The organism is Ercella succinigenes, assembly GCF_900002895.1.
Window position 1 is genome coordinate 1 of sequence record NZ_CDHP01000035.1, and the last position, 43550, is coordinate 43550.

The window sequence follows — 43550 nt, forward strand, 5'->3', positions numbered from 1 at the left end:
TGCTTTGCCGGAAGCCTATCGCAAACGACTGAGAACCAGTAACAGCATAGAACGACTCAACGAAGAGCTACGTCGTAGGGAACGCGTTATACGGATATTCCCCAATGATGACAGTCTTATCCGACTGATGGGAGCAGTTCTGATGGAGCACCATGAAAAATGGTTGACCGGCAAAAAGTATTTCATAATGGATCGCTACTTTGATGAGAGAGAAACAGCAAGAAAAGAAGCGTTAGCAGAACGAGCAGCATACCTGCATGTTGTCACCTGATTCATGCAGATACCGGAAGACAATTTACACCAACTTTTTGGACTTGACTCACAGCTTGTCTTAATAATGCTTTTTCATATCTATTATCAGATGCAGATTTATTTAGCATTTCTTTTGTCAAATATAAATATATAATACCAGGATTATAATGCCTAACTATTTGCAGTAAGGGACCCTCAAAATCATCCCTTACAGGGTCTGTTGTTCCTACTGGTGAAAACAAAATACTATTTACCATGATCAAGACCTCCCATACCTAGAGAAGTTTTTACACCAATGCCTGAAAACCTGGAAAAATTCAACAACAGCAAAGCAAGTCTTCTTAATGCATCTGGACCACTTATACTAAAAACAATATTCCCATAAAATCCTTTTAACCAAGCTGAATCTATACTATATGAAGCAGAAGATAATCGATAATCACGGATATGAACATAATTTGTCAAATGTTCTCTTACTTCTGGATCACTGATACCATAATCTTTTGAAAAAGCATCCCATCTTTGCATTAGACTGTTAATAATAAGGCTAGATGTTGGGAAAATGACATGTTTACCATTGCTTTTAAAAGTAGTTGGACTGGAAATTTCAAGTTTAAAACTACGATCCAATTCAGCACTTTTGAAAACACGATCAGTTAATTGCTGATAAGAAATCTTTTCTACACTTACTGGTTGACCTATTTCTAAATCCTGATTTTTTTGTTTTATGTGCCATTTATCGGGCATTTTTTTTACAATATTATCCTCAAATATAATAGACATTTTATCTGTTAAACAACAAAAAACCCAAAAACATTGACCATTGGCATCTTTTTTTATAAATTGAGAAAAAGGCTTAAGACCTTCAGAATGTAAATCAGTTGCTATATCTGGAGGCAAATATTGCATTAATGCTCCATGTAAAAGTGAACCCCAAAATTGATTTATACTATTTGATCCATTTGTTTTAAGTGGCAATTCATATCTTGCTAACATTCTAATTCACCGTACTATTAATTTCTTTTATTGCACAAAGACCTAACTTATATCTTCCAGATTTTGATTTATCAACGTTTTCTATCCAAGTCGTTTTTATTGTTCTAGGCGAAGCTATTTTATCTTTATTAATATGTTTTCTTGGAAATTGTATTTCTAAAATTTTCTCAGCTAATTTATTTGCTTTTTTTTCATCTGGAGCAAGAGCGTACAAGAGACTTTTATTTTGGAATCCAGTACCACCACCTATTGTTATAACCTGATAATCTTTTATTGCTTTCGTAATTTTATAATCATACATGCCTGACTGATCATTTTTGTTGATATAATTAGTCAGTAATTTTTCATGTCTATCTAGCACATTCTTCCTATGTGTACTAAGAGCGTCCATAATAGAATCTGCTCCCTTAATGTGCTCAAGACCAACCATTTGCAAAAATGATAAATCAAGAGTTATAGAAAATTGTGTTTTAGTTCCTGGCTTAATACTTTCTCTCCAGAGAGAAATTTCCGAAACAGTGTTTTTTCCTGGAGGGACAATCAGATCATGTTTTTTAGAAATTATAACCGAATTCTTATTAAAAGGTAAACTGTCAGATACTCTTATTGCCCGAAAGGGATCTCCTAGGATGTCAGTTAATTGTTTACCTTCAGCATTCAATGCCTTTTTAAATAAAATATCCATTAACTTCTGTTCGATATCTTTAGAAATAAAATCTAGATCTTTTTTTCTAAAAATATCATTTAATATCTTATTTTCATATTCATGCCAAAGTTTATTTAGTTTTAATTCAAAAGATATATCCTCTACTCGCTTTTTTGCGATCATATCAGTGATAATAGCCGATCTTATTGCACCTTTTATTGAGCTACCTGGTATATAAGGCTGTAAAAAAACATCTTTAACATGTTTAGCTATTTCATTTAATGTATTACCGCCAGCGCTTTCTAGATCAATAACAGTTAAAAAAGTATTTTTACATGCTATAAATGGATCATTTATTTTGTTTCTTCTCAACCACTGGAAATTATCAAAATTTTTACTATTGCTAGCAAGTGAACTAATATAATTTTCAAGTATATTTCTCTCTCTAAGCCAACTCATCCATTTACTCTGATCAAGTATCGCAGCTCTTTTTTTCTGATAATCATAAATAAAATCTGTTTTAGCATATTTATCTGAGCTGCCAACATGAACAGGTGTCATTACATAAAATTCCATGTCAAATGAATTTAATTTTACAAAATTATTCATAATTTCAACCCCAAATTAAAAGCTTTTGCCAATCTGTAGACAGGGTGCATCCCTCCATAAGAAAGGTTCAGCAAAAGACCATCCAAAGGTTTAGAAAAACAGGAACCTTCTTTTAACAAAATGCAGTTTTTACGTTTAAGAGGATTACCATTTTCAGCATTGCAAAAAAATTCGGATGAAGTAAATCCACTACTTTTTTTCAGCAAAAACTTGCTTTCAGAGTCACTTATAACATTAATATCATCAATGTTAGGAGATACAACTGATAATAACATATAATAATCAGCTTCAGAATCGTTTAACATTCTTTCAAGTGCTCTACTACTTGCAGAATGGTTAATCTTTTCATCCCAAACAATAAACTTACCCAGACCACTTGAAACCTTTCCACCAATTCCACTAATACCAATACATTCTATGACACGTAGGAAGTTTTCAAAAATTTCAGAATTATTAATACTAACTATAAAATAAAGACCAGAAATATACTTCGGCTCATTAGCGTTACCTTGTTTCTTTTTTTCATCTAAAAATTTAAATGCCGAAACTATATAAGGCATAGGTTCTGAATCTGTTCTGGTATAAACTCTATCAAAAACAACTTCAGAACCAAAGCCTATTTGATAATCTTCTAAATCTCCTTCAGAACTTTTAACAAAATTCAGATAATCAACCATGTTGCCAGCTTCAATCCAATTTATTTTCTTTAACTTTTTCTTAATTTGTGTGCCACTACTAACCTTTGATTTACCAGCTAACAAGGGACGAGGAACAAAGTATCTAAAACTGTCAAAATTATTAATTTCCTGTTGCCACGGCATTAAGCTAGAAATATTAATTTGATTTGATTCAATTTCTTCAATCAGGTTATTCAATGAAGATAATCCATATAATTTAATCCACTCAGTACAAACAGCAGAAAACAAAGTATCAGAAGAAGCAGTCATTACCGAACTATCTAATCCTGATGCCCCTTTACCATCACCAAATCTAACAGGGGTTTCAAACTCGAGCCTGAGCAAATGATAATCAGGCTTGTATTGCACTGTTCAGCACCTCCACAGCTTTTTGTACATCTTGTTTATTAATGGTATTTAACTTGTCTTCTATATCTATATCTGAAAACTCTATTCTACCATTGCCACGAGAACCACCTTGACCTATATAATCTAATTGAAGTAGTAACAATCCTTTACCTAGAGTCTGCATATCTTCTACAAATTCTTCCATACTTTCAACTGTATAAGTCAATTTAAATTCAAAAACAGAACCCGCAGGTACTCTTTCTAATTGTCTAGGATTTGCAACCGAAGTTAGTCTATTTATAGTATTTTCAAATTTTATCTCAGTCAAATATAGGTCAGTGTCTGCTGCATCTAAGACTTCTATACAATCTTCAGACATAAATAAATCAAAAAATTGAAGTCTTGATCTACGTATAGTTTTACCTCCAAGACCAAAAAGTCTTGAAATATTTTCACTTTCTTCTTCTATTTTAGGTACCCACGGTTTATCTGTTTCAGTAGCAGCAAGAAGGTTTCTCATTTTGCCTTTAACAGAACTACCTGGTATTATCGGCTGATGAGTAATAGGATCACGAATTACAATACTATCAACAGCTCCAATTGGAGAAAAATCACCTGATGTTCCAATATGCAAACCTGACTTAAGTGTTAGATTACCTGTTATAGATATTTTCCCTTTTATTGTAGGTGTTTTCTGATCCATTGTGTATGTCTCCCTTCACTATCTATCATTACCAGCAAATTTTCTGTAAGCTACTATAGACTCAAGCAATTTATAAAAACAGTTAAATTTTTCTTTATTATCACCTATATTCTTTATTATCAAAGGTAAATCAATAACAGTTTGAGAAAGACCGATTTTAATGTTTGTATCTCTTCCCATTTGATATACAAGTTTAAGCCGTAAATATTGGATCTCATCTTGTAGTTCTTTGCTTAATTTCTTTGTATTTGCTGCCTTACGGTCTATTTTGTTTTTAACAACTGCAGCAGAAGAAAGAACCTTTCTTAACTGAGAAGTAGTAAAACCTCTTTTAGGATCCATATTATCTACTAATAATTTGCCAACTTCTACTGGATCATAATCTTTGCTTCCATCAATTAAAACCTTATTCATAGGATTATTCTCCTTCCCCTCTAATAGCATAGACACACAACATTATTGCAGTTTTTAATTCTTTCCTAGAAAATTTATCTGTTGTCCAGTTATAAATATTATTTCGCAAATCAATATAATCCTGTTGATCTGCTGGTGGAGAGTTTAAGGGAGGCTCACGTCTTGCCAGAAGGTACGCAAGTCTAGCAAGTGATATTTTTTTGCCTTCCTCTGCACTAATAATAAGATCAAACAATTTATAGAGAAAAGATTTACTAGTCGAGTAATCTTGTTTATCCGATGAAGTTAAATCATGTTTAATAGATTTCATAAGAAAATCTCTTTTAGGTAAAACTCCCTCGCTAAAATTCTTCCACGAATGTATGTGATCACAAAGTTCAGTACCTTCTATGTTTTGCATTCCAAAAAGTGCAATTTGATCTTTTTTCCCAGTTTTGGCAGCAGCTTCTAATTGACCTGTTAAATCAGCCATTCTAAAGATCGGATAATTATGTCTGAAAAATCCAATACCTGCAGAAAATGATAGTTTGTCGGCAGTAAAATCTCTAAAGGCAGATCTTAAATCTAAAGCAAATTCAATAATTTCATCCCAAGCTCCAACAGCGAAAATATCATCACCGCCAGCATAAACTAATACCATGCTTCGCTTTCTTGCCGCCGCTATGTGATTAATGCTATTTTTGAAAAACCTGGATAAGCTTCTAGATAATGTTGCGTATCTTCCCAGTGTTTCATATTTTGATTTATCTGAACTATCTCCTCTAAACCCTTTGGCAAAAACATCTCCAAGGTTATCAACATCAGCACGCATAACAGCTATGCGCTTAATTCCCAAATTATCACGAAAATCTATAAAATCCTTAAACTCAACGGAACCTTCAGGTTTATTTATACAGAAATTATAATCACCTACCCAAAGGTTATTAGAAGCCTCCAATCCACTCCCTCTGTAATTTTTTGAATATATTCTTACGATATTTTCAGGATTGTTTTTTTGTTTTTTTCTAACTTGATCTGGTGTTGAAATATTAAGCCAAAAAGTTTTTTCATATCCTGGAAGAGGTAAAATAGTTCCGTTTTGTGGTCTCTCTTTTTCAACAACAAATGCCATTCTAGAATTTTTATTTTTATTTACAATCGTGGAACCTAAATCTATTAAACCACTACAAAAGATACAGACATTATTATTAACAAAATTAAAATCTGCCTTTTCAACACTAGTACTTATCATTTGCTCTGATTTACCACAAATACTGCATTCTCTATCCCCATGTTCTGGAATAACAGGTTTAAAAATATTTGCAAGTTGTTTTGAACTATATCGATGTAGCTTTTGAGCAGATAATTGCTGTGACACTTCTCTAAAAACATCAGACATATGAACACTCTGACAATTTTTATCAAACATAAAATGAGCAGGAGATGCTTCTGACCAAGCAATACCTAAATACAGATCAATTCCAAAATTATCCAACAACCATTGATTAAAAATATTTAAAGAAGAATCTAGAGTGTCTCTAGATTTTTTTGTGTTCGGTACTAGCATATAAAAGCCGCCACCACCAGAGTAAATTAAATTTGAACGACTAAGATCTAATTTAAACAAAATTTCATTAGCTATTTGCTCCAATATCAATTCCAAATAAAATGATCTGCCACGAAGTGATTTTAGTGCATTCTTAGAACTTATTGTATAAATAAAATCTTGTATTCCTGACAAATCAGCATGAACAAGCAAAAATAATTTCTCAGACCTGAATTTTTTAACATCATTAAAACACAATTTTTTATAATCAGAGATGTTTTTTTCTTCACAATAATCTATGATACATGAAGAAACTGCTGAAGTTAAAGTGCAATGATCAAATAAAGAAATATCTGTTACCTGATTGGTATCAGTACTAGAAGGAATATACGAAAAATATCCCTCTAGCAAGTTATACAGAGAATTCATATATCCATTATCGTACCAGTCAATTCCTGTTAAATTATTCTTCAAAGAATTCCAAATTTCAACATAATTTGAAGAATAAGCTTTTAAATCACCCGAAAAATCAGGAGGTGTATATGTAGTTTCTTCATGCATACCATAAATAAGTGGATACTCTGATTTTGTATCTTTATCTAATCTTTCCGTTCTAACAATATTGAATATATTATCAAGGCATTTTGTCTGCGAAAATCTAACACCTGAGTAATCAACATCGTCACCTTCCGCAGGTCTATCTCTACGATCCATTCCTGCAGCTATATTATCTGCTTCACAAACAATCCAAGCTATATGATTATTATCTATATCTGAATTCTCTAACTCTCTAATATGATGGTATCTTATTGCTTCAATAACCTCTTTAGAATCACACCAAGAATCCATTATTTTTTTTAGTTGCATAGAACCAGCCTGAGAATGATTTTGCTTTTTCTCTGACAATCCGCTTCTTAAAACTACTTTACCGATATCATGAAGCATGGAAGCATAGTAAATCTGTTTTCTGATTCCTTCCATTGAATGTACCTTCCTAATTCTGATATTTTGTAGCAATTTTGATTATACCAATACATATAGTTATTTTAAATTGTTTTTTTTCTCGCATTTTAAAACACAAAAAAACAAAAGCAATTATTTAATACAAGAATTCGCAAAAATAATAATTATATACTTATATTGCAGAAAAAACTTGTTTGTAAAAAACAAGCATCATTTTTTGTTCAATATGTCAAGAGACATTTATAGCGGCTAAAATGTCGTTTCCGTCCCCTGTCGGGGAAAGATGTTTCTAATGGTTGACGTCAGAGTCAGCCCAGCTATCAATGACAAACGGGGTTTCCGTCCCCTGTCGGGGAAAGATGTTTCTAATCATTGAAAGGGGTGTTATAAATGATAAAATTTAAAGTTTCCGTCCCCTGTCGGGGAAAGATGTTTCTAATAAACAACAGCCGCTCTTTATGATGGTGGCTGGAGATGGTTTCCGTCCCCTGTCGGGGAAAGATGTTTCTAATTCTTGGAGCATTACGCTCCAAAAAATCCGGCTTGGAAAAAGGTTTCCGTCCCCTGTCGGGGAAAGATGTTTCTAATTCAGAGTAAAATTCTCCGTTCCAGTTGTCTTGACTGGTTTCCGTCCCCTGTCGGGGAAAGATGTTTCTAATTTACTAGATCAGCTTATACAGCTAAATCAGGGAGGTTTCCGTCCCCTGTCGGGGAAAGATGTTTCTAATGCAGAAAGGAAGGTTATCATGATAACCGAAAGAGCAGTTTCCGTCCCCTGTCGGGGAAAGATGTTTCTAATCAATACTATTGTCGCTCTTGTAAACACTGAAACAAAGTTTCCGTCCCCTGTCGGGGAAAGATGTTTCTAATTGATTCTCATGGTTTATGTAATATCTGTAGATGGAAAGTTTCCGTCCCCTGTCGGGGAAAGATGTTTCTAATTTATTGAGCTTGGAAAATGGTCAAAAACAACAAGCAAACAGTTTCCGTCCCCTGTCGGGGAAAGATGTTTCTAATTAAACATAAAAGAGAGGTATTTAAAATGAAAATTGAAAGTTTCCGTCCCCTGTCGGGGAAAGATGTTTCTAATGGTAACCAAATAATAGCGTTTACTGACGGAGAATCAGGTTTCCGTCCCCTGTCGGGGAAAGATGTTTCTAATTGATCGTAAACGTGACTAACGCCAAAGCAATCAGCAAAGTTTCCGTCCCCTGTCGGGGAAAGATGTTTCTAATTGTCACAGATAGAAGCAAAAGAAATGACCAGCCGCCGAGTTTCCGTCCCCTATCGGGGAAAGATGTTTCTAATATGGCAGAATTGAGTGGAGGAAAATTTGAAGATGTTGTTTCCGTCCCCTGTCGGGGAAAGATGTTTCTAATGGTAACCAAATAATAGCGTTTACTGACGGAGAATCAGGTTTCCGTCCCCTGTCGGGGAAAGATGTTTCTAATTGGAAGTCCCCAAACAAGGGGCAAACTGCCGGAACATGGTTTCCGTCCCCTGTCGGGGAAAGATGTTTCTAATAATAGCTGGAATTTTGCGTTGCCCCATGTTTCAACCTTGTTTCCGTCCCCTGTCGGGGAAAGATGTTTCTAATTAATTTGAAGTTGCGTTATTGGGATCGTGCATCAGGGTTTCCGTCCCCTGTCGGGGAAAGATGTTTCTAATCGGGGTCGTTTAGCAAGTCCAACTATTAGTTGGAGTTGCCCGTTTCCGTCCCCTGTCGGGGAAAGATGTTTCTAATTTCTCTTTTAGGGTCTCCCAACCCCTGGGCTGTTCCGTTTCCGTCCCCTGTCGGGGAAAGATGTTTCTAATTTTTTTATGAAAGTTAAAATGAATAAGGCAGAGTTACTAAAAGTTTCCGTCCCCTGTCGGGGAAAGATGTTTCTAATGGATATAAAAATCCTGTTAACATCGACGGAATGGTAGTTTCCGTCCCCTGTCGGGGAAAGATGTTTCTAATAATCTATGAATCTCGTATTAACCGAGGTGAAGCGAAGGTGTTTCCGTCCCCTGTCGGGGAAAGATGTTTCTAATAGGCGAAAGGATGGATTGAAGAGTGCGATACGCCTAAAAAGTTTCCGTCCCCTGTCGGGGAAAGATGTTTCTAATGAAAAAATACGTCCACTTAAGAAGAGTGGGCGATAGAGTTTCCGTCCCCTGTCGGGGAAAGATGTTTCTAATAAACTTCTAAATGGATATTAAAAGGTCATGCAGAAGATAGGGTTTCCGTCCCCTGTCGGGGAAAGATGTTTCTAATCCGAGTGGGTTGACATGAAAATGTCAACCTTCGTGAAGTTTCCGTCCCCTGTCGGGGAAAGATGTTTCTAATTTGTTTCCGGAGAATTCTTGCCATTCTCCGATTACTCCGGTTTCCGTCCCCTGTCGGGGAAAGATGTTTCTAATGAACAAGGCAGAGTTACTAAAAAAAGGATATCTGGCACAAGTTTCCGTCCCCTGTCGGGGAAAGATGTTTCTAATCTGGACAAAAGAAGATGGAAACTGGGTTGTAGCAGGAAGTTTCCGTCCCCTGTCGGGGAAAGATGTTTCTAATAGCAAATCCCTTATACGGCAAGAAAAAAAGCTCTTGCTAGTTTCCGTCCCCTGTCGGGGAAAGATGTTTCTAATTAATCTGCTGGCAGACGTAAAGGCAGACGTAAAGGCAGTTTCCGTCCCCTGTCGGGGAAAGATGTTTCTAATTCTCCGGGAACAAGGCCAACGACATTGAGCCGGTTTAGTTTCCGTCCCCTGTCGGGGAAAGATGTTTCTAATCCAAAAAAACCGGGTTGGAAGAGACCCAATCAGGGGCGTTTCCGTCCCCTGTCGGGGAAAGATGTTTCTAATAAGCCTACATGACGTGGGCGTCATTCGGTCAAGTTGTGGGTTTCCGTCCCCTGTCGGGGAAAGATGTTTCTAATCTGTAAGGATCGTCCTTGCCTTTGTTTGGTTCTGGGTTTCCGTCCCCTGTCGGGGAAAGATGTTTCTAATTGAATAAAAATAACATAATTTATAACAGTTCAGAGTTTCCGTCCCCTGTCGGGGAAAGATGTTTCTAATATGCATAGGCAAGGAGGTTGTATGAACAATGGTGAGATCATAGTTTCCGTCCCCTGTCGGGGAAAGATGTTTCTAATTTAAAATCTACCTTTGGTTGAGCATCTCTATAAGGTGTTTCCGTCCCCTGTCGGGGAAAGATGTTTCTAATCAGATAAGGAGGGAGTTATAATATGACAATAAGGTTTCCGTCCCCTGTCGGGGAAAGATGTTTCCGTCCCCTGTCGGGGAAAGATGTTTCTAATTATTTGAAACAGATGATTTTATAACTATACGCAATCAAGGGTTTCCGTCCCCTGTCGGGGAAAGATGTTTCTAATTGAATATCATCAGTATAAACAATTTTTTTAGATTCATGTTTCCGTCCCCTGTCGGGGAAAGATGTTTCTAATGAAAGAGCAAGTGTTTTATACGATGGCGGCTGGAGAGGTTTCCGTCCCCTGTCGGGGAAAGATGTTTCTAATGAAAGAGCAAGTGTTTTATACGATGGCGGCTGGAGAGGTTTCCGTCCCCTGTCGGGGAAAGATGTTTCTAATAAAGCGAGAAAACCATGATAAAAAAATTAGATGTGTTTCCGTCCCCTGTCGGGGAAAGATGTTTCTAATCAGAAAAAGCCAGTAAATGTCTACATCATTACATCAGAGTCAGTTTCCGTCCCCTGTCGGGGAAAGATGTTTCTAATGCAAGAACAAACGCCGGTAAATCTATTATATCAATGTTTCCGTCCCCTGTCGGGGAAAGATGTTTCTAATTGGTGATGGCACTGGTTTTTGCCCTCACGAAATAGAGAGTTTCCGTCCCCTGTCGGGGAAAGATGTTTCTAATAGACAGAGCTTGTTTTTATTGCTTTAGTGGTGATGGCAGTTTCCGTCCCCTGTCGGGGAAAGATGTTTCTAATGAGTACACTGAACGAGCCAATGATATGCTTAATATAAAGTTTCCGTCCCCTGTCGGGGAAAGATGTTTCTAATAAAAAGTTAAGATTTAACCAACATAGTTGGGAAGATGGTATGTTTCCGTCCCCTGTCGGGGAAAGATGTTTCTAATTTAAAGAAGATTTGTCTGACGGAACTTTGAAACTTTCGTTTCCGTCCCCTGTCGGGGAAAGATGTTTCTAATATGAAACAATAGATGCTTTTGTAAAAAAAGAAGTTAGTTTCCGTCCCCTGTCGGGGAAAGATGTTTCTAATGCAACAAATACAGTAATTGTAAACAATATCATATCAAGTCGTTTCCGTCCCCTGTCGGGGAAAGATGTTTCTAATAAGATCTTTGTGGATCATATGCAACTCTAGGATCATCAGTTTCCGTCCCCTGTCGGGGAAAGATGTTTCTAATATTAAATGCACCACTTCAATTAACGATATTTCTTCAGTTTCCGTCCCCTGTCGGGGAAAGATGTTTCTAATTTGAAAAATTACCTAATGTTACAATATTTTTATCTTCGGTTTCCGTCCCCTGTCGGGGAAAGATGTTTCTAATTTATAAAAAACAATCGAGTATATCAAGCACGGCGGTAGTTTCCGTCCCCTGTCGGGGAAAGATGTTTCTAATAGCATACCTTTAAGACGTCCTGATTGCAACACTTCTGAAATGCAATTTGCGCGTTCGTTTAAATAAAACTTTAATATACATTTATTTCACCTCAAAAAACTCTGTAATCACCTTATATCAGCAATCTGCGTTCATAAGCACAAATCGTACTTTAGAACCATATTATTAATCTTTTAACTATCTTCATTACATTATTATATAAAAAAGTATATCATACACTAGATAAATTCCATTAATTCATTATTAATTTTCTTATCTTTATCCTTTAATGATTACAAGCATATTCTGAATAACACTTTATATCAAAAATATAATGTCCTTCAATTTTCATCAAATCCCCAGTATCAACCTAACTTTCCATAAGATACTTGGTTTTGTCTTGATTCTATGGTCAAACATGCGGCTGAAAACCGCCCAAACAGTTTGCCACTGCTGCTCAGTTAGCTGATGTTTGCTGTATAGGGCTTCGTTTATGTATATACAGGCCTGCTCAAGTTCGGCTTTTTCTATATACTTTTCTAGTGTTTCTGATAATTTAATTGCATAGGAATTCCAGGTTAATCCTTGTTCCCAGTCCAGCTTATGATATTTTGCTAATTTTATTATATATGGCAAAAGCTTGCTGATTCTTTGGGTAGCGTTTCCTTCTTGATTTATCCACCATTCCTGATTTTGTATTTGTTTGAATTTGGCAATTTTTCTGCTGATGATAATTATAGCGGCCAGAAGGGCAGCTATTAGCAGCAAAACAAGAAGCAGGATAATTATTTTGCCTGTTGTTACAAGTTCAGAAATTGTGTTTTTAATTCTGGTTTCTAGCTTGTCCTGTTCATCTGCTCCTGTCTGCTGATCTTCTGATTCAGTGTCATCTTCCGGATCGTTTTCATCTTTATTGTCTGGATCTTCATCTTCAGGATCGTCTTGTTCCGGGTCATCCTGATCCGGACTACCTGGCTCGTCTGGTGATAAATAGTTTTCTGCTGCGCTTCCTCCACCAGGTGTTGCGTCTATTGAAATCCAGCCAATACCATTAATATAAATTTCAGTCCAGGCATGCGCCTGGCGTCCGGTAATAATTCTTTGGTTTATGTTGCCTATATTATTTGAATTAATATCGGGACTTTCTGCTGAATCTTCGCCTGAACTGACATCTGAAGCTGCTTCTTCAGCATTGTTATCTTGATCTTGAAATGGTTCAGTACTGTCTTGTATAGATTCATTGTTTAGATTATTGTTTGGACCTGCGGGTACGGCATATCCTTCTACATATCTGGCGGGTATACCTGCCATTCTGCACATCATTGCCAGGGCGGTTCCAAAATAGACGCAGTAACCTTCACCTTGGTCAAGAAACCAGGTAACGAATTCACGGTCTGCCGGTGGTACTTCTACGTCAAGGGAGTAAGTATAATTATTGTAAAGATAGTTGCGTATTGCCATTGCTTTGTCGTATTGATTGGTTTGATCGTTGATTATTTCCTGAACGAGCATATCAAGCTGACCACCTGTCTGATATTCAGGCAAGTCAGGAATTTGCAGATAATTCATATCGACATTAACATTATTGGCGATTATTTCTTCTGGATTGAAGCCTTCACCTGACAAAACTGATGGATTTGTGTTTTCGTACCATGCTGCAAAATCTTGTTGGTTTATACTGATTCTTGTGCTGCTTACATTATAAGATTGCCCACTGGCAAAAGATCTCATGCGATATAAGGCTCCACCCATATTAAAAAAAAGTGCTTCATCAAATCTGGCAAAATCAAAAAATGTTTCTTCTGCTTCTGGTGGTAAAAAGGTTTCAAGTTCGGTTTGATGCATTTCTATGTCTGCCGGTTTGCCTGCCAGGAAAATAGAACGTATACCTATACTAACAGGGGATACCTGATAATATAAATCTTCACTATACCAGCCTTCTAACACTGGTATTTCTGAATTTTCTGAAATTTGTGCAGAATATGGCTCGAGAATTGTGCTTTCGTAAACCGGCATATCCTGATCAAAAACTTTTCTTTGTAAGTCATACCATAAAGGACTATCATAACGATAGTTTTCTTGCATAGGCATGCGATACCAGCTATAACCATTATAAATATCGCTAACAGCTCCTTTTAAGAGCATTGATTGTGGTGATCCAGTTATTGCCATAACAGGTTCATTGCTTAGCTGAACAGGACCACCCAACTGATTATTAATAGGGTAATAACCTGCTGAATTTATACTGAATTCTGGAGCCGGTTCAGTTGGAGTAATTCCCGGTATAACAAATAAAGATGCCAGATCTTCCAGCACATAAGGTCTTTTTGCTGTAACAAAGCTTTCAACAGGGATCATCGAACTAAGCAAACCGGCAATTATCACGGCACAGGCGGCCGGTATGGCGGCATATTTGAATATTCTTATTTGAATAGTGATTAATCGAGGCCTTATCTTACGTCCCCAATAAGGCTGCTTGATTGCCATGGCGATAATTACAAGGAGCATGGAACACAATAAAGCCGGTATAGGCGTAGATTTTCCTAATGACTGATGTGCTATTGTTAGACCTGCCGCTGCCAGAAACATCAGCCAAGGTTGGATTGTTCTTGCTATCAGCCAGTAGCAACCCATACTTATTAGCATTCCCAAAAGCAAACCAAGTACCGGTAAAGTTTCTACAGGGAAAACATTTGGTTGTGAAATCAGCCAATAAAAGGCTTCTTCCAACCAGAAAGCCGGATATTCAAAATAAAAATTAAATGCTACAACCACAGGCAGCTGCAAAAACCAGATTATAAGTCCAGAGATAAGTGCCGCACCTGCAAGGACAGCAACAGCCTGCCAGAACCATGTTGTCAGTAATAAGACTAGCAAAACGGCAGCCGAAGCTACAGCTTGCTCTATTAATCTAAACTCTATATCAGATAATACAAGCGTCATACTTGTTATTGATATGGCAAAAAGCCATGCAATAGTAAGTCTTATCATAATAGCTGGCAACTGCTTATAAACAGGGATTTTGGCCGCTTTTTTCTGCTCTTTTTTTAGTACTTTGGCTGCTGTTCTTTGCTCTTTTTTATCTGCCTTTGCAGCTGATTTTTGCTCTTTTTTTGCAATGTCTTTAGCCACTATATTTTGTTTTTGGTGGTCAACCTTCTTTGTCGTTTTTTTGCTGTTTCTTTTTATCACTGCTCAATTACCTGGACAATATGCCCCTGCACACCAAGATGAAGCAGCCTGTTCCATAATTGTTTTTGTTTTTCTTTGGTCTGTGTTTCAAAATTCTGTTCATACAAAGATTTATTTTTTTTGCTTTTCTTTGTGCCTGTTTTCCCAATTTCTTTTTGTTCGTTCTGCTCTTGTGGGACATTCAACCAAAGCAGCATAACCTTTTGTTTATTTCCTTGCAAGAAATTTTCCGTCCAGTTACTTATATTTTGATCGATCCGCCATGTTACCAGTACCAGCATGTCTATAGGCTGATGCTCAAGCCTGATAGTCAGGTGATCTGTCCATTTTTGGTTATTCCAGTTGAAATGGCTCATAGATTGTCTTATCAAATCAAATTGATCCATCCGGTCTGCCTGATCAAGCTGCCAATCATATTGTGTATCAAGCCATTTTATCTGTCTTTTGTTTTGTAAAAAAGCCCGCATTGCAGTTGCCGCTGTTTCTAAAAGCCAGTCAAGATGTTTTTCCGATGTCTTTTCTAAATGTGGATCTTGGGCATCAAGAGAAAAACAGATATATCTTTTTTTGGGGTCTTCATATTCTTTCACCATCCATGAATCAAGTCTGGCACTTAATTTCCAGTGGATTCTTTTCATAGAATCTCCGGCTTGATAATCTCTTATATTTGCCAAAGCATCAAGCTCGGAACTTACTTGTTTTTGCGCTGTCAGTCCTGGCAAAGGCCAGTTGTGGGGATCAGTCCAATCATTAACACCTTTCTGCCAGCCGGGAATAACATTTATTTCAGAAGCATAATTTCTCCACCATTTACTGCCATGTCTTGGCCAGTAGAAAAATCCAAAAACATCTCTTAATGCTAATCTATATATTCCTACTGGAAAAATACCGCAATGATATGCTTTACAGGCAAACTTGACATTATATTCGGATTTTGGTTTAAGCATGAAAGTTTTGCGTAATACCTGCTTTTCACCGTTTTCATTATGCCAGATGCAAAATGCCGAAACATAGGGGAAAAAATATTTTGAAGGATTTTTTATTTTCAGCTCAACCGAAGCTTCTTGTAACCTTTCTACTATAGGATCGGTAAAAAGTTGTTCGATTTGTATTTTGCTCCAGGCAGGTAAATAAAACAGAACTGCGAATAATGGCATCAGCAACAAAACCAGCAGAACAATAATAAGAGCCTCGAATCCTGTATAAACGATAACCCAATAAATTAATATGCAGGTGATAAGCCAGATAAGAAGTCTCCTGGTCATCATGGCTGTGGTACATTAACCATACGAACCAGATCGTACAATGCCATCTGTATCGTTCTTTGTCTTAATCTGCTCTCAGGTTTTAAGATCAGTCTATGTGAAACTACCGGTTCAAGCATTGCTTGAACATCGTCTGGTATTATATAATCTCTGCCCAACAAAAAAGCCTTACTTCTTGCAGCTAAAAGCAGCATCAATGAACCGCGTGGACTAAGACCAAGCTGCAAATCAGGATGATTTCTGCTTGCTTCAGCTAAAAGAGCAATATATCTTTTTACAGCATCGCTGCAATAAACTTCTTGAACTTTCTCCTGAAGCCATAAAATATCATTTGTATCTACAACAGTTTCCAGCTTTTCCAGAGGGGAGGCAGCAGAAAAACGACTGTATATTTCCATTTCTTCTTCTACAGATGGATATCCTAATGCTATTTTAAGCATAAATCTGTCCAACTGCGCTTCCGGTAAGGGATATGTACCGATTTGTTCAATCGGATTTTGTGTTGCTAGAACCATAAAAGGCTGAGGCAAAATATATGTACTTCCGTCAACAGATACTTGGTTCTCCTGCATGGCCTCAAGCAGACTTGATTGTGTTTTGGGAGATGTACGGTTGATTTCGTCTGCTAATATTAGTTGATTCATGATAAGACCACTGCGATATTCAAATTCTCCAGTTTTTTGATTATAGAGATTAAAGCCTGTAATATCCGATGGCATTACATCGGGAGTAAACTGGATTCTCTGAAAAGAAAGACCAAGTGTGCGTGACAATGCGGAAACAAGTGTTGTTTTACCTATTCCGGGAATATCCTCCAAAAGCACATGTCCTCTGGCCAAAAGTGCGATCATTACAAGATCAAGTGCTTCTGCCTTCCCTACCATAACCTTATTGATATTATTACGTATACGCTCTGTCAGCAATGCTATTTTCTGCTGCATAAATCCCCTCTCTTTAGTCGCCTTTATCAGACATTTTCGGCAATTGTGAAAATCAGCCGGCGTGAATCTTCCCAGCCAAGACAGGCATCTGTTATCGATTTGCCGTATACATGTTCGCCGACCTTTTGACATCCTTCTTCAATATAACTTTCTATCATAAGTCCTTTTACCAGGCTTCTTATATCTGCAGAAAGTTTACGGCTGTGTAAAACCTCTCTTGCAATTCTGTTTTGTTCCTTATATTTCTTATTTGAATTGGCATGATTAGTGTCGATTATACAGGCTGGATTCAAAAGCAGGCGTTCAGCATAAAGCTCATTTAATGTCTGCAGATCTTCATAATGATAATTGGGGATTGACTGTCCCTGATTATTAACTGCTCCTCTGAGGATAGTATGTGCCAGCTCATTACCTGTTGTCTTAACCTGCCAGCCCTGATATTTAAACACATGACCTGTTTGAGCTGCATAAACACTATTTAACATGACATTAAGATCGCCGCTGGTTGGATTTTTCATACCGGCAGGGATATCAATACCACTGACAGTAAGTCTATGTTGTTGATTTTCTACAGATCTGGCACCAATAGCTACATAGCTTAATAAATCTGCAAGATACGTATGATTTTCAGGATAAAGCATCTCATCTGCTGATGTCAGTCCGGTTTCGGCAAGAGATTTTAAATGCATTTGACGCAATGCTATTAATCCGGCAACCATATCCGGTTCTTTTTCTGGATCCGGCTGATGCATAATACCCTTATAGCCAGCTCCTGTAGTTCTAGGCTTATTTGTATATATTCTCGGTATAAGAATAAGTTTATCTGCAACTTCCTGCTGTACTTTTGCCAACCTATTAACATAATCCAGTACAGGGTCAGGATGATCTGCCGAGCAAGGCCCGATTATCAGCAGAAAACGATCTGACTTTCCTGTCAGAACATCACTTATTTCCTGATCTCTTTTTTGTTTTATTTTTGACATTTCCTGACTGATCGGATATTGTTTGATAATTTCTTCCGTAGTCGGGATACGTCTCATATACTCAAATCCCATTTTTTTGCTCCTTTTTCTACTATACTACCGTTCTACCATGGACTACCTTCTAACTTCTGTAAAAAACAGAAGTTAATACTTGTTTGGATTTACTAATGCTTTTCTACCGTTTTACTTTACCATCTTAAAATGATTCTTTTTTATTTGCACAGGACGATATTTTTTTATTACTTGCCGTATTTTTTCATTCTGAAACAAAACCTTTGTCTGTATAGGCTTTTGCTCAAGAGCAATTATCACCAGGCTCATTGTTTCGTTTATCTGCCAACCCTCCTGATAATGAAGCAGCAAAATTGTATTTGATTTTATGCTGCCGCTGCTACTTCGTCTTACATGCTCCCTGGCTGAAGATAAAGACTGACAACGCGTACTGCCCAAAATTGCACATATTTTACTGTCTGTTAACCCTCTGAACTGATCTGTTGTAAGAGGAAGTATGGATATAATTTTGCCAAGATTAAAAGCTTCGGTCAGGTTATCGCTTTCAAAAAGCATTTCCTCTTCGGTCAACATAAGCAGACCTTGCGTTTCCAAAGGTACAGCCAAGCCACCTAAATGCAAAACATTACTTCCCCATTTAGCTTGGCATTGGCGCATCCTGTGTTTTAATAAACGACGTCTTTGCAGATAGCGCCAGGCAATGACTGCTAAAGCAGCAAGACAGCCTAAACAGATTGCAGCTGAAAACCAAAGAGAAATCATATTACTCAGAGCTAATAAAACTGTTGATATAATTGTTATAATCAAAATAAAGATCATTGCTGCTCCTGCTTCGCTTTTGCTTGACGAAATTTAATCATTCAGACTGATATATATTTTAGCATATTTAAGAATTGAACTATTACAAAAGTATTAAATTAACAATCTCATATTGAAGTCTTGATGCTAACTGTTCATTTTTGAGAAAAAAGAATAAGGATAAATTTCAGGCAAGGATAATTCAAAACAAAGCCTTTTACCGGTGACGGGATGATCAAAATCAAGTTTTCTAGATAATAAGGCAATATTAGTCCCTTTTAAAATGTCGCCTTTGTCTGTATGTCCGTATTTGCGGTCATTCCATATAGGCATACCTGCATGAGAAAGCTGCACTCTTATCTGATGATGGCGGCCTGTAATAAGCTCTATTTCCAGCAATGCCGGGCTGATATTTTCTCCCGAATAGAAGGAGTCTTTATCTGCCTTTGCCAGATAGTGCCACTTTAGATGTGCAAACTTACTGCCTGAAGTTTTTTTAGTCACAACAGATGAAATATTTGTTTTACCATCTCTTAATAAATAATCTTTACACTCACCGGACTCTGCCGCAGGGGGAAATGTTGTAACTGCCAGATATTTTTTGCTGATTTTTCTGCTTTGACGCAGTTGATCAAATTTCGCCTGTATATTCCCGGCAAAAGCTATGATCATCAGTCCAGAAACTGGCTGATCAAGACGGTTTACGGGGAAAAGACTTTTTACCGGCTTGTTTAGCTGAGCAGAAAGAATATCCAGAACATTATTTTGTCCTGTTCTTGCCGGCTGACTGGCAATACCTGCCGGTTTATTTATTATGCAAAAATACTCATCACAATAGACTAGTTTAATTTCAATATTTTTCTGGTTTTTCTTAGAAAATGAAGAAAAACCGGCGTTTTGTTTATGTTCTTTCAATACAAACTCCAGCTTTCTTTTGTTTGCAAAATCAGGCTTGCAAGAAAAAAATATTAGTTAAACCAGACGATATTTTTTTAGCTTATTAGCATATTCTCTGGCGCCCGGAAACTGACTTTCCAGCAAAAGCCAAAAATCTTTTCCATGATTCATCTGGCTTAAATGTGTAAGTTCATGATACATCAGATAATCAAATAAATCATCCGGCAAAAACAATGCCATCAGATTTATGCTTATATTTCTTCTGGCGCTGCAGCTGCCCCATCTTGTCTTTTGTCTTCTGATCATTATCTGATTAGGATGTGGCCCTTGATAATGCTGCATAAAGTTTTCAATTCTCATAACCAGATTATTTTTATAAAACCTAAGTTTTTCAGATGGACATGCAGTCAGATCAGGCATTACGATTCTCGTTTTATTTGACTGCATTTTATCTTCCAGCCAGCTGCTTTTTTCCGTCAAGATTCTTTCTATTTCGCTGAGAGGATAATTATGGGGACAACGGACTTCTATCTGATTGTCGTGATGGACAATCAGAGAAACCGATTTGCGTCTGGATCTGGTTAATTTAAACTCTGGTAGCTTTGACACAATAAGTCCTTTCACAACATAAATTTAGTACTTATGGATAATAAGAATTAGTTCATAAAAACTTTGCTCTTAATCAGCTATTTATAAAATCCTTATTTAACTCCGTAACCTAGGTCAATACAAAGCTGTGCTCTTAGAGCATTTTTGCCACCTGAAGCTAGTTGTTGTCTAAGAAAGTCTGGATGACTGATCAAAAACTCCTTCAAATATCTCTCAGGATTGTCTGTAAAAGCGTCAATTTGTTGTTTTTGTTCTTCTGTCATTAGACCTGCTGATACAGCTCTGGTAAAAAGATTATTATCTATGGCAGTAAGAGCAATAAGCTTGGTTCCCTCTGCCGAAAGTGCTTGTTCGCCGCCTTGCTTTCGATCAACAATAACCAGTGTTCTGTCCATTGTTGCTCCCAAATCTTTTACAACCGGTATCCATGTTCTCAGATAACTTGAAGCCTGAGTTACAAGATCGGCAATATGCAATACTTTTTTGCCTTCAAGCTCTCCTTTTTTGCTCCAATTTGTCTTCTCAAAACCAGGCGTGCTAATCATACTGCGACCATCTTTAAGAATAGTAATATGCGGTTTTTTCAACAAGGCCGCTGCTGGAATCGAAAAGAAAAAATCTCTTCTTTCCCCGCCTGAAATATAGTCAAATTTCTCAACAGTAAGTCTGGTCAAAACCATATTCATCAAAGACCTGAATATCTCATTGGCTTCATACTGCTTCATAATTTTTGCCGACAGAGCAGCAGGCATATTAAGCGGATCATTTACGCCCTTTTCTATAGCAACAAGTAAATCCTCAGCAGCCTCCTGACTGCCATACAAAAAATGTGTATTTACATAATAAGGTCCCAGAGTACCCGATGTGTACCAAAACGGTTGTTCGGCAGGAGCAACTCTAATAGCACTGGTTTCAAATAGCCAACTCACAATATTATTCCCTGAAGTTATATTTCTATTCATACTCTTTCACCTCATATGCTTCTCAAATAATGTCTTTTTTACTATATAAAATCAATTTACTTCTCAATATTGTATCAAAAGCAATTATAACTTTATCTTGTCTAAAAAAAAGATTCCCATATCACCATTTTTGCAAAGAACCCGTCAATTCAGCGATTTCATCTATATTATGCTCATTTGCCCAATTAAAAATCTCTGATATGATGTCCTGACATGCTGTGGGCTTTACTAGATTTGCTGTGCCTATTTGTACGGCAGAAGCACCTGCAACCATCATCTCCAGAGCATCTTTGCCGTTCATGATTCCTCCCATGCCGACAACAGGAATATCTACTGCATTATAAACATCGTTGACCATTCTGATAGCGACAGGTTTAACGGCCGGACCGGATAAACCGCCGGTATTATTCTTTTGTACAGGTCTTCTGCTTTCAAGATCAATTGCCATCCCCAATAAAGTATTGATCAGACTGATGGCGTCGGCTCCTGATTTTTCGGCAGCAATTGCCATCTCGGCTATACTCGTTACATTGGGAGTGAGTTTTACCCATAAAGGTTTTTTGGTGATTTTTCTTACTGCTGATACTACTTCTTCTATCATAAAAGACTGACTGCCAAAGGCCATACAACCACCGGCAACATTAGGGCAAGAAAGATTAAGTTCTATTGCGTCTACATTTGTCTGATCAAGAAGCTTACTCATTTCCACATATTCTTCACTGGAATGTCCGGCAATATTTGCTATTACAGTACAGCCATATTCCAGCATATGAGGAAGCTCAGATTCAATAAAATATTTTATTCCGGGATTTTGCAAACCTACGCTATTTAACATTCCTGATGAACATTCCGCTACACGTGGAGCATCATTACCTTGTCTGGGATTAAATGTAAGTCCTTTGGAGCATATACCTCCAATAGCAGAAAGGTCAATTATATTTTCCATTTCTCTGCCAAAACCAAATGTGCCGGAAGCTGCTAGTACAGGATTTTGTAATTTAACTGTGCCTACATTAACTGATAAATCTACCATATAACCTCCCTGGCATCAAAAACAGGGCCTTCAACACAACAGCGTTTATGCTGCCACTGATCATCAGAGCCTGTTGATTGTTTGTCGGGATTTTTAGTCTTACAGACGCAGACCAAACAGATTCCTATGCCACATGCCATGCGTTCCTCCAGCGACACCTGACAGTCAACGCCTTCATTTGCTGCCATTTCAGCAGCCTGCTGCATCATGATTTTAGGACCACAGGCAGCAATAAGAGTTCTGGAAAGATCAGTCTGATTCTGTTTTAACACTTCCAGAACCTGTTTTAAAGCCAGACCGGCATGTCCTGCCACTTTCATATCACCTGCATCTGAAGCAAAACTAACAGCACAAGCAACCTGAGTGAATTCCTCGGTAAGAATACTTTCTTCTGCCGATCTATAGCCACAGACTGCTATTCCTTCAATATTTTTTTGCCGGCAATACTGCTGGACAAAAAACAACGGGAAAACACCTGTGCCGCCACCAATTGTAATTACACGATCATATTTGTCTAAATCAAATCCATGTCCAAGCGGCCCCAGAAGTGGAATTTTATCACCTGGCTGAAGCTGGGACAAAAAATATGTACCTTCACCTTGTATTCTTATACCTACAGCTATTTCACCGGCTTTTTTGTCAACAGACATAATACCAAAAGGTCTGCGTAAAAATTGATTGCAAGTCAGATTCACAAACTGCCCCGGTTTGGCAGAATCTGCTATTTCTTTACATTTTAGAGACAAAATTATATATGACATATTTGGCTGTTGTCTTCTGACAACCGTACTGATAAATTCAATTGTTTTAGCCAATAGAATCTCCTTCCATGTATTGCTGTTTTTTCCTGCTAAAATATTATCCTAATCTTTCTGATATATAGTTTACAACTATATATACTATTTCTTCAACATAGCATTATTCATCGGCAGCTCATTTAAAGGAAGCTTATTAAATCTTGTTTCTCTAACAATATCGGCAAAAGTAGATATTTCGTAGGTTGTAATATCTTTTGGACTAAGCTGCTTTTCAAGACATTCCGTTACTGCCACCAAAGTATCCAGCGATGTTATTGTTGCTGTACCATGCTCAGTTGCTCTTCTGCGCAACTTAAAGCCGTTAAACCCGCTCAATTGTCCGTTTGGACTTTCGGTGTTGATTAGTAATTTTACCTTATTACTATCTATCATATCAATCACATTTGGTTTGCCATCTTCAATTTTTCTTGCAATGCTGCAAGGTATGCCATGCTTGTTAAGATAGTTTGCAGTTCCACCTGTGCCATATAACTCATAACCAAGTTTAAATAATCTTTCTGCCAAAGGTACAAGATCAGGCTTATCACTATCATTTACAGTCATTAAGATGCCGGCTCCCGGTTCTGGAAAACGGAAATTAGAGGCCAGAATAGCTTTGAACATTGCTTCACTGTAGGTTGTTGACAATCCCAAAACCTCACCTGTACTTTTCATCTCAGGACCAAGGCTCGTATCTACATCATGCAGTTTTTCAAAAGAGAAAACCGGTGCCTTTATGGCGTATACTGCAGGATAGCGGGCATAAAGACCGGTGCCGAATTCAAAATCTTTCAGTTTAGCTCCGAGCATTATTTTAGTTGCCAGATCTACTATCGGTATCCCTGTCACCTTGCTTATATAGGGTACAGTTCTGGAAGAACGAGGATTAACCTCAATAATATATACCTCATCGTTAAAAAGAATAAACTGAATGTTTATTAATCCTATAACCTGCATTTCTTTGGCAAGACGCCTTGTATAATCGACTATAACATCGCGGATTTTGTCCGGTATATAAGCGGGAAAAATTGAGATTGAATCACCAGAATGAATACCTGCTCTTTCAAGATGCTCCATAATACCGGGAATAAGTATTTCTTCACCATCGGAAACAGCATCAACTTCCAGTTCTACGCCCATCAGATATTTATCTATCAGAATAGGATGTTCCTGCTCTACAAGATTAATTATACGCATATATTCAATCATGTCTTCATCACTATGTACTATCGCCATACCTTGACCACCTAAGACATAAGAAGGTCTTACCAAAACAGGATAACCAAGATTTTTTGCAGCTGTTAAAGCTTCATTAGTAGTCATGACTGTAGTTCCGGCAGGTCTTTTGATCTGACATTTTTCCAGAATCTGATCGAATCGTTCACGGTCTTCAGCAGCATCAACCATATCTGCTGAAGTTCCGAAAATAGGAACACCCATATCAGAAACCGCTTTTATAAGTTTAATTGCCGTCTGTCCTCCAAACTGACAGATACAGCCTTCCGGTTTCTCATTTTCAATAATTGCCCTTACATCATCTGGTGTTAGAGGTTCGAAATACAGTCTATCCGATGTGTCAAAATCTGTAGAAACTGTTTCTGGATTATTGTTGGCAATAATCGCCTCATAGCCCATTTCACGCAAAGCCCATACTGAATGAACAGAACAATAGTCAAACTCAATGCCCTGCCCTATCCTGATAGGTCCCGATCCAAAAACAAGCACTTTTTTCCTATCGGTAGGTTTAGCTTCGTTTTGCAAATCAGTTGTTGAATAAAAATAAGGAGTTACAGCATTATATTCACCGGCACATGTATCAACCATCTTGTATGTATGGACAAGACCGCAATTTTTACGCTCTTTCCTTATTTGCTTAGCAGGTATACCACTAAGTTTTGCTATCCAGGTATCACTAAATCCCATTTTGACCGCTTTAGTCAATAATTCATTATCAAGCTGCTTGTTTGCCATAAGCAGCTGCTCTGTTTTAACGATATTCAGTATTTTATACAGGAAAAATTTGTCTACCATTGTACGTTCGTAGATTTCATCAACTGCAAAACCACGACGTAAACCCTCAGCCAGGCTAAAAAGTCTCATATCATCAGCTGTGCATATACGCAGCCAGAGATCATCATCTGAAAGATCGCTCAATGAAGGAATATACATACCCTGCAGCCCAAGTTCCAGAGAACGTATAGCTTTAATCAGAGCTGATTCGACACTGTTGCCAATTGACATCACCTCACCGGTAGCTTTCATCTGAGTACCCAATGTACGTCTGGCTTTAACAAATTTATCAAATGGCCATTTAGGTATTTTCATTACCACATAATCAAGCGCAGGTTCAAAACAGGCAGAAGTTGTACCTGTAACTGCATTTGGTATTTCATAAAGAGAGTAACCAGCCGCAATTTTAGAAGCAACCTTGGCAATTGGATAGCCGGTTGCCTTTGATGCCAGTGCCGAGCTGCGCGACAAACGTGGGTTAACTTCAATTACAGCATATTCAGCAGTCGTAGGATGCTGGGCAAACTGTACATTACATCCTCCGACAATACCAAGTTCATGGACAATTTTCAAAGCTGATGTTCTCAACTTCTGATATTCCAGATCATGCAAAGTCTGTGCCGGAGCTATTACAATTGAATCACCTGTGTGAACGCCTACAGGATCAAGATTTTCCATGCTACAGATAGTTATGGCATTGCCCTCTGCATCTCTTACTGCTTCAAATTCTATTTCCTTCCAACCCGCAATACTGCGCTCAATCAGAACCTGATGGACGCGACTGGCGGCCAGTCCTGATTCGGCAAAAGCTTTGAGTTCTTCTATATTGGCTGCTATTCCTCCACCGGTACCGCCTAGTGTAAAAGCAGGTCTTACAATAACAGGATACCCTACTTCTTCGGCCAACTGTAGACACTGTTCAACTGTTTCTGCAGTTCCAGAAGGAATACAAGGTTCATTTATTTTCATCATGGTATCGCGAAAAGCTTCTCGGTCTTCACCACGGAATATACCAGCAGCCGAAGTTCCTAACAGTTTAATATTATGCTTGTCCAGAAAACCATTTTCAGAAAGCTCCATCGCAAAATTCAGACCGGTCTGACCGCCAAGAGTAGCCAGCAAAGCATCAACTTTTTCATCAAGCATTATTTTCTGAATAATATCTATCTGTAATGGTTCAAGATAGACCTTATCCGCCATATTACTGTCTGTCATAATGGTTGCAGGATTACTGTTGACTAATATTACTTTATAGCCCTCAGCCTTAAGAGCCTGACATGCCTGCGTACCAGCATAGTCAAATTCTGCAGCCTGACCTATGATAATAGGACCTGATCCAATCACCATTACACGACGAATATCAGTTCTTCTTGGCATAATTATTCTCCTTCCGCAACAAAAACAATTTGATTTTTGCCACTATAAACCAGCTAAACAAGGTATATGTATTTATTTCTATGCATTATGCTGTATACAATTTGTATAAATATTCGCGTTATCATATATTTATACACAACATCATCGTGGTATTATATAACAGATCAGGCTTTTTCTTCAAGTGCTTTTTGCAGTTGATTTCTCATTTGCATTGCTTCCTGTCTGCAGGCTAAATCGAAAGCCTCATGATCCATATTATGTTTTTTCCAAGCACACATCAGACTACGTGAGGCATTTACAATACCGCCTTTGCCATCAGCACCAAAACCTGCAACAGCGTCAGCGGCACTTCCTCCCTGTGCTCCATAGCCGGGAACCAATATAAAAGTTTGCGGCATACGATCTCTAAGTTGAGTTGCCTGTTCCGGCCAGGTTGCACCAACGACTGCACCAACTGAACTGTATTTACATTCACCTATCAGATCATCGCCCCAGGCAGAAACCTTGTCTGCCATCGCCTCATATACTTTTCTGCCATCAGCCAGTTCCAGATCCTGCAAATCTCCTGCCGAAGGATTTGATGTTCTGACAAGAATAAATACACCCTTGCCATTATCTCGGCACTGTTGCAAAAACGGCTCTATACCATCTATACCCAGATAAGCATTAAGAGTAATGCAATCAGCATCGAGAAAGCCAATCTCCGTATTATCTATCAAAGTTGTTTTACCCAAAATGGCTTTGGCATAAGCTTGTGCAGTTGAGCCAATATCATTCCTTTTGCTATCTGCAATAACCAGCATGCCTTTCTTTTTTGCATAAGAAATAGTCTGTTTTAATGCTTCCCATCCATGAACACCATATTGCTCATAATAAGCAAACTGCGGCTTAACTGCCGGTACTATATCAGCAACGGCATCAATAAGACGTTTGTTAAACTCAAAAATTGCCAGACCTGAAGCCATTGCCGCATCATCACACTGCTCTTTGAAAAAATCAAGCAATTGCTGAGGAATATAATCCAGCACAGGATCCAGCCCCATAACTGTAGGATTTTTTGTCAGATCGATTTTTGCCTGCAACCTGTCAGCAAAATTAATAGGTTTCTTATTCATTTTATTATCTGAATCTCCAACCATATTTACGTTATTGTCTATATTAGTCATTAGTTTTCTCCTTAGCATCATACCTGATAATTCCATCTTGTATTGTCATAACAACCTGTCCGTAAAGCTCATATCCATGATAAGGCGTATTCTTTGCTTTGCCTGCCATCTTGTCTTTATCAAAGATAAAAGCATTTTCCAGATCAGTTATTGTGAGATCGGCGGCAAAACCGTTTGCCAAACTTCCTGCTTTAAGTGAAAACAAATCTGCCGGTGCAGTTGTCATCTTACTGATCATATCGCTTATGCCAAGCAGACCTGTTTTTACCAACCAGGTATAGGAAAGTGCAAAAGCAGTCTCAAAGCCAACTATGCCATTATTTGCCAATCCAAATTCCAGATTTTTCTCATCCTCATGATGAGGAGCATGATCTGTGGCAATCATATCTATTGTGCCATCGGCAAGACCTGCGATAATGGCCAGTCTGTCTTCTTCTGTTCGCAAAGGCGGATTCATTTTAGCCATAGTATTGAATCCCCGGCAAGCTTCTTCTGTCAGCGTAAAGTAATGCGGACAGGTCTCACAAGTGACTTTTACACCTCTTGCTTTTGCCTGACGAACCATATCTATACTGCGAGCAGTACTAAGATGAGCAAGATGAATTGGCAGGTCAAGGTATTCTGCCAGTATTATATCTCTAGATACCATAATTTCTTCAGCAGCTGCAGGGATTCCCTTTAAGCCAAGCTCTAAACTAACAATACCTTCGTTCATACTGCCTGCGGCCAGGCTCATTTCTTCACAATGAGATATTACCGGCATCTTAAATTGTGAAGCATACTGCATGGCTTTTTTCATTAGATCGGAACTTTCAACAGGATGCCCGTCATCAGAAACAGCAACGATACCAGATTGTGCCATCAGGCCGATTTCAGCAAGCTCTTTACCTTTCTGTCCTTTACTGACAGCACCTATTGGAACAACACGGCAAAAACCTTCTTCTTGTGCTTTTTTAACAATAAACTCGACAATTGCTGCATTATCACAAACAGGTTGAGTGTTTGGCATGCAGGCAACGGTCGTAAAACCACCCTTGGCAGCACTTTTGGTTCCGCTTACTATATCTTCACGATATTCGAAGCCCGGTTCACGCAAGTGACAATGAGCATCAATCAGCCCTGGCATCACAAGTTTACCAATTGCATCAATTATCCGATCCGGCTCTGCTTCTAAACTCTCAACAAACACATTATCCTTAATAAATAAATCTTTTACTTCATCGATACCTGTAGACGGATCAACAACACGCCCACCCTTTATGCATAATGTCATCCCTGATTCCTCCTTGAAGCGAGCAGATAAAGTACAGCCATTCTTACAGCTACACCATTTGTTACCTGCTCATTTATTACCGATTGTGGTGATTCATAAACAGCCGTTGGCATCTCAACCCCATGATTACAAGGCCCTGGATGCATCAGCAGAGCATCTTTTTTGGCTAAAGCAAGAGTGGCCTTATCAATTGCAAAGAATTTTGCATATTCGCTAATAGAAGGAAAAAGTCCGCTGCTTTGTCTTTCCAGTTGTACTCTAAGCCCCATAACAATGTCAGCATCTCTGACCGCATCCTGGACAGTAGGACACCAGATCGCCGGTGTTTTTTCCAGTTTCAGCGGAGTCATGGTTGCAGGACCTGCCAGATGAACCTTTGCACCCATTTTTGTCAGACCCCATAAATTACTGCGGGCAACTCTACTATGCAGCAAATCACCAACGATAGCTACTTTAAGACCTTCAAGATTGCCCTTGTGCTGGCGCATTGTCAGCATATCAAGTAAAGCCTGTGTCGGATGCTCATTCATACCATCACCGGCATTGACGATTGAAGCATTGAGCAAAGGAGCCAGCATATGCGGAGCTCCACTTTGCTGATGACGCATGATTATTATGTCTGTCGCCATACTATCAATTGTTCTGGCTGTATCAATCAAAGATTCTCCTTTTTTTATGCTGCTGCCAGACGCAGATATGTTTGCCGAAGATGCTCCCATAAACTTAGAAGCCATTTCAAAAGACAAACGCGTTCTCGTACTGTTTTCATAAAAAAGCGTAACAACTGATTTCCCCTGCAAATGTGCCGTTTTTTTACTGTTTGCTGACAATACCAATTTCATAGTATCGGCAGTATCCAGTATCAGTTTAATCTCCTGACTCGATAATTCCTTCATACCGAGCAAGTCTTTGCTTTGAAGCTGCATATTCAATTCCCTTTCTCAGTTAATTCACCCAGAACAACACTGTCCTGATCATCTATTTCCTTTATATTTACCTGAATAACCTCATTACTGGCAGTAGGCACATTTTTACCAATGTAATCTGCCCGGAGCGGTAGTTCTCTATGACCACGATCAATAAGGATAGCAAGCTGAATAAGTTTAGGACGTCCAAGATCAAACAAAGCCTCAATTGCAGCTCTGCATGTCCTCCCTGTAAAAAGAACATCATCCACCAGTACGATTTTTTTATCCTGAACAGAAAAAGGCATGTCGGTACCGTTAATAACCGGATGCTCGGCAAGCAAGCTAAGATCATCACGGTAAAAGGTTATGTCAAGAATACCAACCTCAGGCCTTACACCTTCAATCAAAGCAATTTTATCAGCAATTCTTTCTGCAAGAGGAACACCTCTTCGTTGAATTCCTATAATGTAAAGATTATCAAGGCCTTTATTACGTTCCAGAATCTCATGCGCAATTCTGGTCAAAGCCCGATCCATAGCCGCATGATCCATCAAAACTGTTTTAGCAATCATTGTTCTACCCCTTTCGTATTCAAAAAGTCTTTACTTCCTTGTAATAGATTTAATAAACCCAGGAAATACAAAAAAGCCTTCTGCAGGCACAGAAGACTTGGCAAAAACACGCTTTACTGAAATTTTGCTTCCAGCTAACCTGAATTCTTTCAGGATTTTTCTCAAAATCACCTGATATCAGGCTATCTACACTCATAACCATGAGTATAATGAGAAAAGACAAGCAAAAAATAGCTCTCGTACTATGTCAACCCTTCCAGCCTCACGGGACCGATTAAAAGGTATTTCCCTTAAATAAGGATAAACTAATAATTGACAGAATGCAAGATACTTGTTATTATTCCTTGGTAGAAAGCCACGGGGATGTGGCGGAACTGGCAGACGCAGCAGACTCAAAATCTGCCGATCGAGAGGTTGTAAGGGTTCGAGTCCCTTCATCCCCACCAAAAAAACCATCTATTGACAAAAGAAATTTTGTCAGAAGGTGGTTTTTGTTTTGCCCGAAAACGGCTGATTTGCAATAATTTCAAGTTTTATATTTGATAAACCGCGATTAATTTTGTTTTTATACAATGCACTCGGAAATTATTAAAATGTTTATTTGCATTGACATTCAAAAACAAGTAATATAAAATAAATTTGTAATGGTTTCAAATATGAAATAATATTAAAAAGGTGTTAGCATGAGGGATAAAATTAAAAATATAACTGGATATCTGATTGAAAATAATATAAGACCCTCCCTTCATAGGATTAAGATACTGGATTATATTATGGAAAATAACAATCACCCAACAGTTGATGAGATATATAAAGCAGTTGTAAAAGAAGTTCCAACATTGTCGAAGACTACAGTTTATAACACGCTTACTCTATTTATTAAAGCAAATATACTAAATGGTTTATATATTGAGGAAAATGAAATAAGGTATGACCCGATATTAAATAATCATGGTCATTTTAAATGTAAACAATGTGGTGAAATTTATGATTTTGCGATTGATATTGAAGAATTTGTGAGTGAAGGTCTGGAGAAATTTAAAATACAAGAAAAAGGTGTTTATTTTAAAGGAATATGTCCGAAATGCATTGAAAATAAGAGTTAAGAAAATTTTTTATTCGTGGTATTGAGCTTTTCAGCTTAATATAAATTAAATTTCAGGAGGATTCTAGCATGTTAAACGACAAGTACACATCAATTGTAAATCTTGATTTCCAGTACGCACACAGGTTTATGAACTGGCCTAGAGAAGCAAAACACCTTCACGGACATTCAGGTCTTTTAACAATTGAACTTGAAGACACAGTTGATCCGGTAACTGGATTTGCACACGCTTGTAAAGATGGATTCAAAAAAGCTTGGGAAGTTTGTGACCATTTCCATCACGCAACATTATTTCAAGAAGGCGATCCGCTTCTTGAAGCAGTTCTTGCTGTTTACAAAAAGGAAGGCATAAATAATGATCCTGAGAATTGTGTACCTCTAAAAAAGATAGATAACGCACTTGCTTGGTCATATCCGGAATACCGAATAGTTGTTACTAAAAAAGTTTCTACATGTGAGAATCTTTGTGAACTTTTTTACGAATTACTTAAGGACAAAATGCCAATTAAAAAAATCACTTTCCGATCATCTTCTATGAACGCAGCATCTAAAGAGTTTAAGTAAATAGATTCGTATCAATCTAAAGGAGCGGACATATTTTATGTGTTCGCTCTTTGTTTGAGTTTATCCTTAAAAGTGTTTAAATTTTAACGATTGCAAAATTTCCGCTATTCCAGCTATAGTCGTATTGCAAGCTATAACCATCTGTCAGCATTACTTATTTTAATAATAAATATGATATAATGATCGAATATTTCAGAGAAAATCAAGGTAATCTCTTTAAGGGGAATCAAGGTGCTTGATACAATTTTTTCAACAGTTTTTGAAGCTGCTTATAGTGCTTTTTTTGAAGTCGGAGCTGTAATGGCTGTTCTGATGCTTGTTTTTGGTTTGCTCGATTTTAAACGAGGCGATCAGTTAAGAGAGCAGATAATTCGCAGAAAGCTTGATAAACCTGCTATTATGGTTGGCCTTAGTCTTATACCTGTTGACGGTACATTATTATTCCAATATACAACTTATAAAAGAAAAGGCATAAGACCTGGTTCTTTGCTTGCCGGCATGATTGGCATTGGTGAGGAATCAACTTATATCATCCTATCTTATCAGCCTCTAACATGGTTACTGATAGTTGTTATCAAATTTTTCATAGCAACATTTTCCGGCTTTACCGTAAATATGTTGGAAAAGAGCCGTCAATTTTCTGAAAAATGGCAGGAAAAAGATATTACTGCTTCCACAGATGAAGAAGCTATCGAGGCTGATGAAAATTTCCATGAGCTTCCAGATAAATTCCGTCATAAACTTCATCATATGCGCTATCATAAAGTCGGCAAATATTTCTGGATTATGTTTGTCATCGCCCTGATAGTTCAGATTTTTTTGCAAATATGGGCGTCTGTTTTTAACGTGCCGATTGAATCATATGATGCTATGGGTATACCTCTTATTTCCTGGATGGCAATGATAGGTATAATTATAGTTTTCTTATACCGCATGTTTGTAAGAATAATAACAAAGGAATTTGGTAAAATATTTGAACATGAGTTTGAAGATTCAGGAGATGCCGTAGGAGATCTTGCTGAAATCTGTTCTGGTGTAATTTTAATTATTTTCGTTTTATCTTTTCTGATTAATCTAATTGTAGCTTTGGCAGGCGAAGACAGACTGGCTCAGTTTTTTGCCGGCCGGGAATTGATGGCTGTAATTATAGCAGCCCTGATTGGACTGATCCCCGGCACAGGAGCCTCTCTTGCCTTTACAACTTTATATTTTACTTTAGCCGGATCACAAGGAGCACTTCCCTTTGCCTCCCTTCTTGCCTGTTCGATGGCATTGATTGGTGATTCGCAAATTGTCGGCAACAAACAAATCAGATACAGTCAACGCAGACTGCATCTGATCAGTTTTATGGTTGCACTTATAACAGGACTGATTGTACTTTTTATTGAAACGAAAATACTTGGTTGATTTACTTGCTGCAAAATGTAATTTGATCAAATGCTCCCGGATTATCTGATTTTCTTAAACACAGAGGCAATTACCTGATCCATATTGTAATACCTATATTCGGCTAATCTTCCTACAAAAATCACTTTACCTTGTTCTTCCAGATCATTTACATGATCCATATAAGCTTGGCGTTTGCCGACATTTTCCTGATTAAGTACAACATAAGAAGGCACACCCTCAGATGATGGATATTCCAGACAAAGGGTTGTCTTATCAGAGGTTTCTGATGTCATGTGTTTGAATTCTGTTATCCTTGTAAAATCATAGTCATTCGGATAATTGACCACGGCTGCTGGTTGAAAACAAGCTTTATCATAATCCCTAAATTCGAATTTTACCGATCTGTAATCAAGCCGTCCATACGATTCATCAAAATATTTGTCTAATTGTCCAGTATATACGGTTAAATCATATTTGCCTGGTTTATCATATTCTGACCTGTTTTGGAAATAATCAGCTTCAAGCTCTATGTTTATTTTTGGATGATCAAGCATATTAGCTATCATATCGGTATAACCTTTTTCCGGTAACCCTTGATATAAATCAGTGAAATACCTGTCATCCCTGTTATGTCTGATAGGGATACGTCCGGCAATTTCAGGTGATAGAGTTACAGGGTCAGCCGCCCATTGTTTGCGTGTGTAGTTTTCAAAAAATTTGCTGTAGAGATAATTCCCTACCTGACCTACAACTGCATCTTTGAAATTTCGGGGTGGATTTTCAAAAGAAGATCTTGCTACTTCGTCGGATAGAAATGAATCCACTTCTCTTATGCTCATTTCTATTCCGTAAAGCTTGCATAATGTATCACGATTTATGGGGAAAGGCAGCAATTGTCCGTCAACATAAGATAGTACTTTATGCTGATAGAGATTAAATCTGGTAAAACGCTGACAAAACTGCCAGACCTTCGTCAGATTAGTATGAAATATATGAGGACCATAACGATGAATTGTAATGCCTGTTTCGGCTTTTTCATCATAACAATTACCGCCGATATGCGGCAACCTGTCTATAACATTTACCTTATCGCCAGAATCCGCTAACAATCTGGCAGCAGTGGCACCTGCCAGACCTGCTCCAATAACAAGACATTTTCTCATAGCCATAATTTCAATTACCTCCTGATTTAATATTACAGTTCAAGTGTAATCTAATCAAGAGGGTCTGATACAAGTGTCAAATACAGATTTTAAGAAAGTTTTAAAAAAGATTAGAAACACCAGGTTTCCAATCTTTTTTACTTTCTTTGTTTGACACATTTTCTAGATATTAGCATCTAACTTCAAAATTGTGTTTAATAGTACATTAGCGCCTTTCAGACAATCTTCTGTTGTTGTTTTTTCCAGCTCACAGTGACTATGTCCGTCAATGCTAGGCACAAAAACCATTGCGGAAGGTATAATATCTACTACAAACTGAGCGTCATGTCCTGCTCCGCTGTACATTTTTTTGTGTTCATAATCCAGATCTTCACAGCTCTCAACAATCATATCTACTATATCGGAAGTAAATTCCACGGTTTTTCTTGACCAGGCCTCTTTATAACTTGTCTGACATTTTTCAACGACAGGGGGAATTTTATTGATGATCTCCAGAACCTGTTTTATTACCTGTGGATCTTTATGTCTTGCATCTAGAGTGAATTTAACCTCGTCTGGAATAATCGTGTGTATGTTTGGATGTGCCGATATTTTGCCGGTTGTATAAACTAATGTCGGATCAAGTTTATCAAGCTCATCGTGTAAATACTGAATCGTTTTGGCGGCTGCATAAAGAGCATCTTTCCTGAATTTCATTGGCGTTGTACCTGCATGGTCTGCCTGTCCAATAAAGGTGAATTCATAATTAATCATACCGCAGACACCTTCAACGACGCCTATATCCTTTTTTTCTGATTCCAGTACAGGCCCTTGTTCTATATGCAATTCCAGAAAAGCTGCATATTTTTCTTTTGACATTCTATTAGCCTTATCCCCTTTATAACCACTTTCTTCTAATGCTTGCTTAAAAGTATAGCCAGGGATATCTTTTGCTTCAGAACTAAGCATTTTATCCTGATCAAATTTACCGCAAATAACACCTGAGGACATCATTGCCGGTTCAAATCTTGCTCCTTCTTCATTTGTCCAGACATTTACCGTTATTGGATGTTTATGTGGGATGTTATTTTCAACAATTGTTTCTGCGGCCTCCATTGCTGTAAGCACACCTAGCACACCGTCATAATTGCCGCCTTTTTTTACGGAATCAAGATGAGAACCGGTCATTATGGCTGGTAAATCCTCAGTTCCAGGGATCGTAGCATACATATTGGCCATATCATCTGTTTCTACGATAGCGCCTAGTTTTTCCATTCTGTTTTTAAATTCAGCACGTGCGGCTAACGCTTCTGGCGAAAGTGAAAAACGTGTTATTCCACCTGCTCCAGTATCACCAAACTTGCTAAATGTTTCTATTTTATCTTTCATTCTGTCAAAATCACATATAATTAATTCTTTTTTCATCTTGTACTCCTCCTGCTATTACTCTTAAACCTCTGTCGATTGCTCCTACCGGACAAATCAAAAGACATAGATGACAACCAACACATTTTTTTGCTTCTAATATGGGTTTTCCTGTTTCTTTATTTTGCTTAATTGCCTGATGACCGCCGTCATAGCATGAGATATAACAACGGCCGCAGCCGACGCATTTTTCGCGATTGAATTTAGGGTAGCAAATGCTTTTTCTATCAAGATCGTCTGCCGCTATTATATTTGGTAGAGCATTGCCTATTATCTGCCTTATACTTGTATAGCCATGTTGTGCCAGATAATATGACATTCCTTCTATCATATCTTCTATCACTCTATAACCATATTGCATGACAGAAGTGGTAACCTGAATATTTTCACAGCCCAGTGCCAAAAATTCCGCAGCGTCTGACCATGTTTCAATACCTCCCATACCACTTAATGGAACACTACTAATTGGACTGCAGGTTTTTAAATCATGGATAAATCTTAAAGCAATTGGCTTTATCGCTCTGCCGGAATAGCCACCAACGGTAGTTTTGCCTCTGATAGCAGGTCCTGATGTAAAGTTGTCCAGATCAATTCCAGTTATGCTTTTAATAGTATTAATTGCCGCCAGACCATCTGCACCCGCTTCAATAGCTGCAATTGCTGCAGGTTCCATATTTCCTGTATTAGGTGTCATTTTTGCCAGTACAGGTATAGTTGTGCCTTTTCTGACGGCTTTTGTGTACAAAGCAACCATTTCTGGATTTTGTCCGACATCTGAACCAAGTCCGTCAGCCGCCATATGAGGGCAGGAAAAATTACATTCGATTATATCTGCACCAGCTTTTGTAACCTTTTCGGCAAGCATTGTCCATTCTTGTTCATTTTGTCCCAATATCGATGCGATTATAATTTTAGTTGGGAATTCTTTTTTTAGTCTGCGAATAAATTCAAGATTTTCTTCCAGAGGATGATCTGAAATCTGTTCGATATTTTTTAGTCCAACAGGTGAATTTGATTCATTTCTTACAAAGTCAAACCTTGGGGAAACATCTTCCGGAATATATGCGCCTATAGTTTTAAATGCTACGCCAGCCCAGCCCATCTTAAAAGCCTTGGCAACCATTTCATAATTGTTACCTACAACCGATGATGATAGAAAAAAAGGATTTTCACAGCTAATACCACAAAAATCTATTGATAAATCGGGATAAGTTCCTGCTGCTTTTGTAATAAAATCGGCAGACGCTCCAACATTTACTGATTCTGTGCTCAAAGCGGAAGGAGGTATTGTCTTCACTGATTCATCTTCAATTTCACTAACAGCCATAATAATTCTGTCAATTGGTACCGGTTGACCTATTTGGGCTTTCAGACAGGCCTGCAGACATGGTTTATCTACACATTCATAACATGCCACATTTGCAGGCAGACGTTCGGCTGCTCCTTGTTTATTATCAAAACGAACTGCTCTTATAATTCTATCTACTTCTAATTGATAAGGGCATATACTTGTGCAAGGAGCATGATTACACAGTAAACAGCCGGCAATATCTTCCCGTATTGATATGTCCGAATATTTATTTTTATTCACATCATCTACCCCATTTCTAATTGTATACATTTTTGGATTTTTTAAAATTATTATTGAATAAAATTAGCCTTTGTATTTTAAATGTCATTTTTTATTTATTTCTTTTTGATGGTTCTCTTTTGATAAATTTGCCCAAACCTTTGCTACCGACAAAATCACCATTGTCGTATACAAGATTACCTCTGACATAGGTTTGCACAGGATAACCTTTCAGACTGATACCTTCCCATATTGTGTGATCATAGTCTGAATGCATATTGTCGATTGAAATAGTAAAATCTTTATCTTTGTCATATATGACAATATCGGCATCTTTACCTGCATTCAAAGAGCCCTTAGTTGTACAGCCGAATATCTTTGCCGGATTAGCAGAGCAAAGTTCTACTGCACGGTTAAAGGAGATGAGTCCTTGATTTGCAGCCGAGAGCATATAAGGATATAAATTTTCGACACCAGCACAGCCATTTGGAATTTTGGTAAAATCATCCTTGCCCCAGTCTTTTTCATAGCTTTGGAAAGGACAGTGATCTGTTGCAACGGTATCTATCATGCCGTTTTGGATAGCCGCCCATAATGCCTGACGGCTTTCTTCACCTTTAATTGGTGGTGAACAGACAAAATTTCTGCCATCTTCTCTTTTGTAAACTTCTGAGGTGAATTCCAGATATTGCGGACATGTTTCAACATAAATATCATGACCCTGCATTTTTGCCTCAATAGCAGCTTCCAGACCTTCTTTGTCTGCCATATGCACTATATATAATGGTGCATTAACAGATTTTGCCCAGTGTACAGCTCTTTTATCAGCCTCTGCTTCGACAAATTCAGGTCTGGACATATAATGATACCAAGCTGAGGTTTTCCCTTCTTTGAGATATTGCTCGATTCTCAAGTCGATAACATCAGGATTCTCAGCATGTATATTGGTAATCGCACCGTTTTCTGCTGCTTTTAACAGAATTTTTATCAAAGTACCATCATCAACCATCATGCCTTCTTTTTTGTAAACCATAAAACATTTGAAGCTGGTTATACCATTTTTTACAGCCACGGGAATCTCTTCAAGAAGGGTGTCATCATTTAAATCGGTAATAATGCAGTGAAAAGCATAGTCAACACAGGCATCTGGATCGCACATCGCTTTCCTTGTTTCAATGGTTTCCATAATGCCCTTGCCTTTTCTCTGCATAGGATAATCAAATACAGTAGTTACACCTCCACAGGCAGCCGCCCGGGTGCCTGCAAAATAGTCATCCGCTGAAACTGTGCCGCCAAATGGCATTGCCAGATGAGTATGTACATCAATAGCGCCCGGCAAGATTAATTTACCACTGGCATCTACTGTTCTATCCGCTTTTATATCCAGATTTTTACCGATTTGAACGATTATTCCTTTATCAACAGCTATATCTGCGTCATAGCTTTCTTGTGCTGTTACAATAGTGCCGTTTTTTATTAATAATTCCATATTCGGCCTCCCTTGTCCTTATATGATACAAGGCCGGCAGATTCAATGATCTGCCAGCACATGTATACTGTGTGTTTTTTTTTGCAATCAATTATTCGTTGATTTTATATACCAGAACAAGCCCTGATCTCTGATAAACCTGTGCAACTTCGACCAGATCCATACCACCGGCATTGGCAGCAATAAGGTTTGATACCCAGGTAACACCAAAGTCTACCTGACCAGTATAGACAGCAGTTGTTTCTCCTATATCACCACCGCCTGATACGATATCTACCGTTAATCCTACTTCGTCATAATAACCTTTCTCCAAAGCTACGTAATAACCCATAAACTGAGCCTGTGGTAACCATTTGAGCTGTATTGAAATCTCGGTTTTTTCCAGATCGCCAAAGCTTCCGTCTGAAGACATAGCTTCATCGATATATGAGGAATCTCTTATATCATCAAGTTCAAGGGCTGCTAAGGCATCGGCGGCACTTGAGTCAGCAAGAGTGATATATGTTTTTGCCAGATCGAGGGTCTGCTGCATTGCATCATCATCGATTATGCCGTAGGTCTCTACAGTATTGCCCTTCACATCTGTCTGAACGAGTTTCTTTACTTCCTCTGCCATGTATGCCTGATGATCTGCAGAGACTGATGAGCCGTAATTGTAGACTATCTGGGCTGCTTCTTCAGGATTCTCACAAGCATATTCCCAGCCCTTCATGGAAGCATATAAGAAAGCTTTTACCGTATTTGGATTTGCTTCTGCAAACTCTCTTGTACAGAAAATATTGTCCTGCAACATGGCAACGCCTTCGTCATTCATATCAACCCATTTTACGCCGCTGCCGTAAGAATAAGCTCCGTCATAATCATTGACGACAAGACCCAACTCATTGTATGTCATTGCCGAAGCAAGCAAGATTGAGTCATCATCAAAACCGTCCATATCAAAAGCCTGACTCAAATATGAAATATCCTGACCATATTTTGTAAGTAAAGCCTGTACCTCATATTCATCACCCAGACCCCAGTTGCCTACTTTTCCCTGACTGGCGGCATCGATAATGATACTTTCTACACTGGCATCGGCATCGTAATAATCTCCAGAGGTTGAATCATCTGCAGAACCGCCATCTGTCGTTTCATCAGACTCTTCAGCCTCCTGTTTGGTTGTAGCTGAAGTATCTTCAGAAGCAGAACCGCCACATCCTGCGAGCATCGCCATTACTAATGCGATCACCATGAACATCATCCAAAATTTGGATATTTTCGTTTTAACTGTTTTTCTCATAATCTTTTCCTCCTGTTATGAAAATCTATCACCTGAACTTTTGCCAGCAGTCTGAAAAATATCAGCGTCTACCTTTTAGCAAAATGTTCTCAGTAATCAATAAAATGGAATACATTATTATGCCGATAAAGCATGCTACGACTATATAAGCCCAAGCTGTAGCGTACTGTGCCAGAACTATGCTTTCTCTTATCTGACGACCTACACCTATAATAAATTCGGCAAAATATTCACTGACCAGCGCACTTATTATCGAAGCTGGCACACTTACTCTTAAAGCCGTGAAAATATATGGAACACTATTAGGAATTCTCAGTTTGAAAAAAACCGTTAGCTTACCAGCTGCATATGATTTAAGTAAATCTTCGGAAAAAGGTTTGACTTCTGTAAAGCCCCTGTAGGCATTAACACTCATTGAAACAGTACAGGTAATCATAACCACTAGTGTCTTGGCAATCATACTGCGCATATTCGCATTATCGCTAAAATCTTTTGTAAGATTAGTCATTATTGGAGCGATTGCAATTATCGGAATAGCATTGAAAGCAGATGCTAACGATAAGCCTCCCTTTCCCCATTTAGGAAGTGCTGTAGCAACTATGCCAAGCAAATAGCCTAGCAAAGATCCAAGAACAAGACCACTTATGGCAACAATAACAGTTGCTCTTACATCTTTTAAAATCATGGCCGGATTATCAATTATGATACTGATAATTCTTGCCGGCAAAGGCAAAGTAAAGGTGTCTGCACCCAGTATTTTATGTAAAATCTGTGTCTGCCAGAGAACAAGCAATATAATACTAAACAGAACAGGATACATAACCGTCGTTATACTTTCTTTGTTTAATCGCCTGATTTTGGTGTTTTTCACCAGATCACCATCTTTCTCTATACATATATTTGAGATGTAGTCGTTTTAATACACCTTATCCAGTCTGTATGCTGATCAAAGAATTTATTGCCGCAACTTATAAGGGGATACAATTTTTTCCAGTAAAGTCATAAGCAAATAGCTTGCAATACCAATGGCAGCACTAAAGAAAACAATTTGCCAGAAAACATATATTGTCATAGCATGTTTAAGTGACTGTGAAAGAATAGTCCCCAAACCTGCGCCGCCTTGAAGCGTATCTACCAAAATAGAAGCAGTAATAGCCATCGGAGCAGATATTTTTAAACCGGTAAAAAAGTAAGGCATACTGAATGGAATCAGTAGTTTTGTATATTTTTCAAATTTTGTTGCTGCCAGAGAATGCATCAAATCGTGTTTATCTTTCTCTACTGCTTTAAACCCTGCTAATGTATTTGTTGCTACAGGATAAAAAGTTAAAATAGCTGCAATGATAATTCTGCTTTTATTTATGTCTTTTGTAACGGCCAGCACAATAGGAGCCATACCAAGAATTGGGATCATTTGTATTATCATCAGATACGGAAAAACTATTTTCTCTGCTGTGACAAAAAGATTCATAATCAAAGCCATAATATATCCGACTGCAACACCTATCAGGAAGCCCATTCCTGCCCGTAAAAGTGTAATTCCGGCATTGCTTAAAACCATCTGAAATGCAGTCTGACTCTGGCTTACCAGGTTACTGCTGATAACAGAAGAGAATATCTGACTAAGATGAGGCAGTACATTCTCAGGTGATCTTTTTGTCTGTTCTACAGAAAATGCAATTATCTCCCATACGGCAAAGAATCCTATAACCCAGACAATTGTTACCATATGTTTTGAATTGAGTGCTTTTCTGATACGATTCATCATCTATACCTCCTCAAAACTTTTGCGCACCTTAGATACTAATTCACTGAATCTTGTCAGATCCTTGGTATCAAGATTTCTCGGTCTGGGAAGATCTATATCTACCACAGCTGAAAGCCTGCCCGGATGTGGTGAAAGAACAACTACTCTGTCTGATAGGAAAACTGCTTCCTGTATATTATGTGTAACGAACAAAATGGTAGTATTGGTTTTATGCCATATTTTAAGCAAATCTTCGTGTAGTTTTTCTTTTGTAAATTCATCCAATGCTGAGAAGGGTTCGTCCATTAACAGTATTTCCGGCTTGATAGCCAGAGCTCTGGCTATACCAACACGCTGTTGCATACCACCGCTAAGCTCATGAGGATATTTTTTGCCAAAATTATAAAGACCAACCATTTCCAACATTTCCGTTACCCGGGCTGTTCTGTATTTTCTAGGCAATCCACTTAATTCCATAGGCATACAAACATTTCTTCTGACAGTACGCCAATCGAATAAAACCGGATTCTGGAATACTATTCCATATTTTTTCTGTCTTCTGATTTCATTTGGGGTTTGACCACGAACCGATATACTGCCGGAGGTAGGCTGCTGCAAATCAGCAATTGCTCTTAATAAAGTTGTTTTACCACAACCAGAAGGGCCAACCAAAGAAATAAACTCTCCTTGCTTTATATTCAGATTTATATTTCTCAGAGCAGTGACAGGATCTCCACCCTCCTTGTCTGGGAACTGAACCCAAAGGTTTTCAACCTTAATCTCCAGCTCATCATCTTTAGAATTATTTTCGATTAACGAAAGTTTGACGTCTTCAACTTTTGAATCAGTTGTGAAATTTTCAAGAACAGCCATTTTTTATCCCTCTTTTCTAAAAAATAAGGGCGTAAAGTTTTTTGCTTTACACCCTTGTAAAAATAGAAATCACTTTGCTTTTGACATTTTCAAACAATCACAAATTATTGTTCCCATATTATTTGATCCTGTAATCGGCAGGTAGCCGTCAAATAGGGCTCGGGTTAAGTGTTTCTCAGCCAAATCTGAGAAAAACCATTCGAGCGATGAACCTTGACAATTGAATAGTGGTGAAAACATTAATAGATCAGAAAAATGGCTGTTTCCTGGCTCCTGATGTTGAAAGAAAGGAATCAGAAACAAGCCGCAGTCGCGGTTGAGCAGTGCATTTCTAGTTAGGCGATATCATCAAACTGGAATCAAACTAAACTGTTGCAATCGGTCGATGACCGCACGGATCAACCATTCAATCTTCCAGTCCTTAGCATAACGAAGATGGCGATAGCGTC

The 43550-nt window shown here is 38.1% G+C and carries 33 protein-coding genes, 1 tRNA gene, 1 pseudogene and 1 CRISPR repeat array; of the genes and pseudogenes, 5 read left to right on the forward strand and 30 right to left on the reverse strand.

Annotation, left to right across the window (positions count from 1 at the left end):
• The coding region (locus AC0KSB_RS08060; protein WP_472307022.1) for a transposase at positions 1 to 271 on the forward strand (271 nt) is incomplete at its 5' end.
• A gap of 1 nt (position 272) precedes the next feature.
• Here the strand turns inward: AC0KSB_RS08060 and AC0KSB_RS08065 are convergent.
• The 22 genes and pseudogenes from AC0KSB_RS08065 to pyrR all read right to left on the reverse strand — a co-directional run bounded on the left by AC0KSB_RS08065 (position 273) and on the right by pyrR (position 30515).
• Positions 273 to 509: a hypothetical protein gene (locus AC0KSB_RS08065; RefSeq protein WP_472308085.1), complete on the reverse strand. Its 237-nt coding sequence runs from the start codon at positions 507 to 509 to the stop codon at positions 273 to 275.
• A complete protein-coding gene (gene cas6, locus AC0KSB_RS08070; protein WP_472308087.1) occupies positions 499 to 1248 on the reverse strand; it encodes a CRISPR-associated endoribonuclease Cas6 in 750 nt (249 codons plus the stop codon). Before cas6 ends, AC0KSB_RS08065 begins: the two co-directional genes overlap by 11 nt.
• Position 1249: 1 nt before the next feature.
• Entirely contained in the window at positions 1250 to 2503 is a 1254-nt protein-coding gene (gene csm5 / locus AC0KSB_RS08075; protein WP_472308089.1) for a type III-A CRISPR-associated RAMP protein Csm5, read from the reverse strand.
• On the reverse strand, positions 2500 to 3549 hold the full coding sequence (gene csm4 / locus AC0KSB_RS08080) for a type III-A CRISPR-associated RAMP protein Csm4 (protein WP_472308091.1): 1050 nt from the start codon (positions 3547 to 3549) through the stop codon (positions 2500 to 2502). Before csm4 ends, csm5 begins: the two co-directional genes overlap by 4 nt.
• Positions 3533 to 4231 carry a type III-A CRISPR-associated RAMP protein Csm3 gene (gene csm3 / locus AC0KSB_RS08085; protein ID WP_472308093.1) on the reverse strand — a complete coding sequence of 233 codons (699 nt, stop codon included), beginning with the start codon at positions 4229 to 4231 and terminating at the stop codon, positions 3533 to 3535. The genes csm4 and csm3 overlap by 17 nt, the downstream gene beginning before the upstream one ends.
• A gap of 18 nt (positions 4232 to 4249) precedes the next feature.
• Positions 4250 to 4645: a type III-A CRISPR-associated protein Csm2 gene (csm2, locus tag AC0KSB_RS08090; protein WP_472308095.1), complete on the reverse strand. Its 396-nt coding sequence runs from the start codon at positions 4643 to 4645 to the stop codon at positions 4250 to 4252.
• Positions 4646 to 4649: 4 nt separating this feature from the next.
• The gene (gene cas10 / locus AC0KSB_RS08095) at positions 4650 to 7151 is read right to left on the reverse strand and encodes a type III-A CRISPR-associated protein Cas10/Csm1 (RefSeq protein ID WP_472308097.1); all 2502 of its coding nucleotides are present in this window, start codon (positions 7149 to 7151) and stop codon (positions 4650 to 4652) included.
• 241 nt (positions 7152 to 7392) lie between these two features.
• Positions 7393 to 11741: a CRISPR direct-repeat array (repeat unit 35 nt; unit sequence GTTTCCGTCCCCTGTCGGGGAAAGATGTTTCTAAT).
• A 330-nt stretch (positions 11742 to 12071) separates the two neighbouring features.
• Positions 12072 to 14912, reverse strand: coding sequence for a transglutaminase domain-containing protein (locus tag AC0KSB_RS08100; protein ID WP_472308099.1), 2841 nt, complete (start codon positions 14910 to 14912; stop codon positions 12072 to 12074).
• Positions 14909 to 16069: a DUF58 domain-containing protein gene (locus AC0KSB_RS08105; protein WP_472308101.1), complete on the reverse strand. Its 1161-nt coding sequence runs from the start codon at positions 16067 to 16069 to the stop codon at positions 14909 to 14911. Before AC0KSB_RS08105 ends, AC0KSB_RS08100 begins: the two co-directional genes overlap by 4 nt.
• A gap of 107 nt (positions 16070 to 16176) precedes the next feature.
• Entirely contained in the window at positions 16177 to 17118 is a 942-nt protein-coding gene (locus tag AC0KSB_RS08110) for an AAA family ATPase (protein WP_472308103.1), read from the reverse strand.
• A gap of 26 nt (positions 17119 to 17144) precedes the next feature.
• Positions 17145 to 18176, reverse strand: a pseudogene (locus AC0KSB_RS08115) (3-deoxy-7-phosphoheptulonate synthase); the annotation flags it as partial.
• Between the two features lie 108 nt (positions 18177 to 18284).
• Entirely contained in the window at positions 18285 to 18932 is a 648-nt protein-coding gene (locus AC0KSB_RS08120) for a hypothetical protein (RefSeq protein ID WP_472308105.1), read from the reverse strand.
• 126 nt (positions 18933 to 19058) lie between these two features.
• Complete coding sequence (locus tag AC0KSB_RS08125) at positions 19059 to 19826, reverse strand: RluA family pseudouridine synthase (RefSeq protein WP_472308107.1); 768 nt, start codon at positions 19824 to 19826, stop codon at positions 19059 to 19061.
• 57 nt (positions 19827 to 19883) lie between these two features.
• On the reverse strand, positions 19884 to 20417 hold the full coding sequence (locus AC0KSB_RS08130; RefSeq protein ID WP_472308109.1) for a M48 family metallopeptidase: 534 nt from the start codon (positions 20415 to 20417) through the stop codon (positions 19884 to 19886).
• Between the two features lie 92 nt (positions 20418 to 20509).
• The gene (locus AC0KSB_RS08135; protein WP_472308111.1) at positions 20510 to 21379 is read right to left on the reverse strand and encodes an orotate phosphoribosyltransferase; all 870 of its coding nucleotides are present in this window, start codon (positions 21377 to 21379) and stop codon (positions 20510 to 20512) included.
• A 121-nt stretch (positions 21380 to 21500) separates the two neighbouring features.
• Positions 21501 to 22412 carry a dihydroorotate dehydrogenase gene (locus AC0KSB_RS08140; RefSeq protein ID WP_472308113.1) on the reverse strand — a complete coding sequence of 304 codons (912 nt, stop codon included), beginning with the start codon at positions 22410 to 22412 and terminating at the stop codon, positions 21501 to 21503.
• Positions 22406 to 23227, reverse strand: a complete 822-nt coding sequence (locus AC0KSB_RS08145) for a dihydroorotate dehydrogenase electron transfer subunit (protein WP_472308115.1) — start codon at positions 23225 to 23227, stop codon at positions 22406 to 22408. Before AC0KSB_RS08145 ends, AC0KSB_RS08140 begins: the two co-directional genes overlap by 7 nt.
• A gap of 84 nt (positions 23228 to 23311) precedes the next feature.
• Positions 23312 to 26596, reverse strand: a complete 3285-nt coding sequence (gene carB / locus AC0KSB_RS08150; protein WP_472308117.1) for a carbamoyl-phosphate synthase large subunit — start codon at positions 26594 to 26596, stop codon at positions 23312 to 23314.
• A gap of 164 nt (positions 26597 to 26760) precedes the next feature.
• Entirely contained in the window at positions 26761 to 27711 is a 951-nt protein-coding gene (gene pyrF / locus AC0KSB_RS08155; RefSeq protein ID WP_472308147.1) for an orotidine-5'-phosphate decarboxylase, read from the reverse strand.
• A gap of 43 nt (positions 27712 to 27754) precedes the next feature.
• Complete coding sequence (locus tag AC0KSB_RS08160) at positions 27755 to 29035, reverse strand: dihydroorotase (RefSeq protein ID WP_472308119.1); 1281 nt, start codon at positions 29033 to 29035, stop codon at positions 27755 to 27757.
• A complete protein-coding gene (locus AC0KSB_RS08165; RefSeq protein ID WP_472308121.1) occupies positions 29032 to 29961 on the reverse strand; it encodes an aspartate carbamoyltransferase catalytic subunit in 930 nt (309 codons plus the stop codon). The genes AC0KSB_RS08160 and AC0KSB_RS08165 overlap by 4 nt, the downstream gene beginning before the upstream one ends.
• 2 nt (positions 29962 to 29963) lie before the next feature.
• On the reverse strand, positions 29964 to 30515 hold the full coding sequence (gene pyrR / locus AC0KSB_RS08170) for a bifunctional pyr operon transcriptional regulator/uracil phosphoribosyltransferase PyrR (protein WP_472308123.1): 552 nt from the start codon (positions 30513 to 30515) through the stop codon (positions 29964 to 29966).
• A 359-nt stretch (positions 30516 to 30874) separates the two neighbouring features.
• Here pyrR and AC0KSB_RS08175 point away from each other — a divergent pair.
• The 4 genes from AC0KSB_RS08175 (at position 30875) to AC0KSB_RS08190 (ending at position 33591) form a co-directional block, all read left to right on the forward strand.
• A tRNA-Leu gene (locus AC0KSB_RS08175) sits at positions 30875 to 30961 on the forward strand.
• 237 nt (positions 30962 to 31198) lie between these two features.
• Positions 31199 to 31621 carry a Fur family transcriptional regulator gene (locus AC0KSB_RS08180; protein WP_472308125.1) on the forward strand — a complete coding sequence of 141 codons (423 nt, stop codon included), beginning with the start codon at positions 31199 to 31201 and terminating at the stop codon, positions 31619 to 31621.
• A 68-nt stretch (positions 31622 to 31689) separates the two neighbouring features.
• On the forward strand, positions 31690 to 32184 hold the full coding sequence (locus tag AC0KSB_RS08185; RefSeq protein ID WP_472308127.1) for a 6-pyruvoyl trahydropterin synthase family protein: 495 nt from the start codon (positions 31690 to 31692) through the stop codon (positions 32182 to 32184).
• Positions 32185 to 32415: 231 nt separating this feature from the next.
• Entirely contained in the window at positions 32416 to 33591 is a 1176-nt protein-coding gene (locus AC0KSB_RS08190; RefSeq protein ID WP_472308129.1) for a putative manganese transporter, read from the forward strand.
• Between the two features lie 41 nt (positions 33592 to 33632).
• Here the strand turns inward: AC0KSB_RS08190 and glf are convergent, their stop codons facing one another.
• The 8 genes from glf to AC0KSB_RS08230 form a co-directional block, all read right to left on the reverse strand.
• On the reverse strand, positions 33633 to 34742 hold the full coding sequence (gene glf / locus AC0KSB_RS08195) for a UDP-galactopyranose mutase (protein ID WP_472308131.1): 1110 nt from the start codon (positions 34740 to 34742) through the stop codon (positions 33633 to 33635).
• Positions 34743 to 34898: 156 nt separating this feature from the next.
• A complete protein-coding gene (locus AC0KSB_RS08200; RefSeq protein WP_472308133.1) occupies positions 34899 to 36140 on the reverse strand; it encodes an allantoate amidohydrolase in 1242 nt (413 codons plus the stop codon).
• Complete coding sequence (gene preA, locus AC0KSB_RS08205; protein WP_472308135.1) at positions 36115 to 37731, reverse strand: NAD-dependent dihydropyrimidine dehydrogenase subunit PreA; 1617 nt, start codon at positions 37729 to 37731, stop codon at positions 36115 to 36117. The genes AC0KSB_RS08200 and preA overlap by 26 nt, the downstream gene beginning before the upstream one ends.
• A gap of 91 nt (positions 37732 to 37822) precedes the next feature.
• The gene (gene hydA / locus AC0KSB_RS08210; RefSeq protein ID WP_472308137.1) at positions 37823 to 39199 is read right to left on the reverse strand and encodes a dihydropyrimidinase; all 1377 of its coding nucleotides are present in this window, start codon (positions 39197 to 39199) and stop codon (positions 37823 to 37825) included.
• A 91-nt stretch (positions 39200 to 39290) separates the two neighbouring features.
• Positions 39291 to 40481 (reverse strand): ABC transporter substrate-binding protein, encoded by a 1191-nt coding sequence (locus AC0KSB_RS08215; protein ID WP_472308139.1) that lies wholly within the window; start codon positions 40479 to 40481, stop codon positions 39291 to 39293.
• 61 nt (positions 40482 to 40542) lie between these two features.
• Positions 40543 to 41352 carry an ABC transporter permease gene (locus tag AC0KSB_RS08220; RefSeq protein WP_472308141.1) on the reverse strand — a complete coding sequence of 270 codons (810 nt, stop codon included), beginning with the start codon at positions 41350 to 41352 and terminating at the stop codon, positions 40543 to 40545.
• Positions 41353 to 41436: 84 nt separating this feature from the next.
• The gene (locus AC0KSB_RS08225; protein ID WP_472308143.1) at positions 41437 to 42249 is read right to left on the reverse strand and encodes an ABC transporter permease; all 813 of its coding nucleotides are present in this window, start codon (positions 42247 to 42249) and stop codon (positions 41437 to 41439) included.
• Positions 42250 to 43101 (reverse strand): ABC transporter ATP-binding protein, encoded by an 852-nt coding sequence (locus AC0KSB_RS08230; RefSeq protein ID WP_472308145.1) that lies wholly within the window; start codon positions 43099 to 43101, stop codon positions 42250 to 42252.
• Between the last annotated feature and the right edge of the window lie 449 nt (positions 43102 to 43550).

What these genes read in the sequence shown, in the direction of transcription:
- AC0KSB_RS08065 (WP_472308085.1), bottom strand. Translation starts at nt 509, where the DNA reads ATGGTAAATAGTATTTTGTTTTCACCAGTAGGAACAACAGACCCTGTA.
- cas6 (WP_472308087.1), bottom strand. Translation starts at nt 1,248, where the DNA reads ATGTTAGCAAGATATGAATTGCCACTTAAAACAAATGGATCAAATAGT.
- csm5 (WP_472308089.1), bottom strand. Translation starts at nt 2,503, where the DNA reads ATGAATAATTTTGTAAAATTAAATTCATTTGACATGGAATTTTATGTA.
- csm3 (WP_472308093.1), bottom strand. Translation starts at nt 4,231, where the DNA reads ATGGATCAGAAAACACCTACAATAAAAGGGAAAATATCTATAACAGGT.
- csm2 (WP_472308095.1), bottom strand. Translation starts at nt 4,645, where the DNA reads ATGAATAAGGTTTTAATTGATGGAAGCAAAGATTATGATCCAGTAGAA.
- cas10 (WP_472308097.1), bottom strand. Translation starts at nt 7,151, where the DNA reads ATGGAAGGAATCAGAAAACAGATTTACTATGCTTCCATGCTTCATGAT.
- AC0KSB_RS08105 (WP_472308101.1), bottom strand. Translation starts at nt 16,069, where the DNA reads ATGCCATTATTCGCAGTTCTGTTTTATTTACCTGCCTGGAGCAAAATA.
- AC0KSB_RS08110 (WP_472308103.1), bottom strand. Translation starts at nt 17,118, where the DNA reads ATGCAGCAGAAAATAGCATTGCTGACAGAGCGTATACGTAATAATATC.
- AC0KSB_RS08120 (WP_472308105.1), bottom strand. Translation starts at nt 18,932, where the DNA reads ATGATCTTTATTTTGATTATAACAATTATATCAACAGTTTTATTAGCT.
- AC0KSB_RS08135 (WP_472308111.1), bottom strand. Translation starts at nt 21,379, where the DNA reads ATGAATAGAAATATAACTTCAGGGAATAATATTGTGAGTTGGCTATTT.
- AC0KSB_RS08140 (WP_472308113.1), bottom strand. Translation starts at nt 22,412, where the DNA reads ATGGTAGATTTATCAGTTAATGTAGGCACAGTTAAATTACAAAATCCT.
- carB (WP_472308117.1), bottom strand. Translation starts at nt 26,596, where the DNA reads ATGCCAAGAAGAACTGATATTCGTCGTGTAATGGTGATTGGATCAGGT.
- pyrF (WP_472308147.1), bottom strand. Translation starts at nt 27,711, where the DNA reads ATGAATAAGAAACCTATTAATTTTGCTGACAGGTTGCAGGCAAAAATC.
- AC0KSB_RS08160 (WP_472308119.1), bottom strand. Translation starts at nt 29,035, where the DNA reads ATGACATTATGCATAAAGGGTGGGCGTGTTGTTGATCCGTCTACAGGT.
- AC0KSB_RS08165 (WP_472308121.1), bottom strand. Translation starts at nt 29,961, where the DNA reads ATGCAGCTTCAAAGCAAAGACTTGCTCGGTATGAAGGAATTATCGAGT.
- pyrR (WP_472308123.1), bottom strand. Translation starts at nt 30,515, where the DNA reads ATGATTGCTAAAACAGTTTTGATGGATCATGCGGCTATGGATCGGGCT.
- AC0KSB_RS08180 (WP_472308125.1), top strand. Translation starts at nt 31,199, where the DNA reads ATGAGGGATAAAATTAAAAATATAACTGGATATCTGATTGAAAATAAT.
- AC0KSB_RS08185 (WP_472308127.1), top strand. Translation starts at nt 31,690, where the DNA reads ATGTTAAACGACAAGTACACATCAATTGTAAATCTTGATTTCCAGTAC.
- glf (WP_472308131.1), bottom strand. Translation starts at nt 34,742, where the DNA reads ATGGCTATGAGAAAATGTCTTGTTATTGGAGCAGGTCTGGCAGGTGCC.
- AC0KSB_RS08200 (WP_472308133.1), bottom strand. Translation starts at nt 36,140, where the DNA reads ATGAAAAAAGAATTAATTATATGTGATTTTGACAGAATGAAAGATAAA.
- hydA (WP_472308137.1), bottom strand. Translation starts at nt 39,199, where the DNA reads ATGGAATTATTAATAAAAAACGGCACTATTGTAACAGCACAAGAAAGC.
- AC0KSB_RS08215 (WP_472308139.1), bottom strand. Translation starts at nt 40,481, where the DNA reads ATGAGAAAAACAGTTAAAACGAAAATATCCAAATTTTGGATGATGTTC.
- AC0KSB_RS08225 (WP_472308143.1), bottom strand. Translation starts at nt 42,249, where the DNA reads ATGATGAATCGTATCAGAAAAGCACTCAATTCAAAACATATGGTAACA.
- AC0KSB_RS08230 (WP_472308145.1), bottom strand. Translation starts at nt 43,101, where the DNA reads ATGGCTGTTCTTGAAAATTTCACAACTGATTCAAAAGTTGAAGACGTC.